Origin of the sequence: Empedobacter sp. UBA5036 (assembly GCF_002415215.1) — a bacterium.
Taxonomy (GTDB): domain Bacteria; phylum Bacteroidota; class Bacteroidia; order Flavobacteriales; family Weeksellaceae; genus Empedobacter; species Empedobacter falsenii_B.
Window position 1 is genome coordinate 57,672 of sequence record NZ_DICC01000019.1, and the last position, 57,671, is coordinate 115,342.

Below are 57,671 nucleotides of genomic sequence, written 5' to 3' on the forward strand. Positions count from 1 at the left end.
ACACATGAAGAAAATTGTTTATTCGTTGCTTTTTATAGCGATGACTTTTGGTGCATCGGTAAAAGCACAAGAAAATGTTACTTATCAATTGCCTCCGCAAGAAATTTTACAATTGGCAGATGCAGATATGCCGCCGTCAATTAGTACAGATCGTAAAGCGGAGAATGCATTTTTGTCTTATAGAAGTCGTTATAAAACGATTAATGAATTGTCAGAAACGGAATTACGTTTAGCAGGATTACGAATTAATCCAGTTACAAATATTAATTCACGTGAAACATTCAGTGAGAAAATTACTTATTTTGATCTGAAAACTTCAAAGGAAAAAACGATAGCTGGTTTACCTGCAAAAGGTCGTTTTTCTAATCAATCTTGGAACACTTCTCAATCGAAATTTGCCGTTACAAATACAACAAATAAAGGTGTAGAATTGTGGATTGTTGACGTAAAAACGCAAGCTGCAACAAAAGTTTATGAAGATAAATTAAACGCAAACTTAGGTCGTCCTTTCAATTGGATTTCAGATACAGAATTAATTGTGAATGTAATTCCAGCTTCTAAAAAAGCTTTGATTGATACGAAAGACGCAATTGCGACTGGACCTACAGTTTCTGTTGCTGACGGAAAAGAAGCGCAAAACAGAACCTATCAAGATTTATTACAAAATAAAAATGATGAGTTTAACTTTGAGCAATTAGCAATTTCTGAATTAGTAAAAGTAAATATCGAAACTGGAGCAAAATCGAAATGGAAAGATGCTGCGATGTACACAGATATTTCGACTTCTCCAGATGGGCAATATGTTTTGGTGAACGAAATCAAAAAGCCTTTTTCATATTTAGTAACTTACAATAGTTTCCCTTCAACTGATATTGTGTATGATATCAATGGAAAATTAGTAAAAGAAGTTGATCATAAAGAGTTACAAGAAGTTGTTCCGAAAGGATTTTCTTCGACGATTATGGGAAAAAGAAATTTGTATTGGAGAGCAGATAAACCAAATACATTGTATTGGGTTGAGGCTTTAGATGGTGGTGATGCAAATAAGCCTGCGGAATATCGCGATGCGCTTTATCAAGTTGCCGCGCCTTTTACTGCGAACAAAGAGTTGTTGGTAAAAGTAAAAGATCGTTACAGAGGAGTGACTTGGGGGAATGATGAGGTTGCGATTGTGAGAGATGCTTGGTATAACACGCGTAACGAAAGTAGTTATTTGTTCAATCCGTCAAATCCAACTCAAGAACCAATCCGTTTTTTCAGTAGAAATTCGCAAGATGCTTACAATAATCCTGGAAATTTCGTAACTGAAATGAATGATTATGGTTACAATGTTTTAGCTATTAACAAAGGAAAATTGATGTTAGTTGGAGAAGGAGTTTCTGCGGAAGGAATTTTACCTTTTGTTGATGATTTTGATATCAAAACGCAAAAAACTTCTCGTTTATGGAGAGCGCAGAAATCAGATAAATTAGAAGCGATTGCTCGTGTTATCGATCCGAAGAAAGGGATCATTTTAGAACAAATTCAATCGAAATCAGATTATCCAAATTTATATGTTCGTAATATTTTTCAGAAAGGAGGAAAGCCAAAACAAGTAACGTTTACAAAAAATCCTTTTGAAGCAATGAACAAAGTTTCGAAAGAGTTAATTACGTACAAACGAGCTGATGGTGTAGAATTATCAGGAACTTTATACTTGCCACCAAATTATGATAAAACGAAAAAGGAAAAGTTACCAATGTTAATGTGGGCTTATCCTCGCGAGTTCAAAGATGCATCTACGGCTGGTCAGGTAACAACTTCTGAAAATAAATTTACTTCTCCTTCTTACGGAGGTCCTATTTATTGGGCATTGAGAGGATATGCGGTTTTAGATGATGCGGCTTTCCCGATTATTGGAGAAGGAAAAGAAGAGCCAAATGATACCTTCGTTCCTCAATTGGTTGCCAATGCAAAAGCAGCGATTGATGCGGTAGATAAATTAGGTTATATTGATCGTGAAAGAGTTGCGGTTGGTGGACATTCTTATGGTGCGTTTATGACAGCGAATTTATTAACACATTCTAATTTATTTGCGGCAGGTATTGCGCGTTCAGGTGCGTATAACCGTACATTGACGCCGTTTGGATTCCAGTCAGAACAACGTAATTATTGGGAAGCTCCAGATGTTTACAACACAATGGCGCCTTTCCAAAATGCAGATAAAATGAAAACACCATTGTTGTTAATTCATGGTGAAGCTGATAATAATACAGGAACTTTCCCATTGCAATCTGAGCGTTATTTCAACGCGTTGAAAGGTTTGGGAGCGACAACTCGTTTGGTTTTATTACCACAAGAATCTCATGGATATGCAGCCAGAGAAAATATTCTACACATGTTGTGGGAACAAGATCAATGGTTAGAGAAATATGTGAAAAACAAAGGAAAAAATTCTGAAAAGAAATAATTTCAATACAAGAAAAGCGATTCAATTTTGAATCGCTTTTTTATTGTAAATAATCATTATATTTAGTTCATAATTAATCATCTATGAAATTAAAAGCTTTACTATTCTTTCTAACAATTTTTTCTCCATTTCTTTTTGCTCAAAATTTGTGGAAAGTAGAATATGAAACCTATGATAAAATCTTTTTTGATGAAAAAGATCCTGTTTATAAAGCAGCATTAGATAAAAACAATTCTACACCAAAATATTATCAATTACTTTTTGATGAAAATCAGTCGTTTTTCAGTGAAGTTGTAAAAATTGATAATAGTCAAAATCAATCATCTATGTCGATGAGTACAATTGATAATAATATTTACATAGATTATAAAACTCTACAATATAAAATTGAAGGAAATTATGTAAACAAAAATATTTTAATAATAGATAATTTGCCAAAATACACTTGGACAATTAGTCGAGAATCAAAAGAAATTTTGGGTATTAAAGTAAAAAAAGCAATAACCGAATACAAAGATTCTAAGATAGAAGTTTGGTTTGCGCCAACTTTACAACCAAAAGGCGGACCAATATTTTTCAATGGGTTGTCAGGTTTGATTTTAGAATTGAAAGCTGTAACAACAAGGAAAGACGAAAGTTACGAAACGACTTTTAGAGCAATTAATATAAAAGAAGCATCTAAAAACGAAGTGATTAAAATTCCATCAAAAGGTCAAAAAATGACACAAATTGAGAAAGACGATTTTGTAAAAGAAGCGAATAGAAAAATGATGGAAGCCTATAATAATAAGGTTTCTAAAGATTAAAACATAAAAAAACCACTTCTTTAGAAGTGGTTTTTAAATTTTATAGCTGAGGTATTATAACATTTTCAAGAAGTTAACTTCTAATTCTGTTAATCTTCTAAAATCACCTCTTTGTAAAGTTTTCTTTGTAAGTCCGGCAAAAGAAACGCGGTCTAACGCTTCTACTTCGTATCCTTTTGTTTCGAAAATACGACGTACAACGCGGTTCCAACCAATGTGTAATTCTACACCAACTTCATTTTTCGGTCTACCTTCGATAAAAGAAATTTCGTCAACAACTGCAATTCCTTCAGGAATTAAACGAACACCTTTTTTGATGTCAGCCAAATCATTTGCTGTTAACTTTTTATCTAAAGTTACATGATATATTTTTTTGATATCATGACTTGGATGCGTTAATTTCTTAGTTAAATAACCATCATTTGTAAACAATAAAACTCCTGTTGTCTGTCTGTCCAAGCGACCTACAGGGAAAATTCTCGCTGTAGTTGCTGAAGACATTAAGTCCATCACAGTTTTACGTCCTTTTTCATCATTTGATGTTGAAATAAAACCTTTTGGCTTATTCAACACAAAATATACATTTTTCTCTGAAGAGATTTTACGACCATCGAAACGCACTTCATCATCGGGTTGTACTTTATAACCCATTTCAGTAATCACTTGACCATTCACTGTAACGATTCCAGTTTTGATCAACTCGTCGGCCTCTCTTCTGGATGCAATCCCTGCATTCGCCACATATTTATTTAAACGAATAGTCCCGTCATCAACTGGTGCTTTTTTCAGTCTTTTAACAAATGGTTTTTCACCTGGTTTGTTAAACGGTTTCTTTGGTCCAAAACTTTTCTTTCCTTCTTCCGATGGTTTTCCACCAAAAGTTGGTTTTCCTTTCCCTGAAGATGGTTTAGAAGAAGAATTTCCTCTTGCTCCACCTTTTCCACGATTGTTCCCGCCTTGGGAATTTCTGTCGTTGGATTGATTTCGTCTGTTATTCATCTGAATTTGATTAATTTATGCGCTGATTAAAATTTTGCGCAATAGTTTGCAAAGTTAAGGGATTTATTTCGATTAATACGATACTAAATACACCCGCAACAATCATTCCCTTAAAAAAATAATGTAAAATCTTATATGCTTGTGTCGATTTTATTCTCCAAATGATAAATAAAATCACTGTGAAAGCGATATTTGCAGCAATAAAAAAGTATTTCATTGCACCAACATTATTTTTCATAATGATAATAATTCCAATGATTAATTCTGTAATAATTAAACATGAAATCAAAACTTTTGTAAAATCGATTCCATATTTAATTGGAATTGAATCATAATTATAAATCAAATCTGCTTTTTGAGAACTCAAATCTTTTACAATATCAGTAATCAATAATAAAATGGTTAAGAAAGTAGCATGTAAAGCCAAATTAAACGTAAAATGATCAAAATAAACCAATAAGGCGAAAAATGGCATGACACGAATGACAACCAAGTAAAAGTTTTTGATCAATGCAAAACGATTGATTTTGTGACTATAAAACCAAACTAAAAATTGATAAGCCAAAAAGAAAACGAAAACTTTCCACGAAATTAAAGCTGCAATAATCAATGCTAAAGCATTTAGAGCAATGTAAACAGTTAGTTTGAAACCTTGCGAAACTTGTTTCTGAAGATAAACTTGTAAAGGACGTTTGAGTTCGTCTTTTTCTAAATCGTAAAAATTATTGATGATATATCCCGCAGCCACACAAAGTATCGAACAAAGAATAAGTCCGTCTAACTTTGGATTTGTCAACAATTGACGATGACCAACTTCTGGCGCAAAAATAAAAAGCGCCGCAAGATATTGTGCTAATATTAACACAATTAAATTATAGCCACGAACAACAGAAAATAATGCAAAAACCTTTAAGATTATTTTCTGAACGTTCATTGATTATATTTTTATAAATTAATTTTTTAGAATTTGTAAATAACTTCGGTTTGAAAGTCTTTTAGGTAGCTTTTCGCTTTGTCATAATCTTGTGTAAAACCAAGAACATAACCGCCTCCGCCAGAACCACAAAGTTTTAAGTAATAGGTATCTGTATCAATTCCAGTTTTCCATGCATTTACCAATTTTTGAGGAATCATAGGTCTGAAATGCTCATAACCCCAAGCCGATAATTTTTGAAGATTTGCAAAAAGTGGATTGTATTCACCTTTCACAAAGTTCTCGATACATGCATTATTGTATTTAATAAATTCTTCTTTCAATGTTTTACGGAAACCTTCTTTTTTCATTTTTTCGAAGAAAATATGAATCATTGGCGCCGTTTCACCTGGTGTTCCTGAATTGATTAAGAAAACAGCTCCTTTTCCGTCAGCATTTGCAGAAGGTAAACCAATTGTCGAGATATCATCTTTTGATTGAATTAACAAAGGAATATTCATGTAACAAATTAAAGGATCAATTCCAGAACTTTTTCCATGAAAATGAGATTCTAAATTACCGAAAAGCGCTTTTAATTCGCTGATTTTTTCTTTGTTCAGATTTTGATTGATATCAATTTTATTCAAGGCGTATTTGTCATAAATAGCGGCAACTAAAGCACCAGAACTACCTACACCATATCCTTGAGGAATGTTAGAATCGAAGTACATTCCGTTTGCAACATCTTCCGAAAAAGACTTTGTATCAAAAGTATCAGCAAAATTTTCTTCTAAAAACTTTGCATAATTTTTCAAGTGAGCATTTGATGATTCTGCAATTTCAGAAGGCTCAAATTTTAATGCACCTTGGTAAAAATTATAAGGAATTGTTAATCCTTTCGAGTTCTCAATAATTCCATATTCGCCAAAAAGTAAGATTTTGGCATAAAATAATGGGTTCTTCATTCAATGTTAAAATTGGTACTGCAAATCTACAAAATTTAAGCCATTCTTTTTTGAATTTGAGGAAGAGTTTTGCTTTAAAAAATTGTAAATCACATTATTTTTTGATTATTAGTAGATTTTGGAATATATTTTGACTAAATAATTTAGAATAAATTGGTTAAATTTCAATTAATAATCAATGATTTTAACCCAATTAGCATTAAAAATAGAGAATTAATGTATTAAAATATATAAATTTGTGCCATGTATATCACCGAATATCTATCGAATGAGATAAAACCAGGGAAAGTTAATTCTTCTCCAAGTCAGCTTTTAGAAGTTGTGCAAGAGAATAAATTGACGCATTTAGCTTTGTTTAAAGGGTTGGATTTTGTTGGAAATATCTCGGAAGAAGATTTGATTGAATTATCAATTGATGATGAAAAAGTAGATTATACTTCGTATTTGGAGAGTTTTTATCTTTCTGAATTGAGTACGCTTTTAGATGCAATTCACATGATGTACACGAATCAGGCGAATATCTTACCAATTCTTAACGAACAATCGCGCTATGTTGGTTTTATTACGGAAACGGATATTATCAACACATTTGCAAATTTTCCTTTTGTCGCTGCGCAAGGCGTTTCGATGTTGGTTTCGATTGCGGAAAAAGATTTGTCGATGACCGCGATTTCTAATATTATTGAAGTGAATAACGGAAAAATTTTGGGAATGATGATTGTTGGGAATAATGAGGATAGCGTTTATGTTTTGCTGAAATTTAGTTCATCGAACTTGTTGGCAATTGGCGAAACATTTGAGCGTTATGGATATCAAGTGATTCAAAAATTTTATAATGACGAAAAACAAGAACTTCTGCAAAGTCGTTATGCACAATTGTTAAAATACATGAATACCTAATGATAAAAGTTGCACTTTTTGGACAAAAAACAAGTACGTCTTTAACGGATATTATTCCACCATTTATTAATTATTTAGTTCACAACGAAATTGCTTTTTGTGTTGAGCAAAATTTTCTTCAAATTTTAAAAGAAACAACTGATTTTGATACTGATAACGTAGAAACCTATACTTCTTATGATGATTTAGACAAATCGGTCAAGTTTTTATTCAGTTTTGGTGGAGATGGAACAATCTTATCGGCAACTACAATTGTTAGGGATTCTAATATTCCAATTATTGGCGTAAATACTGGACGTTTAGGCTTTTTAGCAACAATTAATAAAAGTGTGTTGTTGGAGCAAATGGATAGTTTTTTCAATGATGATTATAACATTATTCCACGAACTTTATTAACAGTGAAAAGAAGTGATGGTGTAGAAATTGAAAATAATTTTGCGATAAACGAAGTAACTGTAGTTCGCCGTGAAACAACTAGTATGATTACGGTTGATGCTTATTTGAACAATGAATTTCTAAATTCTTTTTGGTCTGATGGATTAATTATTTCTACGCCAACAGGTTCTACAGGATATTCGTTGAGTTGTGGAGGACCAATTGTTCATCCGTCCAATCAAAATTTTGTCATTACACCTGTTGCGCCACATAATCTAAATGTGCGTCCATTAATTGTATCAGAAAACGAAAAAATTGACTTAAAAATACGTAGTAGAGCTAATGAATACTTCCTTTCGTTGGATTCTCGTAACTTTCCTTTAACAACTGACGTCGAATTGACGATACAAAAAGCTGACTTCAAAATCTTAATCGTTGAAGCTATTGATGCGACTTATTTCACAACTTTGAGAGAAAAAATGCTTTGGGGTTCAGATAAAAGGAATTAAAATTTACAATAAATCTTCTTAATTTTTGTTAAATCAGTTACGTTGAATTGACTTTTGTTTATATTTGTTCGAATTTAAAAGAAGATAAAAAGCAAAAGCCGAAAAAATAACACAACTTATGAGGAGAGTATTTTTGTTTGTTTTTATACTGTGTTTTTCGCAATTAACTTTTGCGCAAAGACATGAACTCGGAATTTTTGCTGGTGGAGCAAATGTGATTGGAGATATTGGTAAAGCCAATTACATCAATCCGTTTCCTACGAAAACAGAACCAGGTGGGAAAATTTATTTACCAATTTCCATAGGAGGATTGTATCGTTTTAATATAAATCCGCAAATGGGTTTTAGAGCAAATATCTCTTATTCAAAAGTTGGAGCAAGTGACCACCGCTCGAAAGAGTATTACAAATTAGAAAGAAATAAAAATTTTCGAAATAATATTGTAGAAGGATCATTGATGTTTGAGTATAATTTCTTTAATATCAATGATGATCAAGAAAAAGCGCAATCGCCTTATATTTTTGTAGGAGTTGGAGCTTTTTCTGCAAAAGGAAAAGAATATGATTACGATGGGACAAACAACGTAATTATCGAAAAAACAAAATATAATACCGATTTAACGATTCCTTTTGGGGTTGGATATAAAGTAAGATTCAATTACAATTGGATTTTATCTTTTGAGACAGGTGTTCGTTATACAAATGTTGATTATATAGATTACAACAAAGGAAAATTTACTCAAAATTTTATCGATGCTGTAGCTGATGGTGTTGTACCTTCAGATGAATATAGTAAAAGAGTATATGGAAACACATCAAACAAAGATTGGTACGTATTATCAGGAATTACCTTAACGTACAGTTTTGGTCGACCTGCTTGTTATTGTGATTAAAAAGAATGGGAATTAGTTTAGTAGAACAAATAGATAAAAACAATATACCTATTCACGTTGCAATCATTATGGATGGTAACGGAAGATGGGCTAAGAAGAACGGTAAAGAAAGAACTTTTGGACACAAAAGTGCTTTGGGAGCTGTACGATCTTCAATCGAGACTTGTCGAAAATTAGGTATAAAACATCTTACACTTTACGCATTTTCTACTGAAAATTGGAACCGTCCAAAATTAGAAGTCAATGTTTTAATGACGTTATTAAGTTCTGCAATTAAGGACGAAATAAATGAATTACACAAAAATGGAGTTCGCTTGAATGTGATTGGAGATTTATCAAAATTACCAAAAAAAGCATTCAAAGATTTGACTCAAGCGATGGAAAAAACGAAAGACAACACAGATTGTGTTTTGACATTAGCATTAAGTTATGGTTCGAAAGAAGAACTATTACACGCGATGAAATCTATTGCCAAAAAATACAATGACGGAGAAATATCCGACAATGATTTTAATGAAGAATTAGTTCATCAAAACTTATATACACACGATTTACCAATGGTAGATCTTATGATTAGAACAAGTGGCGAAACCAGAATTAGTAATTTCTTGTTGTGGCAAATTGCTTACGCAGAATTATATTTTACAGAGGTTTTGTGGCCTGATTTTAACGAGGAAGAATTTTATAAAGCAATTTTAAATTACCAAAATCGAGAACGTAGATTTGGTAAGATAAGCGAGCAACTAACGAACTAATCGAACTGAAATAGAGGATTATGAAGAAAATTTTTTGGACAATGTGTATGCTTGGTGCTTACATGGCACAGGCGCAAGTCGTAGACTCTACGAAAACCATTGATTCAACACAACAAGATAATTTTGTCTTAGATTATACCAATGCACGAACTTTCAAACTGAAAGATATCGTTGTAACAGGAGATTCTAAATATTCTAAGAATCAAATTATCCGTTATGCAGGTTTTGCTATCGGTGAGGAGATAGAATTACCAGGTACGAAGGTAAATAATGCTGTAAAAAAATTATGGAGATCTAATATTTTCTCTGACATCGACTTGTATGTAGATAAAATAGAAGGTAACGAAGTAACATTAGAGCTTGCCTTGGTTTCAGTTCCTAGTTTAGGAGAAATTAAGATTAACGGCGTGAAAAAATCGCAACGCGAAGATTTAATCAAACAAAATAAATTAAATCCAGGTGTTAAGATTACGCAAAGTTTAATCAATACAACAAATAATAAAATCAAAGATTATTATACTGGAAAAGGTTATCCTAACACAACAATTAATGTAGAACGTCAGCCAATTGTTGGTAAAGAAGACGAAGAAAACATTACATTAAATGTGAATCGTGGAGAGCGTGTAAAGATTAAGAAAATCATTTTCGAAGGAAATGAAAACTTAACTGCTGCTCGTTTACGTAAAAAAGGGATGAAAAATACCAAACAGAAATCTATCAATATCTTCAAGTCATCTAAAATGATTCCTGAAAAATTCCAGGAAGATTTAAAAACATTGGTTGAAGAGTACAAATCTGTTGGTTTTAGAGATGCTAAAGTTGAGTCATACAATATCGAAAAAGTTGATGATAAAAACTTATTGGTTAAGATTAAAGTTAACGAAGGAAAACCATATTTCTTAGGAGATGTAACGTTTTCTGGAAACTCAATTTATACTTCTGAACAGTTACAGCGAATTTTTGGTTACAAAACAGGAGATCGTTATGACGCAGTAGGTATCAACAAAAAGATTTCTGGATCAGAAAAAGACGATGATATTTCTACGTTATATATGGATAGAGGGTATTTGTTTGCTCGTGCTATTCCTGTAGAAAAAAGTGTAAAAAATGATACAATCGATCTTGAAATTAAAGTTTTCGAAGGTACACAAGCTACACTTAATAAAGTAACGATTAACGGTAATACAGAAGCACACGATCATATTTTATACCGTGAGTTAAGAACTAAACCAGGAGATTTATTCTCTAAATCGGACATTAAGCGTACGATGATGGAGTTAGCTTCTTTGGGATACTTAGAGCCAACGCAAATTGTTCCAGATATTCAACCAAATCAAGATAATAATACAGTTGATGTGGAGTGGAAAGTTGCGCCAAAATCATCTTCTCAAGTAGAATTACAAGGAGGATATGGTGCAGGGACTTTCATTGGTACATTAGGATTAACTTTCGGGAATTTCTCATTAAAGAATTTTTTCAATAAAAAAGCTTGGAAACCAATTCCAATGGGAGATGGACAACAATTATCACTAAGAGCACAAGCTGGTAACGGATATAAAAATTATAGTTTATCATTTGTTGAACCTTGGATTGGAGGAAAACGCCCTACAGCTTTATCAACATCTTTTTATTATTCACAATATGATTACCGTGATAATTATGGAGAAAAAGCGAAATTGGATATCTTAGGAGCTTCAGTTGGGTTAACTAAGTTATTAACTTGGCCAGATGATTATTTCCGTTTATCAAACTCAATTTCTTATCAGTTATATAACTTCGATAATTATGCGATGTCTGTTGGTAATATGCAATATGAAAATGGTTCTTCAAACAACTTAAACTATACATTAGGTTTAACACGTAACTCTGCTGGACCAGACCCTATTTTCCCTCAATCAGGATCAGAAATTAGTTTATCGTTTACGACAACATTTCCTTATTCAGTTTTTAATAACAAAGACTATACAAACATGTCTGACGTAGAAAAATTCAAATGGTTAGAATATTATAAATTCAAAGCTAAAGCATATTTCTACAAAGAATTAACAGGTAAATTAGTTTTAAAAGCTGGTGGAGAATTTGGAGTTTTAGGAACATACGACCGTAAAATTGGAACAATTCCTTTCGAACGTTTTTACTTAGGAGGAACAGGTCTTACACAAAATCGTTTCGATGGACGTGAGATTATTTCATTAAGAGGTTACGAAGATGCAACAAATTCTGGTGGACAAACAGGAGATATTACGCCAGAAGGAGGTGGAACAATTTATAATAAATATTCGTTAGAATTACGTTATCCAATCACAATGAGCCAAACAGCCAAAATTTATGCATTAACTTTTGCAGAAGGAGGTAACGTTTGGAACAATACAAGTGAATTTAAACCGTTTGAATTAAAACGTTCTGCTGGAGCAGGTGTTCGTATTTATATGCCAGCATTTGGTTTATTAGGATTTGATTTCGGATACGGATTTGATAAAGGATTTGGACAAACAGAACGCTCTGGATGGCAAACTCACTTTATTATTGGACAACAATTCTAATAAATTGATTAAATTTGCTTAGAACGTTTTGGCATAATTTTAGAATTAACACATCACAAATATGAAAAAATGGATTAGATTTATAGCGTTGTTCTTTGGATTAGCAAGTTTCTCTTTCGCGCAAAGGTTTTGTTATGTAGACAGTCAGTATATTTTAGAAAATTTACCAGAATATACATCGTCTCAAAATAAATTAAAATCTCAAACAGAATCTTGGCAAAAAGAAATTGAGCAAAAACAAGAAAATTTAGCTAAATTACAAGCCGAATTCGAAGCAGAAAAGATTTTATTAACGGCAGAACAGGTTAAAGAGCAAGAGAAAAAGCTAGCAGATGAAGTAGCGGCTGTAAGAATTTTGCAAGACAAGCGTTATGGACCAAATGGCGATTTAGTGAATCTGAGAAGATCAATGGTAAAGCCTTTGCAAGATCAAATCTATAATGCGACAAAAGAAGTTGCAGATAAAAGAGGTTATGGTTTCGTATTTGATAAAGGAAGTGATTTAATCATGATTTACACAGATCCAAAGTTTGACATAAGTAGAGAAGTATTAATGACTTTAAGACCAGAGTTGAAACCAAATAATTCAAAAACATCAACTTCTGGAAATAATAAAACTAGTAATAGTAGCAATAAAACAAGAAAATAAATTTTAAAAAACAAATTAGACTAGAAATGAAACAAATTAGATTGATAGCAGTATTTACAATGATGGTTTTCGGAAGCGTTTTATCTTTCGCTCAAGAAATTGCACATATTGATACGCAAGCAGTAATTGAATCAATGCCAGCTTACAAAAAAGCTGAGGCTGATTTACAAGCATTAGGTAAAAAACACGAAGATGCTATCGCAAAATTACAAGCAGACTATAAAACTTTTATGGAAACTGCTCAAAAAGATTTAGCTGGTAAATCTCAAGAAGAAGCTCAAAAATTAATTGCAGCAAACAAATACCAAGAGAAAGAGCAAGAAATGCAAAAGAAATACGAAACTTATGCAAAAGCTGCTCAAGATGAAATGCAAGCAAAAGAGAAAGCTTTAATGGATCCAATCGAGAAAAGAGTAATGGATGCAATTAATGCTGCTGCTGCAAAAAAAGGAGTTAAATATGTTTTACCTGCTGGTGTTTTAGTATACAAAGCTGGAGGATACGACTTATTAAACGACGTTAAAAAAGAATTAGGATTATAATTTTAAGAATTATTAATATCTTCAAGCCACTATTTTAGTGGCTTTTTTTATATATGAAAAGAATTTTAGTTACTGGAGCGAATGGTCAGTTAGGTCAATCAATCTTAGAGCAATCAAAAAACTACAAGGAAATTGAATGTTTTTTTGTCACTCGAAATGAATTAGATATTACGAATGAGGAATTAATAAATCATTATTTCGAAGATAAATCATTCGATTTTGTTGTCAATTGTGCAGCTTATACAGCGGTTGATAAAGCTGAAGATGATCAAGAGAATGCTTATTTAGTAAACGCAAAAGCAACAGAATTTTTAGCAAAAATCACGAATCAAAAAGGAATTCCTTTTATTCACGTTTCGACAGATTATGTATTTGATGGAACTGAAGCTCAACCTCGTCTAGAAACAGATCAAACAAATCCTATAGGGGTGTATGGTCAAACAAAATTAGATGGCGAAAATTTAGCATTAGAAAACAATTCTAAAACGATTATTTTACGCACAGCTTGGGTTTATTCTCGATTTGGAAATAATTTCGTTAAAACGATGCTTAGGTTGTTTAATGACAAAGATTCGATCTCTGTTGTAGCAGATCAAATTGGTTCGCCAACAAATGCAATTGATTTGGCTGATGTAATCTTAACGATTATTTTGAAAGATGATTTAACCTATGGAATTTTTAATTATTCGAATGAAGGAAAATGTTCTTGGTTTGAATTTGCGCAAAAAATTAAAGAATTGTCTAATTCAACAATCGAAATTAATCCTGTTCCAACTTCAGCTTATCCGACAAAAGCGAAACGTCCTGCGTATAGTTTATTGGATAAATCGAAAATAAAAGAAGTTTATCAATTTGATATTCCGACTTGGGAAGATAGTTTGAAAAAAGAATTGAAACACCTGATTTAGTTTCAATTTTAATAACATAAAAAAGCTCGAGAAATTCTCGAGCTTTTATTTATCTGACAGATTATTGATTAATCTAAAATCTCAAAACGAGTATAAGGTTGCAACGCTTTCGGAATTTTTACTGTTCCATCAGCTTGTTGGTGATTCTCTAAAATTGAGGCTAAAATACGTGGTAAAGCCAAAGCAGAACCATTTAAACTATGTGCTAATTGAGTTCCGTTTTCATCTTTGTAACGTAATTTCAAACGATTCGCTTGGAAAGTCTCAAAATTAGATACAGATGAAACTTCTAACCATTTTTCTTGCGCTTCAGAGAAAACTTCAAAATCGTATGTAATTGCAGATGTAAATCCTGTATCACCACCACAAAGTCTTAAAATACGGTATGGTAATTCTAAATCTTCTAAAATTCCTTTTACGTGCTCAATCATTCCGTCTAAAGCAGCGTAAGAATTTTCTGGTTTTTCGATACGTACAATCTCAACTTTCTCAAATTGGTGTAAACGATTTAATCCTCTAACATCTTTTCCATAAGAACCCGCTTCACGACGGAAACATGGTGAATATGCAGTCAACGTAATTGGTAAATCTTCTGCTTTTACAATTGTATCACGGTAAATATTCGTCACAGGAACTTCCGCAGTAGGAATCAAGTACAAATCATCTTCTCCAATATAATACATTTGTCCTTCTTTGTCTGGTAACTGTCCAGTTCCATAACCAGAAGCCTCATTCACAACGAAGGGAGGAACAATTTCTGTATAGCCAGCATCAGAATTTTTATCTAAGAAAAATTGTGTTAAAGCACGTTGCAAACGAGCACCTTTTCCTTTGTAAACAGGGAAACCAGCTCCGGTAATTTTAACACCTAATTCAAAATCAATGATGTTAAATTTCTTAGCAACTTCCCAGTGTGGCAAATTGTTTGGTTTTGCAGTTGCATCTCCGTGTTCAAAAACGATTTCATTATCATCAGCATCTTTTCCTGCTTTTACGATTTCGTTCGGAATATTCGGGATTTGATACAAAATATCTTTAACGGATGTTTCGTAAGACGATAATAAATCTTGTAACTCTTTTGATTGAGTTTTTAAATCAACCGTTTTGTTTTTTAATTCATTAGCCTCTTCCGATCTTCCATCTTTAAACAAATTACCAATTTCTTTTGCTAATTTGTTGGATTCAGCTAATACATTATCTAATTCAAATTGTGTTTTACGACGAAGTTCATCCACATTTAAAACTTCATCAACAAGATCTAATTGTTTGAAGTTACGTTTTTTAAGTCCTTCAATTACACGATCTTTGTTTTCTTGAATGTAAGAAACTACTAGCATACTTTTATTAAATTTATACAAATGTATAAATAATTAATTTTTTAGAATAAAGATTAAATGATTTAGGATCAAAAATTAATCAAAATCAATTAATTTTTAAATTTAACTGTCTTCATTAGATAAATAATTGACACAATGTTTTTTACAAAAAATATTCAAAAATTGTAAAACTATTTATAATTGATTAAAAATCAATAGTTTAAATTTTATTTATTGAGAATTGATTAATACAATTATATTACATTGATTTTACATGCTGTTGTTTACGTTTCGAAATACATTTGTCAAAGAAAATTAATCGAAAATTATTAATAATTAAAACAATAAAACAATGAAAAAATTTTTCGCAGTAGTTGCAGTAGCAGCTTTATCTTTAGGAGCAGTATCTTGTGGTGAGAAAAAAGCAGAAGAAGCAGTAGAAAATACAACTGACTCTTTAGCAACTCAAACTGACTCTTTAGCAGCTCAAACTGATTCTTTAGCAGCTAAAACTGATTCTTTAGTAGAAAAAACTGATTCTTTAGCAACTAAAGTTGAAGGTGCAGCTAAGGAAGTAGCTCCAGCTACTGAAGCTCCAGCAAAATAATTTGAAATAACATTCAGATCATATAAAGAAACCACTTATTAGATAAGTGGTTTTTTTATGCTGTTTTTCGATGTAAATAGCGAGTTAACTTGATAGATAAATCTAAAAGTATAATTTTAGAATTACCATTTCGCTCGATATGATACGACGCTTCATTAATTTCATTTAAAATATCTTCGATATTAGCTCCATGTATAAAAGGCGCAAAACCTTGCCATTTAAAACCTTCTGCATTAATTTGTAAAAAAACTAAATCATCAGATTGATACGTTTTTAACAAAGCTTGACGAAAAATCTCTGAACAATAATTCAAAAAATCTTTTTGTTCACTTCTCGACCAACTTGCAATTTGATTCGACCAATCAATCAAATCTTTTAAAACGGTTGGCGTTTTGGCTGCCATAAAGGCTTTTCGAACCCAAGTCACAAAATACTTATCGAATAAATGTTCGTCATCATTCAATTGATGCAACGCTTCTCGTACATTTCCTTGCGATAAAAAAGCGATATGTTGCGCTTTTTCTGGATTAATATTTTTCTTCTCAATTAGATAATTCTTTATATCCGATTGCGATAAACGAGGAATTTTAACCAATTGACAACGAGAAGTAATGGTTTGTAGAATCAAATCTTCACGTTCTGTTACCAATAAAAAAAGTGTTTTTTGAGGCGGTTCTTCAATTATTTTCAACAATTTATTTGCAGCTGCAGTAGTCATTTCCTCAGCTTGCCAAATAATCATGATTTTATAGCCTCCTTCGTAACTATTTAGCGCTAATGTTTTGACGATTTCATCCGCTTCATCAACAGGAATAACGCCTTGTTTTTTCTCAATACCAAGATGAGACATCCAATCCGTTAAATTTCCATAGACATTTTCGTCTACAAAAGTTCGCCAATCGTTTAATAAATACTTAGCAAGTGGCTTTTTTACACTTTCTGTTGCTGAATAAGGAAAAGAAAAATGTAAATCGGGATGTTGTAATTTATCAACTTTCAGATTGCATTGTTCCTTATTCAAACCACACAAAACTTCACGTGCATAAGCAATTGCCAAAGCCAAAGTTCCCGAACCTTCTGGACCAGAAAAAAGCTGAGCATGACTTATACGACCATCTTTTATAGATTGTTGAAGCTTGTTTTTAATCTCCTGTTGTCCAATTATATTTTCCCAAAGCATAGTCCAAAGTTACTATTTTTATTTTTCAGAATTTATCATACTTTTTAATCGATTGATTTCTTCTAAATTAGCAATTCCAGAATCATCAATCATCGCTGATGAATGAAAGTAAGTAGCGTTTGTATATGAATCAATTTCTTCAATATTTGTTGAGCGCAAACCACCTCCAGGCATAATTGTGATTTGATTTTCTGCTTTTTTAACAAGGTTTTTTAATTCACGTTTTCCATCATAAACATTACTATCTAAACCAGAAGTTAAAATAGTTTTGAATCCTAAATCAATCACGATTTGAAGTGAATTTTCGGCATCAGAAGTTCTGTCAAAAGCGCGATGAAAAGTACAAGGAAAAGGTTTTGCAAGTTCAATTAATTCATGATTTCGTTCAAAATCGATTTCGTTATCTTCATTCAAAATTCCAAAAACAAAACCATCAATTCTAAAATTTTTAATCATGATGATTTCAGATTTCATTTGTTCAAATTCTTCATCAGAATAACAAAAGTCTCCATCACGAGGGCGAATCATCACCATAATTTCTTTATCTGTTTCTTTTCTTAATGTTTTGATATCTTCAAAACTAGGTGTAATTCCGCCTGTTGAAACATCAGCACATAACTCGATTCTATCTGCATTTGATTTTGCTGCAACTAAAGCTGATTCTAAATTAAAGCAAGCAATTTCTATTTTTTTCATTTTGTAATAGATTTTCCGTCAATTAAACGATTTCCAGTTTCATCATAAACCGCAAAGTTAAAGCCAGGATGAATACAATATGAACCATATTCGCCTTGTTTGTTAATTGCAATAAAACCAACTTGAATCGCCGATAAATCTTTTTTACGCGATTTTGTTAATTTAATGATTCGATGAACAGCCTCCTTACATGCATTTTCTGGCGAATAACCTTGACGCATCAACTCCACAACCAAATGACTTCCCGCAATACGAATCACTTCTTCACCATGACCAGTAGCGGTTGCTGCACCAATTTCGTTATCAACATATAAACCTGCGCCGATAATTGGTGAATCACCAACACGTCCGTGCATTTTGTACGCCATTCCGCTCGTAGTACAAGCTCCAGAAAGATTTCCATAGGAATCTAAGGCAATCATTCCAATTGTATCATGATTTTCGATATTGATAGGCATCTGATAATTAGTATCTTTCAACCATTCTTTCCACTCTTTTTCGGAAACATCAGTTAATAAATTCTCTTTTTTGAAGCCTTTTTCCACGCAAATTGAAGTGCACCATTTCCAACTAACATCACGTGTGGTGTATCTTCCATTACCTTTCGCGCAACAGAAATTGGATGTTTGATATACTCTAAACTAGCAACAGAACCAATATTTGCTTGATCGTCCATAATACATGCATCTAAAGTTACTTTTCCATCGCGATCAGGACGTCCACCATAACCAACACTTCGTTCATTTGGATCAGCTTCGACCAATTTTACGCCTTGCTCTACAGCATCTAAAGCTGTTCCATTATTACCTAAAACTTTCCAAGCTTCGGCATTAGCTTCAATTCCAAAACGCCAAGTAGAAAGAACAATTGGTTTATTGATTTTTGTTGAAGTAGTTGATCTTTTAGATGTAGTTTGCGCATTAAGATCAAGTTTTGTTGTACCTAAAAGTAAGCCTAAAGCTCCAAGATTTTTTATGAAATTTCTTCTATTACTCATGTGTTAATCGATTTCTAAATTGTGTTAAAACAAATATAATCCATATTATTGTATAACAGAATTTCTGTCAATCAAAACACTAAAAACTAATGAGATCAACTTTACTATCATTTATTCTGATGATGTTTTCATCATTAATTTTTGCTCAGAAAAATAATTATGCACAATATGTTAATCCGTTTATTGGAACAGGTGGACATGGACATACATTTCCTGGAGCGACTTTACCATTCGGAATGGTTCAACTTTCTCCAGATACTCGAATTGATGGAAGTTGGGATGGTTGTGGTGGTTATCATTATTCTGATGATTTTATTTATGGTTTTTCACATACACATCTAAATGGAACAGGAGTTTCTGATTATGGTGACATTATGTTGATGCCAACGCTTAATCAGAAAGGATTTAATCAGACTGATTATGGTTCTAAATTTTCGCATAAAAATGAAAAAGCAACAGCAGGATATTATCAAGTTTTGTTAGATAAATATAATGTCAATGTTCGATTAACGGCAACAACTCACGTTGGTTTGCATGAATATACTTTTAATAAAGCTGGTGACGCAAATATCATTTTAGATCTTAATCATCGTGATAAATTAGTTGACGGAGAAGTGAAAATTGTAGACGCTAAAACACTTTATGTTTACAGAAATTCGGAAGAATGGGCGAAGAATCAAAAGATTTTTGCCAAGATAGAATTTAATGTTCCATTGAAATTAACTGCTTCAAAAGACGGAAATATAATATCTAAAACATTTAAAGGAAATGAAATTGCCTTGGCTTTTGGTAAAAAAGTAAAGAAAGGTGAGAAGATTATGGTAAAAGTGACCTTATCTACAACTGGATATAATGGAACGGATGTTAATAGCAAAGAATTAACAACTTTTGATTTTTCTAAAACGAAAGCCGCTGCTGAAAAGGCTTGGGACAAAGAATTATCGAAGATTGAAGTGAAATCTTCAGATAAGAATAAACTAACTATTTTTTATACAGCGATGTATCACACGATGATGCAACCAAATATTTCGCAAGATTTGAATGGAAATTATCGTGGAATGGACGATCAAATTCATTTGGCAAATAATTTCGATTATTATTCGGTTTTTTCACTTTGGGATACTTTTCGTGCTGCGCATCCTTTGTATACCTTGATTGAGAAGAGAAGAACGATTGATTTTATTAACACATTTATCAAGCATTACGAACAAGGTGGACGTTTACCTGTTTGGGAATTAGCGAGTAACGAAACCGATTGTATGATTGGTTATCACTCGGTTTCTGTGATTGCTGATGCAATGGTAAAAGGTTTCAAAGGCTTTGATTATGAGAAAGCTTATGAAGCAGCAAAACATTCGGCAATGTTAGATCATTTGGGATTGAAAGCTTACAAACAAAACGGATTTATTTCGATTGACGATGAACACGAATCAGTTTCTAAAACATTAGAATATGCGTACGATGATTGGTGTATTGCGCAAATGGCATTGATTTTAAATAAACACGACGATTATAATTACTTTATCGAACGTTCTCAATATTGGAAAAATTTATTCAATCATGAGACAAAATTTATTCAGCCAAAGAAAAATGGAGGTTGGCTAAAACCTTTTGATCCGCGTGAAGTAAACAATAATTACACAGAGGCGAATGGTTGGCAATACACGTTTTTTGCACCGCAAGATATTAATGGAATGATTGATTTTTATGGTGGAAAAGATGGTTTTGATGCAAAATTAGATGAATTATTTAATGCACCATCAGAAACAACAGGTCGAGAGCAAGTGGATGTTACTGGACTTATTGGGCAATATGCGCAAGGAAATGAGCCGAGTCATCACGTGGCTTTTTTGTACAATTACATTGGTAAGCCAGAAAAAACAAAAGAATTGGTTCATAAAATTTTGAATGAACATTACAAAAACTCGCCAGATGGATTGATTGGAAATGAAGATTGTGGGCAGATGAGCGCGTGGTATGTTTTGGCTTCGATGGGAATTTATAGCGTTACGCCAGGTTCGGGAATGTGGACGACTGTTGAGCCGTATTTTGATGAAATCACGATTAATCTAGAAGATGGAACGAAGCGTATAATCACGAAAAATAATTACAAGGAAAATCAATTTTTAGGATTTGAATTCTTGAAAGATAGAGAGATTAAGCCTATTTCTGAAAGTGAAAAAATTGTAACGGTTCCAGTTTTGATTGCTGAAGACAGATCATTTCAAAATAAAATGAATGTTGAAGTAAAATCTTCTGAACCAAATGCGAAAATCTATGTTTCTGTGAATGGTAAAAAAGCAGAAATCTATAAAAAACCAATTTCAATCAAAGAAACAACTACAATTTCTTCTTTTGTGGAAGTGAATGGAAAGAAAAGTAAAACAATTTCTGGAACATTTACTAAGAAACCAAATGATTATACAATTCAGTTGAATTCTACCTACACACCGCAATATCATGCAGGTGGATATGATCAAAATTTTGATGCAATTGTTGACATGAAAAAAACGAAATCCGTTTCTTCGGTTGTCATGAATTTCTTGCAAGATTCTCGTTCTTGGATTGTCTTACCTACAAAATTAGAAGTCTATACATCGAAAGATAATCAGAATTTTAAATTGGTTGGAATGTTAGAAAAACAAGTTGATGCATTTGATAATAACGTGTTTTCTGATTCATGGAAAATTCAGTTTAAAGAAGAAAAAGCACGTTACATCAAAGTAAAAGCAACAAATTATGGTGCTTTCCCAAAAGGTCATTTAGCAGAACCTTTTCAAGGAAAGTCGTATATTTTTGTAGATGAAATAACAGTGAAATAGTGAATAAAAAGTTAATTGTTTTTAATTTAATCGTTATTGGATTAATACTTTTATTTCCAATAATAAATTTTTGTTGGATACATAGTTCTTCAAATTATACTTTTTGGGATATTTATTATCAAACCGAATATCATGAAATTATTTACATTCTTATTGGAATAATTATTTTCTCAAGTTTAATTAGTTTGTTTAAATACAGTAAGTTGATTAATGTTAATTTAGTTTTAACTTCAGTTTTTTTTATGATTATAATTGGAGTATTTATAAATGACATAATTAAATTAAAAAAGGAAGAAAAAGAATACATAGAAAGAGCAAAAGAAGATATTAAAAATGATAAAATTATTTTTCTTCATTCAGGAGGATTTCCTTTACCAGAATTTAGTTCTGAAACCTATGCTAAAATTGACAGTATTCACAATAAATATGGAGTAGATTATATAAATATTGGAGTTTTAGATTTTAAACATGATAAATTAGAACTAAAATATGAAGAAACTGTAAAGCCTTATCTTGAAAAACGTAATGGTAAAGATTGGAAGAAACGAATGCAAAAAGAATTAGATGCAATAAAAAAGGAAAAACTTTATTAACTAAACTTTAGTTAACTTTTTCGTAACTTTATATTCGAAATCGAAGAAAATGCAAACAGAAATTTTAAACAAAGCATTACAGAATCGTTCTATCAATCCAACAGCGATGCGTTTGTTGGTTTTAGATAAATTGATGAAAACTGACGTTGCATTAAGTTTAGCTGATTTAGAAATTGAGATGGATCAAGCAGATCGCGTTACGATTTATAGAACATTAAAAACGTTTGAAGAAAATAAATTAATTCATTCCATAGAGGACGGAACGGGTTCTATAAAATATGCGCTTTGTGAGTCGAGTTGCAAATGTACGCCTGAGTTTACGCATGCTCATTTTCATTGTAACAATTGTAATCAGACGTTTTGTTTGAGAAATATTCATTTGCCAGAAATCAATCTACCCAAAAATTTCGAAGTCGAACAATCTTCTTTTATCTTAAAAGGAATATGCGATCAATGTAAATCCTAAACTTTGCAACCAGATTGCAGCAACAACTTTATAATTTTGAAATATAAATTTTTAATTATGTCTAAAGCTTGTTGTAGTACGTCAAATGACGAACATAAAGATACTCATAATCACAATCACGAAGGTCATGACCACGAACACAATAATAGTAAAATTTTATTAGGTGCCAGTTTAGCTATTTTCTTTGCCGGAATTTTTGTTCAATATGTTTTAAAACCAACTTGGTTTGTTGATAATCAAATTATTCGTTTGATATGGTTTGGCATTTCTTATATTATAGTAGCATTTCCTGTTTGGGGAGAAGCCTTTAAATTAGCTAAAAAGCTAGATTTCTTCAATGAATTTTCGTTGATGGGAATTGCGACTTTAGGTGCTTTCATTATTGGCGAATATCCAGAAGGTGTAGCGGTAATGTTGTTTTATACAATTGGCGAAATGTTCCAAGAAGCGGCGGTTAATAAGGCAAAAGGAAATATTAAAGCCTTATTAGATGTTCGTCCAGACACAGCGCATGTTTTACGAAATGGTAATTTCGAAACAATAAAACCACAAGATGTGGTAATTGGAGAAACAATTCAGGTAAAAGTTGGGGAAAAAGTTCCGTTAGATGGAATTATGATTTCAGATAAAGGAAGTTTTAATACTGCGGCTTTGACGGGAGAAAGTAAACCTTCAACGTATAAAATAGGAGAAACTGTTTTGGCAGGAATGTTAAATCTTGAAAATGTAATTGAAATTCAAACGACGAAAAAATTTGAAGATAGTTCGATTGCAAAAATTTTACAAATGGTTCAAGATGCAGCTTCTCGCAAAGCTCCAACTGAATTATTTATCCGAAAATTTGCAAAAATATATACGCCAATTGTTTTCTTTTTAGCGGCTGCTTTGGTGATTACTCCTTATTTCTTTGTTGATAATTACGATTTTAATGATTGGTTATACAGAGGTTTAGTTTTCTTGGTTGTTTCTTGTCCTTGTGCATTAGTTATTTCGGTTCCATTGGGTTATTTTGGTGGAATTGGAGCAGCTTCACGCAACGGAATTTTAGTAAAAGGTTCTAACTTTTTAGATTTAATGGCGAAAGTAAACACAGTTGTGATGGATAAAACAGGAACAATGACGGAAGGCGTTTTCGAAGTTCAAAAAATTGAAACTAATCTTCCTGAAAACGATTTTTTAAATCTTGTTTCGGCTTTAGAAAAGCAATCTACGCATCCAATTGCGAAAGCGATTGTGGCAAGTCATCCTTCAGAATTGAAAGCGATAGAAGTGGAAGAAATTTCTGGAAAAGGTTTGAAAGGAAAAGTTGATGGAAAAATAGTTTTAGCTGGAAATACTAAATTATTAGATCATTTCTCGATTCAATATCCACAAGAAATTCATGATATTGTAGAAAGTATTGTGGTGGTTGCAGTTGATGAAAAATATGCAGGATATATTACAATTGCTGATAAAATCAAGGAAGATGCGCAACAAGCAATTCAGAAAATGAAAGCTTTAGGTGTTTCGAAAACGATTATGTTGAGTGGAGATAAAAATACCATTACGCAAAAAGTTGCAAAAGAAGTTGGTGTTGATGAAGCTTTTGGTGGATTGTTACCAGAAGGAAAAGTAGAGAAAGTTGAAGCATTGAAAAAAGATCAAAATCAAGTGGTGGCTTTCGTAGGTGATGGAATCAATGATGCGCCTGTTCTAGCGCTTTCTGATGTCGGAATTGCGATGGGTGGACTTGGAAGCGATGCTGCGATAGAAACTGCAGATGTTGTAATCCAAACCGATCAACCTTCTAAAATTGCAACGGCGATAAAAATTGGTCGTGAAACAAAAAAGATTGTGATTCAGAATATCATTTTAGCAATGGGCGTTAAAATTATCGTGCTTTTCCTTGGAGCAGAAGGAATTGCCAATATGTGGGAAGCTGTTTTTGCAGATGTAGGTGTTGCTTTATTAGCAATTTTGAATGCTGTTCGAATTCAACGAATGAAATTTTAGATAAAAAATAAAGCGATCAATTGATCGCTTATTTTTTTATGTATAAATCTTTCATCAAATCTAAATCAACCTTTAAAATATCAGTTAAATAATTTTCGACTGAACCAAAATTCTTATTAATCGCTTCATAAGAGCTTTCCAAATATTCAGGTAAAACATCAATTAGATATTTATAATTCGGATCGATCTTTAAGATGTGTGCATATTTTTGTTCCAAAAAGATATTAGAAGCCAAGTAATCATCCATAATTGTATCTAAATCGACTTTCAAAGCAGATAAAATCATTGCTGTTGCAAATCCAGTTCGATCTTTTCCTGCAGTACAATGAAATAAAATTGGCGTTCTATTTTTATGTTGAATAATATCAAAAAAGCTTTTGTATTGCGTTTGACATGTTTTATCTAAAACAAAATCCTCGTAGATTTTACACATAAATTCTTTCGGATTTGAAATTCCAGCTTTGAATTGTTTCACTAAATTTTCGAAATGTCCAGAAGAAATATCCAAATGAACTTCGTGATTACAACTATTTGGAATGCGATCTTGATTTTTTAAACGTTCGTAAGTCGTGCGTAAATCAATAATTGTTCGAATTGGAAAATCGTTTAAAATCTCCAAATCATCATCTGTCAAATTTGCTAAATCATCAGATCGAATTAACAATCCTTTTCTAATGACTTCATTTTTTGTGTTAATTATTCCACCTAAATCTCTGCAATTAAATCCGCCTTCAAGTGGAAGAGTTCTTTGTCCGAGCGAGATTTCGCATAAAGTATTTTCCATTTTCTGTTCGTTTTTTAGGTTATTTTTAATATGTAAAAGTTAAGGTTAATTATTTAGTTATCATATTAAAATCGTATTAAAAAAAGTATAACTTTTTACTTTAACATTTTATTATTCTTATTCAATCTAAATTTACTTTATATTCGTATAGAATTAGAATAAATCTAAATAATCTGATGGGAGATAAAGTGAAAATTGCGAAGGAGAAGTTCATCTTAAAAAAGAAAGAATTTGTGACACCACATCTTATTCGCGTTCATTTGGAAAATGATGATGTATCTTTTTTTAAGGATACAACGTTGGGCGGAACATGTAAATTACTTTTTCCACCGCTTGGGATCCGTGATATTCACTATGCTGAGTATGATGAAGAGAATCAAAAATGGATTTCGCCATCAGAAAAATTTAAACCAGTTTCTCGTACCTATACGTTGCGCGATATTGATGCAAAAAACAATGTGATTGTGATTGATATTGCAAATCATGGATTGAATGGTCCAGGATCGCGTTGGGCAAATGAGGCGAAAGTTGGAGATATGATTGGAGTTTCGATGAAGTCGAAAAAAAAAGATTTGGCTCCAAAAACAGATTTCATTTTCTTGGCTGCAGATTTAACAGGCTTGCCTGTAATTTCAGCAATTATAGAGTCGCTTCCTGCTAAAACAAACGGAATTGTTTGTGTGGAAGTCCCAACAGAAGATGATATTCACCAAATTGAAACGAAAGCAAATTTAGAATTTAAATGGATTGTGAATCAAAATGTAGGAAGCGGAATAGCTTTATATAGTTTGACAAAAAATCAGAAATTTCCGAAACGCAAAGACGGAAAACGATTTGCTTATGTTGCGGGGGAATCTAAATCTGTAAAGGAAATAAAATCATTTTTTAAAGATGATTTAGAATGGAAAAAAGACGAATTTTATTGTACATCGCATTGGAAAGCAGGAAAAGCAGAGAAAAATGCATTAGAAAATTGTCACGATAAAATAGAACAAGAATTGTTGGTAAGAGTTTTCTAAAAACAAGAGGGATATTTAATCAAAAAGCTTTATCAGAAATGGTGAAGCTTTTTTTGTTATCTTTAAATTTCTAATTGCATTAAAATGAAGTATATCTTATTGTTGTTGTTTTCAGTTTCAGTTTTTGGTCAAGAAAAATTTAAAGTAGAATATGAAAGACGGAATTTTATTAATTTGAATGATCCGAATCCAGAATCGAAAAGATTAAGAGAGGAAATGTTTTCGAAACCAAAATATATTGCTCTTTCTGTCGATGCAAATCAATGTCTTTCACAAGAAATAGAACGAATTGATAATTCGCAAGGACCAAAATATTCGATGAAAGTTTTAGGTGGTTTTAAAGATTTGGAAAGCTTTTATGATTTCGATACGAATTCAAAAATAATCATGAGAGAAATGGATTCCAAATTGTATAATATCTCTGATTCCATTGCAACTTATAAATGGAGTATTACGCGAGAATCCAAAAAAATAAAAGGTTATGATGTACGAAAAGCAGTAGCTGTTGACGCTAATTTCAACATAGAAGCGTGGTATGTTCCTTCGATAAAATCAAAATGTGGACCAGATGAATACAATGGTTTGCCAGGATTATTATTAGAACTGAAGAAAACTTCTTTGAAAGATGAAAATCAGTATACAACTTATAAGTTAGAATCAATTTCGATTGACGATAAGCTGAAACTACAAAAACCAACGAAAGGAAAAGTAATTTCGACACCAGAATTTGATAAAATTGAGAAAGAATATTATCAAAAAATACAAGAAAATATCAACAAAAAAACAGGAGTTGATAAAGATGATTAACAAAAAAACGGCTCAATTTTGAGCCGTTTTTTTGTTATTTTGATTCAATAATCGTAAACTTACTTATTAAGAAATTCATCAATTTCAGTGTGGTTATTCAACCAATCTTTTGCCATTTCGAATGCAGATAAATTTTTGCTTAATTCTAGTGGGTGTTCCTTAAGTAATTTTAAAAATTGTTGATTAATCAAATCAATTGTGTAGCGTTCCGCTTGATTAAGCTGTTGTTTTTCTCGGTTTGATGCGTAATAATTATTTTCATTAATAAAATTGAAATAATCATTGACCAATTCCCAAAGTTCAGGAATTCCTTTTCCGATTAATCCAGAACCGATAATTGATTTTCTTTTCCATTGAGAAGATTTGGTTGGTAAAAATTGCAATGAACGAACAATATCCAATTTTGCATCTTTCACTAATTTTTCTTGAAACGAATCTGATTTATTGACAAAAATTAAATCAGCCATTTCCATAATTCCTCGTTTTATTCCTTGTAAATCATCTCCAGAACCCGGAAGTTGAAGAAATAAGAAGAGATCTGAAATTTCATTTACTAAGGTTTCAGATTGTCCAACACCGACAGTTTCAATCAAAATATTTTCAAACCCTGCTGCTTCGCATAATAAAATTGCTTCATATGTACGTGAGGTAACACCACCTAAAGAACCGTTAGAAGCGCTTGGACGTATATAAGCATTCTCTTCTCGCGATAAGTCCTCCATGCGTGTTTTGTCGCCTAAAATACTTCCTTTTGAAAGGGAACTACTTGGATCAATTGCTAAAATCGCTACTTTTTCACCTTTACTTAGAATATATTTCCCCAAAGATTCGATAAAAGTACTTTTACCAACACCGGGAATTCCTGTAATGGCAATTCTTTTTGAAGTTTTGGAAACAGGTAATAAACTAATGATATGTTGCGCTAATTTCAAATCGTCTAAACGATTGCTTTCGGCTAGTGTAATAGCTCTTGATAAGGCAAAACGATCGCCTTCTTTTATTTTTTGAGCAAGTATTTCGGGGTCAATTTTTCGCATAAGACACAATCTTAGATTAAAGATAAAGTCTTAATTAAGAATAAAAAAATACAATCGAAATTTGTGAATGTATTTTATATAGCTCTTGCATTGATTGGTATAAAAAATAAAACAAATATAATTGTTTATATATTTTAAATTCAATTATATAAACTTCATTAATTCGTAATTATGAATTTTTTTGTTCCTCTTTAATTCTTTTTATAAAAGCAGAAGGAGATTCATTCATGATTTGAGTAAAAGTTGTTGTAAAAGTACTATGAGAAGCAAATCCGCAATCACTTGCTAAATAGCTTACTTTCGTGTTAATGTATTTCGGCTCATTTTGAAGTCGATTGACGATATAATTTACTCTCAATTCATTCAAATAAGAATTAAATTGCTTTTGACGATGAGTTTTAATGATTTCAGAAAGATATTTTGTATTCGTTTCAAATTGTTTTGATAATGAAGCAAGGTTAATATCTTTCTTAGTAAAGCCTTTATTCTTCTCAAATAACTCTAATTTTCGAAGTAAGTCATTCTCGGTTTTAGATGAAATGCTAAGGTTATTCGTTGGTTTTTCTTCAATCATAACCTCTGTTGGTGGAGTTGGAGAAATGATTTTATTTGTAACCTCTTCTTTGATTGGTTCAGAAGGAATTTCTTTAATCTCTTTTACAGAACTTATTTCTTCGACAGAAATCTCAGTTGATTGTTTAGTTTTTTTGGAAACAAAGTAAATAATTAATCCTAAGATAATTATCGCTGAAATTAATAATAAAATGATTAACCAAGTTTCCATTTTTTGTAAAATTTATATTCCGAATTAATAAAATAAAACCAATTGATAATCATTAAAATAATTGATTTTCAATGATTATACTATTTGTAAAAATACTCCGAAATTTTGAAATAAAAAAGGCTAACTTTTAAGAGTTAGCCTTTTTTTTGAAATTCATCTTTGCTTGGAGAACAACCACAGCCTTTTGAGCATCCGCCTCCTTTTGAACTAAATGAGTTTCTAATTAATTTTACAACATACCAAACTGCAAATCCGAAAAGGAAAGCGATAAAAATATATTGTATCCAAATATTGTCCATACTATTATTTTAAAAAATGATATGCAATAAATGCAACTACATATGCCAAACCTGTCATAAACCCTGTCTGAATCAATGTCCATTTCCAAGAATTTGTTTCGCGTTTTACGATCGCAATTGTACTCATACATTGCATTGCGAATGCATAAAATAACAACAATGAAACTCCTGTAGCGAGGTTATATGCTGGTTCTCCTGTGTTTTGGTTGATCTCATTTTTCATACGATGAAGTAAACGATCTTTTTGACCATTGTCCTCTACATCAACTTCTCCTAAACTGTAAACCGTTGACATTGTTCCGACAAAAACTTCACGCGCAGCGAATGACGAAATCAAACCAATTCCCATCTTCCAATCGTATCCTAATGGCTCTACAACTGGCTCTATAACTGAACCTAATCTACCCAAATAAGAATGTTCTAATTTATAAGAAGCAATTTCATTTGCTAAATCTTCTTCATTCATTTTTGGATGATGAGCAGTTACAATTTCTTCTGCATTTCTGAATTGTTCTCCAGGTCCGAAAGTTCCTAAAACCCAAAGAATAATCGAAATTGCAAATATGATTTTACCCGCATCAACTAAAAATCCTAACGTTTTTTCCCAAACATTAATTCCAACATTTTTCCAATCAGGAAGTTTGTACGTTGGCATTTCTAAAATTAGGTAACTTTTATGTTTTGCTTTAATGATTAAATTCAATAAAATAGCACTTCCTAATGCGCCTAAAACACCTAAAATGTACATCACAAATAACGCCAAAGCTTGGTAACTTAATCCAAAAATATGTTCGTCGGGAATTACTAAAGCAATTAAAACGATGTAAATTGGTAAACGAGCCGAACACGTCATAAAAGGCGTTACAAGTATCGTTAATAGACGCTCTTTGTCATTTTCGATATTACGTGCAGACATGATTGCAGGAACGGCACAGGCAACTCCAGAAATTAACGGAACAACACTTTTTCCGCTTAATCCAAATGGTTTTAACCATCTGTCCATTAAATAAACCACGCGGCTCATGTAGCCCGTTTCTTCCATTATTGAAATGAATATAAACAAAATGGCAATTTGCGGAACGAAAACGGCAATCCCTTCTATACCTGGGATTATTGCACCTCCAATGATTTCGTTGATAGGTCCTTCAGGTATTAAACTAATTGCTTTTTCGTCGATCCAACCAAATAAATCTTCGACCATTGTCATTAATGGTGCAGACCACGCATAAACAGCTTGAAAGATTAATAATAAAATTCCTAAAAAGATGATGTATCCAAAAACTGGATGAATCAATGTTTTATCAATTTTATCGGTTAAGGTTTCATTTCCGTCAAAATTATATGAAATAATATCGTTTAATTTTTCCTCTAAAATTTTATTTCGATCTAAGGCTTCTTTGACTTGTAATCGTTTCGAAACAATAGAATTTTCTTTTTTAATTGTATCTAATTTACTTAGATTTTCTTTCGATTCGAACGGAACTTCTTTCTGTGAAAGATATTGCCAAGCTAAATAATCAGATTTAAGATTAAATTCATTCTTGATTTTTTCTACAATAGAAAGATACTCTTTCGGAATTTCGTAATGACGATTATATGGAGTTGCGTCTTTTGTAAAAGCTTCTACTAATTCATCAATTCCTTCGCTTGTACGCGCGTTTGTTAAGTATATTTTTGTTTGAAGAAAATCTTCTAACTTTTTCAAATCAATATTAAGTCCCTTGCTTTTGATTTCATCTTTCATATTGATGACAAAAATTGCAGGAACGTCTAAATCTCGAACTTGTTGATACAACAAAATCGATCGTTTTAGATTAGATGGCTCACCAATAACAACTGCTAAATTTGGGTAATGACTATTGGTTTTGTCTCCTAAAGTTTTGAATACAATTTCTTCATCCAAAGAACTTGGATAAATTGTATACGTTCCGGGAAAATCTGTAATTTGGAATTTATTTCCATTTCGTTCTATTTTACCTTCGCGCTTTTCTACCGTCACACCAGGATAATTCCCAACTTTTTGACGAAGATTTGTTAATTTATTAAATAACGAAGTTTTACCAACATTTGGGTTACCAATTAAGGCAATTTTATAATGATTCATTATTTTTTTGTTATCAAAATTTTATCGGCTTCGTTTCTTCTTAAAGCTAAAACAGACTTATTAGAGATGATACTGATGCAAATAGGACCACCAAATGGAGCCTTATTTTTTACCAATAAACTTGTTCCAGGAATAAAGCCCATTTCATAAAACTTTGCAGGAATATCTTCGGTACTAAACCCTGTTACAACTGCTTGTTCGCCAATTTTTAAATCTTTTAAAGAATAATTTTCAATCATTTCTACCAATCTATCTATGAATTATCTCAAAGGCAAAGATACTTATTTTTAATTAATCCAAATAGAAGATATGTCATAGTTTTTTTATCTTTCTAATTAAATTTCAATGAATTCAAGTATCTAAATTCAAAATTTTGATTATCTTTGCACTCAATTTTCATTTATAAACATTAATTTATGTACGCAATTGTAGAGATAGCAGGGCTTCAATACAAAGTTGAAAAAGACCAACAATTGTTTGTAAACCGTTTAGCTGGTGAAGCAGGTGACGAAGTAAAATTCGACCGTGTTTTATTAACAGATAACGGAGCAATCACTGTCGGCGCCCCAGTTATAGACGGAGTTACCGTAGTAGCTAAAATCGTTGAACACGTGAAAGGAGACAAAGTAATCGTTTTCAAAAAGAAAAGAAGAAAAGGTTACCAAAAGTCTAACGGTCATCGTCAACAATTCACTAAAATTGAAGTAGCTTCAATCGGTTAAGATTGAGCTGAGATTAATTATTAACTCTTAAAAACAAAACGAAATGGCACATAAGAAAGGGGTCGGAAGTTCGAAAAATGGTCGTGAATCACATTCGAAACGTTTAGGTGTTAAAATTTTTGGTGGACAAGCAGCAATCGCTGGTAACATTATTGTTCGTCAAAGAGGTACTCAACATCATCCTGGTGATAATGTAGGAATCGGTAAAGATCACACATTATTCGCTTTAATTGACGGAAAAGTAGTTTTCACTAAAAAACGTAACGATAGATCTTACGTTTCAGTTGAACCATTATCTTAATTGATAATTCGACAGCGAAAATGCTAACAATATAAAAGCTCGAACTTATTGGTTCGAGCTTTTTTTGTTCTTAAAAACTAATCAACCCCTATAGCGTTTTCGTTATATACATCTTTTGATTTAAGATTAATTTTTATATTTTGTTTAAGTAACATTTCTCGAAGAGATTTTCTTCTGTATATTGGATCAATAAACTGTATAACTCCTTTTTTATCAAAAAATATTGCAAAAGTTGTTGGATTATATGAAAACATATTCTCAGAATCTAAAGTCTTTAATTCTTCTGATTTAACAGGTTTTAAAAATGAATATTTTTTAAAATTAATGTGATTAGAGTCAATAATTATAATAGAATAACCTTTATACTCAAATTGAGAATACTCATGGGGAGGAATAATAAAAGGAAGTTTTTTCTCATAAAACATAACTTCTATACCAAAATTTGAAAAATATATTTCTTTTTCTGGATCTGTTTTAGAAAGCTTCATTAATAAAAATTTATCCATTTTGTTGTTTTTAGAATCTTTTTCGCCTAATTCAATAAATACATCTATCGTTTTTTGAAGTTGTTTGTCTTTATAAACAGAATTGAATGTTGATGAACATGAACAAAAAAATAGAATAAATGAAAGTAAAAAGTATTTCATAACTAGTTAATTAATAGAACTAAAATACAACTTATTTCAACTAAAAAAGCACCCAATCTCTTGAATGCTTTTTTGGTTTTATAAATCTGAAATAATAATTTCTGTTTGAGTAATAATTAAAAATTCAAAGCCGAGAGTTGGTTTAGAATAATAGTAATGATATTGACTATTTTTGAGAATTTCTAAAAAATTAATTGGAAAATATTTTGAATTCTTTTCTATGTAATCTTTTTTATGTTCAAGAAAAATATTGAAATCATTTGTGTATTCTATTACGTTTTGAATGTTTTCTCTATCAAAATCAAAGAAATCTTGCCAAATAACATCATTAAAAGTAATTTTCTTAATTGGATTTTTTCCAAAAGGTAAATAACCAAGATTCATTATAATTGATTTGTTTTTGAAATCGATATTCAAATCAAAAACTGTCAAATCACCTATTAATTCTGTTAGTTTTTCTGTGTTCATATTACTTTTATAAAATCTAAAATACAACTTATTTCAACCAAAAAAGCATCCAATTTCTTGAATGCTTTTTTGATTTTATATTTGATGAGAAGCTGAAATGAAATCAGCTTGACACGTTTTGTTTTGATAATTCGTTAAGTCATCTGAACTCGTTTAAGGATCACATTTTTTAATTAGCGAATTATCTCATTAACCTATTCTTCTTCTGTTTCAACTCCCCAACCTTGAGCAGTTAATGGAACCATTTGTTCGCTTCCGCGAGTAATCAAATAGTTTTCTTCGTTTTTACCAGTTACATGACCAATCACCGTTAAATGCGGATTTCCTTTGATTTTTTCAAAATCTTTTTGATCAATTGTAAACAGCAATTCATAATCTTCTCCACCGCTTAATGCACATGTGATTGGATTAATTTTGAATTCTTCGGCTGTGCGAATCACAATAGAATCTAATGGAATTTTTTCTTCGTAAATGTTAATTCCAACACAACTTTCTTTCGAGAGATGAATAATTTCAGAAGATAATCCGTCCGAAATATCAATCATAGATGTTGGTTTAACTTTCAGTTCTTTCAAAAGATTGATAATATCCAAACGAGCTTCAGGTTTTAATTGTCGTTCAATCAAATATGAATAGTTTTCGAAATCAGGTTGATTATTCGGATTCACTTTTGATACTTGTGCTTCGCGTTCTAATACTTGCAAACCAAGAAAAGAAGCACCTAAATCACCAGAAAGTACAACCAAATCATTTTCTTTCGCACCATTTCTATAAGCCAAATCTTTTTCTGGAGCAGAGCCAATCGCCGTCATACTCAAAACAAGTCCGCTAACAGAAGAAGTTGTATCGCCGCCTACAATATCAATATTGTATTTGTCGCAAGCGTATTTCATTCCGTTGTAAATTTCGTCCACAGCTTCTATCGTAAAACGATTCGAAATTGCCATAGAAACCAACAATTGTTTTGGAATAGCATTCATCGCCAAAATATCACTAATTGCCGTCACAACCGCTTTGTATCCCAAATGACGTAAAGGCATATATGACCAACTAAAATTTACACCTTCTACCAACATGTCAGTAGAAACCACAATTTTATCTTTTTTGTAATCAAGAACAGCCGCGTCATCACCAATTCCTTTGATAGAGCTTTCTAATTTGATCGGAAAACCTTCTTTGATTTGATTAATTAAACCAAATTCTCCGATTTCGGCTAAACTTGTTTTTGAAACGTTTTTATCTTCTAACATGATTTTATTTTTGAATAAAGATTGAAGGATCTATATTTTCTGAACGAAAAGGTAAATTGATAATGTCTTGTTTCGACATTGTTTTCACGGTTTGTCCTTCAAATGATTTTTTAATATTTTCTAACATTTCTGTTGGTGGTGCTTGCATTTTTCTTTTCGACATCGAAAACCAGACACCTGTCAATTCAGAATGGCAAAGATGTACACCATCTTGATTATATAGATTATGAATAAATTGATAAATCATTCCATCTTCCGACATTCCACCAATTTCTACCGAAATATAAATTTCTTCACCTTCCATTGCTTCCTTAAAAAAAGAAAATTGTTCGTGCAAAATAGCTGGTCCAATTCCGTATTCAGCCAAATTTTTCATCGAAATGCCATAATCTCTCAAAAAAGCAATACGTGCAAAACTTGTAAAATTCATATACGAAGCGTTCGCTAAATGGCGATTAGCATCCAAATCTGACCATCGAACAATGGTTTTTTGAAAATATTTATTATTCATGAATTGAAAAATTATTTAAGGTACAAAGTTACGGATTACTATTTACACGAAAATGATAATATTTTTAATCATCGTAAATAATAAAAAACAATAAGATTTAACATCAAATTAAAATATAGATATTTAATAATTTGTATCTTTAAAAAGCTATTAAACAGACAGATTATGAAAAAAATATTATTTCCAACAGATTTTTCAGAAACAGCAAATAATGCGTTTTTGTATGCGTTAAATTTAGCCGAAAATCAAAATGCAGAATTGTATGTTTTGCACGCTTTTCAGTATCCAATGGTAAGCGGAGGAATCGATGCTGGTATTTTGCAAGATGTTTATAATACAATTGAATTAAATAATTTCGAGAATTTAAAAGATCATATTCCGTTCTTGAGAAAAATGGCTGAGGACAATGGTTTTGCAAATGTTGATTTGAAATTTTTTGTAAAAGAAGGAATGCTTTCGTTTGTGTTGCCAACATTTATCGAAGATGAAAAAGTAGATTTTGTGGTAATGGGAACGACTGGAAATACAGGGTTTGACAAAGTTCTTTTTGGTTCGAATACAATGAATGCAATCAAACATCTTAAAATTCCGGTATTGAGTGTGCCAAATGGTTACGAATTCAAAGGAATAAATAACATCGGATTTACGACAATTTTCCAAGATAAAGATCGTAAAGCCTTAGATTATTTAACAGAAATCGCTTATCGTTACAAAGCAAAAGTGCATTGTTTACATGTTTCGAAAGATGGAAATTACGATATTCCGACGCTTAATCATTGGAAAGAATATTATAAAGATGAGCCTGTAGATTTTTCTATTTATACTGCGGATGAATCTGTAGACGCAGTTTTGGAATTTATTAAAGAAGAAAAAATTGATTTGTTGACAGTAGTGAGTCGTAACAAAGGCTTCTTCGAGAAATTATTTTCACCAAGTTTTACAAAGAAAATTTTGACGCAACACAACGTGCCTTTGTTTGTTTTCCACGAATAAGATAATTTATACTGAATATACAAAGCTCAATCTGTAGAAATAGATTGAGCTTTTTTCGTGTTGAAATAAAATTATTCGTAACTTTTGAGTACAAAACACGAAAAGATGAAAAAAATATTGTTCCCAACAGATTTCTCAGAAACTGCCAATAACGCCTTCTTATATGCACTAAATCTTGCAAAAAGTATCGATGCACAAGTTTATGTGTTGCATGTTTACGAATTGCCAATGATTACTGGAAGTTTGAGTGCTGGATTGATTCAGAATGTATATGAAACTGTAGAATTAGGAAGTTTTGACAACTTCAAAGATAATATTCCGCAACTAAGACAAATTGCTGATGAAAATGGTTTGAATGAAATTCCAATCAAGTTTATCTTAGAAGAGGGAAATTTCTTATACATTCTACGCGAAATTATAGGTGAAGAAAGCGTTGATTTTGTGGTGATGGGAACGGACGGAAATACAGGAATTGAGAAAATGCTTTTCGGTTCGAATACGATAAATGCGATTACATCGATGAAAGTTCCTATTCTTAGTATTCCGCATGGAATGTCTTTCAAAGGATTTAAGAATATTGGTTTTACCACAGTTTTTGATCAAAAAGATAAAGATGCGTTAAAGTATTTGATTGAAATTGCAAATCGTCATCATGCAAAAATTCATTGTATGCACGTTTCGAAAGATGGAAAGTTTAATGAACAAGCGATGAAAGATTGGCAAGATCAGTTTGCTGGAGATCCAATTGTATTCGAAGTTTATCATGATGCAGATCCTGTAAATGCGGTGTTGGATTTTATCAAGGAAAAACAAATCGATTTGTTGACGGTTGTGAGCCGCAATAAAGGATTTTTTGATAAAATTTTTTCACCTGGATTTACAAAGAAAATTGCAAATAAAAATATTACACCTTTGTTCGTTTTTCATGAACAAAAAGTTTAAAAGGAGATGTGAAAACATTTCCTTTTTTTGTCAAAAATTCTGTTAAAAATAAAACTTTACCTTTGTCCCGTGAAAAAAATAGCCATAGTAGGAGGTGGTGCAGCAGGATATTTTGTTGCTGCAAACCTTGGAAAAACTGTAGGACAACAAACTATATTGTTTGAACAAGCAAATCTACCGCTTCAAAAAGTACGCATTTCGGGTGGAGGAAGATGTAATGTGACGCATGCATGTTTTGATCCGCTTGATTTGGTCGAGTTTTATCCGCGTGGAAGAAAGGAATTATTAAGTGTTTTTTATACGTTTCAACCGGGTGATACAATGGCTTGGTTTGATGAGCGCGGAGTAGAATTGAAAATAGAAGACGATAACCGTATTTTTCCAGTTAGCGATTCTTCACTTTCGATTATAGATGCTTTGACAAAAGCGGTTGATCAAAATAAAGTACAATTGAATTTCTCGGACGGTGTGCAAGAAATTAATAAAGTTGATGGTGGTTATGAGTTGATAACTAAATCAGGAAAACATTTTTTTGAAACGGTGATAGTGACAACAGGAAGTACGCCTAAATTTTGGAAAAGTTTGAAGAATTTAGGTTTAAAAGTCGTTCAGCCAGTTCCCTCTTTATTCACATTTAATTGCAAAGATCCACGAATTGAAGGTTTGATGGGAATTTCTTTCGATAATGCTGAAGTCAAAATCAATCAACAAAAATTAGAGGCAGAAGGCCCCTTACTAATTACACATTGGGGATTTAGTGGGCCAGCGATTTTGAGATTATCGGCTTGGGGTGCTTTAAAATTGAATGAAAGCAATTATAAATTTGAGACTGAAATCAATTTTGTGAATCAATCTAAAGATGAAATCATTTCATTTTTGAATGATAAAAAACAAGTTGATGCTAAGAAAAATGTGCATAAAAATAATCCATTCGATTTTCCAAAACGTTTTTGGTTTAGTATTCTGAATTATTGCAACGTAGATGAAAACAAGGTTTATGCTGATTTATCGAAAAAACACATCGAAACAATTGCAACAGAATTGACGCAAGGAAAATACCAAATTAATGGAAAAAGCACGTTCAAAGATGAATTTGTAACGGCTGGCGGAGTCGATTTGAAAGAGATTGATTTTCATTCGATGCAAGCAAAAAAAATCCCGCAGTTATTTATGGCTGGAGAGGTTCTAAATATTGATGCCATAACAGGTGGATTCAATTTTCAGGCGTGTTGGTCTGAAGGATATATTATATCTGAAAAAATCAAAGAAATTTATCAATAGTGTATATTTTACACGGATATTATTCTGGCTGAAAGCCTTAATAGTAAAGATTTTTTCAAAATTTATTATGTTAACATAACATTATTATAAAATTATGTTATTTTTGTTTAAAGGAATTATTAAAAACGAACAAAAAATATGAAGAAAATTTTCTTAACCTTAGCATTAATCGGCTTATCTTCTTCTGCATTTGCAGGTGGATACCGAGTTGCTTTACAAGGGGTTCGCCAAGCAGCTTTGGGTGGAACTTCTGCAACACAAACTCACGATGCGAGTGTTGCGTTTTATAATCCTGCAGGTTTAGCTTTTGTTGATAGTAAATTGAGTATTGCTGTCGGAGGTTTTGGTGTAAAAACTGACGTAAAATGGCAAGATCCAATGACGTTGCAAAAAGCAGAAACAGATAGTAAATTAGGAACACCAATGTATTTGGCAGTTAGTTACAAGCCTGTAGATGATTTAGCAATTGGATTGAGTGTTACGACGCCTTTTGGTAGTTCGGTTACGTGGCCAGAAGATTGGCAAAACAAAGCAAATATTACACATATTGACTTAAAAGCATTCAATATTCAGCCAACGGTTGCATATCGTTTTTCTGATTGGTTTAGTTTGGGTGTAGGTTTCATTTATACACACGGAACAGCTAAATTGGAGAAAGTGCAAACAGTTGCTGGAAATGATATTAAACTTAAATTAGAGGATAAAGATGCTCATGGTTTAGGATTTAATGTTGGAGCAATGTTCAAGCCAACAGATAAATTTGGAGTTGGAATTGCATACCGTTCTAATGTAGATGTTTCTGCAAACAAAGGTGATGTTACATGGTCTAATGTTCCTTCTGGAATTGCATCTAATGTACCTTTTAATACAGATAAATGGAATACAACTTTACCATTACCATCTGAGTTTACATTTGGAATGTCGTACAAAGTTTTACCACAATTAGAACTTTTTGGAGATGTAGTTTGGCAAAACTGGACACGTTACAAAAGTTTAGATATCAATTTATATAATGATGCTTCTAATACTTTCTATACATCATCTTCTACGAAAAACTGGAAAGACAATACATTATTCCGTTTTGGAGCAGAGTATACTTTCAGCGAAATGATTGTTGGACGTGTTGGTTATTATCATGATAAATCACCAGTTCCATCAGCTTATTGGTCATCAGAAACACCAAGTTCTAATTTAAATTCATTTTCAGCTGGATTAGGATTTAGATTCAATTCAGGATTTAATGTTGATTTATTTGGATCATATGTAAAAGGAGACGAAAGACATATTGATAATATTCAACAAAACTTCTCTGGAGATGTTAAAATGCGTGCTATAAACTTTGGTTTAGGCGTATCGTACAACCTAAAATAAGACAAAAATGAAACACTTAAATAAAATAGTATTAGTTGCATTAGCTGCTACGATGTTTAACTGTAGCGAAGATTTTGATCATCCAATTGAAGATATTCAAGTTTCTGCAGGTGAAGCTAATTTTAAAACATATATCGCATTAGGAAACTCGTTAACTTCTGGTTATAGAGATAATGCATTGTACAAATCTGGACAAGAAAATTCTTACCCAAACATGTTAGCTGGATTGATGAAAGCTGCAGGAGGAGGAGAATTTAAAATTCCTTATATGCAAAATGATACAGGTGGATTTACTGATTTACCAGGTTTTCCAGGTAAATTGAATTTACAAATTGTAAATGGAGCTTTAACACCAGTTCCAAGTCCTGCGGGTGGGGCTTTAGATATCTTAGCAGATAAAGGAAAGTTTCAAAATATGGGAGTTCCAGGTGCTAAGTCTTATCATTTAGTTGCGCCAGGTTATGGAAATCCAGCAGGATTAAAAACAGATCCAGTAACTGCGAATCCTTATTTTGTACGTTTCGCAAGTAATGCGACAACTTCTGTAGTTGGAGATGCAGTTGCGCAAAAACCAACATTCTTCTCTTATTGGATTGGAAATAATGATGTTTTAGGTTATGCAACATCTGGTGGAGTTGGAGTAGATCATAATGAAACAAATAATGTTGATCCAAGAACTTATGGAAGTTCAGATATTTCTAATGTAAATGTGGTAAAATCTACAATTAATGATGGATTAAAAGCATTAACAGCGGTAGGGGCGAAAGGAGTTATTGCAAATATTCCTTCTGTAACATCTATTCCATATTTTACAACGGTTCCATACGCGCCATTATCACCTGCAAACCCAAGTTTTGCATCAATGATTGATGAATTGAATGCAACTTATGCAGGATTAAATCAAGTATTTGATGCGGTTGGAGCTTCAGAAAGAAAAATCTTTTTTTCTAAGAATGCTGCAAGTGCTGTAGTAATTAAAGATAAAGATTTAGCAGATTTATCAGCTACAATCACTGCTGCACTTACTCCTAAAATTGGAGCTGCAAAAGCAACTTTATTTGGGATGATTTATGGTCAAGCTCGTCAAGCAACAGCGAAAGATTTATTGGTTTTAACTTCTTCTTCTGTAATTGGAAAAGTTGATACAAATCAAGTTGCAGCGTTAATGAAATTAGGATTAACTCAAGAAGAAGCTGGTAAATTAGCAGTAGTAGGTGTTAGTTATCCAATGACAGATAATTATGTATTAACAGCAAAAGAAACTGCGAAAGCAGAAGCAGCTGTAATTAAATACAATGCAGCAATTGCTGAATTAGCAACTGCTTATAATTTAGCTTTAGTTGATACATATTCTGAAATGAAAAAATTAAGTTCTCAATCAGGAATTAAATATTACGGACAAACATATACAACAACTTTCGTTTCTGGTGGAGCGTTCTCATTAGATGGAGTTCACTTAACAGGAACTGGATATGCAATTGTCGCAAATATGTTTGCTGATGCAATCAATAAAAAATATCATTCAACTTTAAGACATGTTTACCCAGGGAATTATCCAGGTATTGCAATTCCTTAATTGGATGTTTAGATAATAAAAAATCCGCTCATCGAGCGGATTTTTTTATTTGATTATTTTTTTAGAAATAATTATTTCAATTCTTCATTTCGCATAAATTCTTCTGCTTTTTCGACCATATTTTTCGATCCACAAAAGAAAGGAATGCGCTGGTGTAATTCTGTAGGTTCAATATCCATAATGCGTTGGAAACCGTCAGAAGCTTTTCCTCCAGCTTGTTCTGCAATAAAAGCCATTGGATTACATTCGTACAATAAACGTAATTTTCCGTTCGGATTATTTGTTCCAGAAGGATAAATATAAATTCCTCCTTTCAACATGTTTCGGTGAAAATCTGAACATAAAGAACCGATGTAACGAGAAGTGTACGGACGATCTTCTTCATCTGCCTGACAGTATTTGATGTAATTTTTAACTCCTTGAGGGAATTTCACGTAATTACCTTCGTTAACTGAATAAATGTGTCCATCTTCTGGAATACACATATTTGGATGAGACAAATAAAACGTTCCAATTCCTGGGTTCAAGGTAAATCCATTTACACCATTTCCTGTTGTGTAAACTAACATTGTAGATGTTCCATAAATTACATATCCTGCAGCAACTTGCTTGTTACCTGGTTGTAAAAAATCTTCTTTTGTAACAGGTGTTCCAGGTTCAGAAACACGGTGGTAGATAGAGAAAATTGTTCCAACAGAAACATTTACGTCGATGTTTGATGAACCATCAAGTGGATCAATCAACACAACATATTTACTGTTTTTTGAATTTATTGAAGGTTGAATTGCAATAAAATCTTCGTTTTCTTCCGAAGCAATACCACAAACAACTTCGCGTTGCGATAACGTTTCAATAAACGTATCGTTTGCGAAAACATCTAATTTTTGTTGTTTTTCTCCTTGGACATTTTCATTTCCGAATTCGCCTAAAATATTTACAAGTCCTGCTTTGTTTACTTTATAATTAACAACTTTTGTCGCTAATTTAATAGAACTCAGTAATCTAGATAATTCTCCAGATGAGTAAATAAAATCTGCTTGATTTTCTATGATAAACTCTCCAAGAGTTTGATGAGAATTAGTATTCATAATTATGTTTTGCTGGTCAAATATCGGAATAATAACTCAATTTTATATCATTTCAAACGTTTGAAATTAATCTAAATACGTGAAAATCATCACTCAAATTTATTTTTTATTTTAATTAAATTCGGTCAACATATAAAGTGTAGTTTAGTTATATTTGCAAGTTAAATATTTACAAAAAAAAGTTTTTATAGAAATGAAAGTTTTCAAATTCGGTGGTGCTTCGGTGAAAGATGCAGCCGGCGTTAGAAATGTTGCGAGTTTATTGCAATCTGTTGGTTACGAAAATACATGTATCATTGTTTCTGCTATGGGCAAGACAACAAATGCATTGGAAGAGGTAGTCAAACGCTATTTTGAAGAACAAGATTTCGAAAAAACAATTAACGAAGTTAAAGAACAGCACATTGCTTTAGCGACAGAATTATTTGATAATCCAGCTGAGGTTTCGAACGAAATTTCGCAATTTTTTGATGATATCGTTTCGTTTTTAAGACGTAACAAATCACCAAATTATAGTTATGTGTATGATCAAGTGGTTTGTTGTGGAGAGTTAATTTCGACAAAAATAATTAGTATGTATCTTAATTCGATACAAATCAATAACGAATGGTTAGATGTTCGCGATTATATCAAAACAGATAATACTTATCGCGAAGGAAAAGTAAATTGGACGATGACAGAAGAAAGTATTAAGCGTTTACCAAATAAAGGTTTGTTTATTACACAAGGTTTCTTAGGCTCTGATCCTAACTTTTTCACGACAACTTTAGGACGTGAAGGCTCAGATTATTCTGCGGCGATTTTTGCTTATTGTTTAAATGCTGACAGCATGACGATTTGGAAAGATGTTCCTGGAGTTTTGAATGCTGATCCACGTTATTTTGATAATGCAGAGCTGTTAAATCATATTTCTTATGAAGAAGCGATAGAATTGGCGTATTATGGAGCATCTGTTATTCACCCGAAAACGTTACAGCCGCTTCAACAAAAAGAAATTCCTTTCTTCGTAAAATCATTTATTAATCCTACAGAAGCAGGAACAGAGGTAGCGAAAGGTCAACCATTAGATCCAAAAGTACCTTGTTTTATCCTAAAAAGAGAGCAACATTTGATTCGTTTATCAAGTAAAGATTTCTCTTTTATTACAGAAGATAAATTGAGCGGAATTTTCAATAAACTATATGATTATCAAATCAAAGTAAATTTGATGCAAAATTCAGCAATTTCATTATCTTTATGTTTGGAGGATAAATATGACAACTTAGAAAAGTTTGTTGCAGATATGAACGAAGAGTATAAAGTGCAAGAAGAAAACAATGTTTTATTGTACACAATTCGCCATTTTGATGCAGATTCTGATAAAGTTGTTTCAAAAGAAAAAGAATTATTGCGACAAACAGTTCGCGAAACATTACAAATAGTTGTTAAAGCTTAAATGAGTTTAATCACGACACAAGATATCTATTCAGCTTCGGGTCTTTCTAAAATTGGTGTTTTAGGAAAACCTGTAGCTTGGGCATTGAAAAAAGTTTTCAGTATAGATCAGTTAAACGATTTGTACAATCGTGGAAAGCATTTGCAATGCGAACCTTTTTTGGATTATTTGATTGATGATTTGGGAATGGATTACGAAATCCATGAAGAAGATTTGAAACGTATTCCAAAAGAAGGACCTTTTATTATTATTTCTAATCATCCGCTTGGAGCTTTGGACGGAATTATTTTGATGCATTTTATGTCAAAAGTTCGTCCTGATTTCAAGGTGATGGGTAATTTTTTATTGCAAAAAATTAAACCATTAGAACCGATGATTATTCCAGTTAATCCTTTCGAAACACGTAAAGATGCATACAGTAGCCTTTCAGGAATGCGCGATGCATTAAAATTGTTGAGAGCTGGAGGTTGTTTAGGAATTTTTCCTGCGGGCGAAGTTTCTTATCGTGATGACGAAAGTAAAATTATCGACAGAGAATGGCAAGAATCAGCGATGAAATTGATCAAAAAAGCGAAAGTTCCTGTTGTACCAATGTTTTTTAGAGCACGAAATAGTAATATTTTTTACCGTGTAGCGAAGATTCATCCAGATTTTCAAACGGCGATGTTACCAGCTGAAATGATGAAGAAAAGAACACGTCCAATTCAAATTCGTATTGGAAAACCAATTTTACAAAAACAACAAGACGAGCATGTGTCTATAGAAGATTATTCTGAGTTTTTGAGAAAGAAAACGTACATGCTTTCGTCATATTACAAACAAAAAAGAAGTTTAACTCAAGTATTGAAAAACCCTTCGAATATTGAGTTGAAAATGCCGAATTTACCAAGCTTATCTTCTTCTAGTAAAAAGGTTAAGCCGATTATTTCGGAAACAGCTTTAGACTTATTAATTCAAGATATTGAAACTTTACGAAAAGATGAACAAGCATTATTGTTTACAAATAATAATTACGAATGTTTCTTTTCTACAGCTCAACAAATTCCAAATATATTAAGGGAAATTGGTCGTTTACGCGAGATAACATTCCGTGCGATAGGTGAAGGTACAAATGATGAAATTGACCTTGATCGATTTGATAATCATTATCACCATTTATTTTTGTGGGATAAGGATACGAATAAAATTGTTGGAGCATATCGTATGGCGATTGGTTCGGAAGTGTATGAAAAATATGGAATTAATGGATTTTATGTTCATGAATTATTCAATTTTGATCCAGAAATTCATCCATTTTTCAAGAAATGTATCGAAATGGGACGTGCTTTCGTTTCAGCTGAATATCAACAAAAGCCGATGCCATTGTTCTTATTATGGAGAGGAATTGTGCATGTAACGTTGAGAAATCCAAATCAGAAATTTATTATTGGAGGAGTGAGTATTAGTAATCAGTTTTCTGATTTCTCAAAATCTTTGATGATCGAATTTATGAAATCTCATTATTACGATTCTACTGTAGCGCAGTATGTGAGAGCAAAAAATGAGTTTAAGGTTAAGCTGAAAGAGGAAGATAAAGAATTTATTTTCGATGAATCTGAAGCTGATTTGAATAAGTTTGATAAATTAATCGATGAGCTTGAGCCAAATATGTTGAGATTACCTGTTTTGATCAAAAAATATATTAAACAAAATGCAAAAGTGATTGCTTTCAATGTTGATCCTAAATTTAATGATGCAATTGATGGCTTAATGTATATTCGAGTTTCGGATATTCCAGAGTCAACTGTTCGTCCTGTTTTAGAGGATATTCAAGCAGAACTTGATAAAAAAATACAATCAGGAAAATTTGACGGAAATCTTATCTAAGGTTTCCGTTTTTTTATGTATATTATGTAGTAAATTTATTACTATGAATTTTACATTTTGTCTACTTTGCACATTATTCTTGATGAATAGTTGTATTCCAAAAAAATCAGAAGCACCAATAGACTTTAATTTAGAGCAAGAGTCTACACTTAATTTAAGAGATTATGGAACACCTATTTCTACTATTCCAATATTAAGTTATCCTAATACTGAACAAAAAAAAGAAGTAGGAAGCGATGCTTTGATTGGAATATCAATAGAGAATGCTGACCAATATTTAAGTCAGCTTATTGATGCAGATAAGATTGTTCTAAATGAGAAAAAGATTCGGCTGATTATTGATTATCCCCTTAAAAAACCTGTAAGTTTTGATCTTCAGAATGACAAAGGTTTTACGCGACGAGATTTGATTTTAACGATACAGGAAAAGTATAAACAAGTTTATAAAGAAGAAAAGGAGTCTGCTGAAACAAAAGCAATTCCTTTAGAAAAACGTGAAGGTTTAATCAATCGAAATGAAACGAATGGTAAATATGGGATTTGGGGTCATGATTTAATCGATTTGTATTTAACGGATATCGAAGTTTATAAAGATGATAAAGGAGAGGTGACTCTCGTTTTGTATATAGATTCGTAAATTTAAGACATAAAAAATGCGCTCAACCTAGTTGAGCGCATTTATATTTTAGCTTCGCTATAAATTATTTAGCAACTGCTGTAGAATCTGCTGCTGGAGCTGCTACTGCTGCTGAATCTGCTACTGGAGCTGCTGCAGAGTCAACTACTGCTGAATCAACTACTGCTGTAGCTGAATCTGTAGCTGGTGCTTCATCTACTGGTGCTTCTTCAGTTTTCTCTCCACAAGATACTGCTCCTAATGATAAAGCTGCTACTGCAACTACTGCGAAAAATTTTTTCATCTTTTTAAATTTTAATCGATTAATTTGATATGTCAAAGTTAGAATGATTTTGACCTGATATAATAAAAAATGATTGTAATTATTTTGTAAAACACTTTTTATTTTACAAAAAACAATATATCAATTATTTAAACGTTGAAATTTTCCGAAATTATAAAATTTATAAAACAAAAAAATCCTCAAATTCTATAATTCGAGGATGATTTTTTGATGTATTTTAAATGATTATTTTAAAACTTGTGCTTCTAATTTGAATTTTTCGATTTTATTTGAAATTAAATCCAACCTCAAATTATGAATACTTCCGATATGCGAAGTCTGAAATTCTTTGTGCGGTACATAGGTTCCGTTCTCTACTGATAAACCAACTTCTCTGTAAGCATCACGGAAAGGTGTTCCATTTTTGATCGCTTCATTAATATTTTCAACGGTATAAATCGGATCATATTTTTCCTGATTCATATAGTTATCTTTAATCTGAAGCTGGGGAATCGCAAATGTTAAGATGTCAATAATATTATCAAACTGCATCATTGGTTCGAATAATATTTCTTTCAAAATTTGATAATCGCGGTGATATCCACTTGGAAGATTATTAATCGTCATCATAATATCATTCGGCAATGCCTGAATTCTATTGCAATGCGCACGAGTTAACTCAAAAACATCTGGGTTTTTCTTGTGTGGCATAATCGATGAGCCTGTTGTCATTTCGTTTGGCAACTTCACAAAAGCTAAATCTTGTGAATTGTATAAAACCAAATCGTATGACATTTTAGATAAAGTTCCACAAATCATTGCCAAAGCTGTCGCAACAGATTTTTCTGTTTTTCCACGAAGCATTTGTGCACCAACAGAAGAAACTAAGATTTCTGAAAAACCTAATTCTTGCGTTGTTTGTAAACGGTCAATTGGGAAACTTGTTCCGAAACCTGCACCTGAGCCCAAAGGATTTTGATCAGAAATTTTATATGCAGCCTCAAAAAAGTATAAATCCGTCAACAAACTTTCTGCATAAGCAGAAAACCACATTCCAAAACTACTTGGCATCGCCGCCTGAAAATGCGTATATCCTGGCAATTGATGATTCTTAAATTCATCTGCTTTTTGTAAGAAAATCTCAATTAAATTGACAATTTTCTCTGTTGTATGTTTTAAGTACTCTTTTTCAAAAAGTTGAATTGCAACCAAAACTTGATCATTTCGAGAACGCGCAACGTGAATTTTTTTTCCAGCATCGCCAGTTTTCTCAATTAAAAAAGCCTCAATTTTTGAATGTATATCTTCGTAATTTTCGTCGACTTCGAAATTATTTTCCGCAATCAGAACCAAAACTTCATCCAAAGCAATTTGCAAAGCATCATTTTCTTCATTGGTAATCAAACCTGTTTTTGCCAGCATATTTGCCTGCGCTTTCGACGCTAAAGCATCGTATTTTGCAAGATGAGCATCTAATTCTCTGTCTTTTCCAACAGTAAATTTTTCGATTTTATCATTAATGGTAAAACCTTTGTCCCAAAGTTTCATATCTATAATAATGAATTAAGGGCGCAAAGTTAGTAAAAAGTTGTATAATATCTCATTAAAGTTGTATAATTATTAATAATCATAAATATTTATTCATATTGAATATTTTTGATTGTTTTTTGAGAATGTTTAGACGATTGATAGCATTTCGAAAGATTGATTATTGAATGTTTATTAATATTTCGAAATAATTCAATTTCGTAAAAAAATGACCCAAAAATTATGGAGTTGATATTTTAAGAACCTTTTAATTTTTAACTTCTATTTATTTACGTTTAATACATTGTTAAAGTGAAATTTAGACCTTTTTTATAATAATTCTAAATTATTGAAATATAACTAAAATATATCATTCTTTGATGAAAAATCTTTACTATAAACGTAATTTTGTGTACCAATTTATAGCTAAACGCGTATTTGTTTAGATGATTGTTAATGTAAGTTTTAGAATAAAACTCTGACTCAAATGCTTATGTATGTTGAGTTTGTGTGAGTTAAATGATTAAAAATTACCCTTCGAAAAAATTACATACTTAGTTTGTATTCTGATAACAGTGGTTGCCTATGCCAAAAATGATTTTTAATGAAAATAATTTTTGCATAAGATGTGACGATACAGCGAAGTGTTATTATATAATTCATTTTGATTGGATGAAATCAGGTGTAAGTAGCTTGGTTTTAAACAATCTTTAATATTAAAAAGAAAAGATAGATAATTATGAGTCTTTACCAAGAGTATCTTAACGAGATTGAAGAAAGAAAAGGTCAAGGTTTACATCCAAAACCAATTGATGGTGCAGAATTACTAAGTGAAATCATTAATCAAATTAAAGATGTTAATAACGAATACCGCGAGGATTCTGTTAAATTCTTTATCTATAACACGTTGCCAGGAACAACTTCTGCTGCAGGTGTAAAAGCAAAATTTTTAAAAGAGATTATTCTAGGAGAAGCTACAGTTGCTGAAATTACACCAACTTATGCTTTCGAATTGTTGTCTCACATGAAAGGAGGACCTTCTATCGAGGTTCTTTTAGACTTAGCTTTAGGAAACGACGAAGCAATTGCAAAACAAGCTGCTGAAGTTCTTAAAACACAAGTTTTCTTATACGATGCAGATACAGCTCGTTTAGGTGATGCTTTCAAAGCAGGAAATGCAATCGCAAAAGATATTTTAGAAAGTTATGCAAAAGCGGAGTTCTTTACTGAATTGCCAGCGGTTGCAGAAGAAATTAAAGTAGTGACTTACATTGCTGCTGAAGGTGATATTTCTACGGATTTATTGTCTCCAGGTAACCAAGCGCACTCTCGTTCTGATAGAGAATTGCACGGTCAATGTATGATTACGCCAGCTGCTCAAGCGGAAATCAAAGCATTACAAGCACAACATCCAGATGCTTCTGTGATGTTAATCGCTGAAAAAGGTACAATGGGAGTTGGTTCTTCTCGTATGTCAGGTGTTAACAACGTGGCTTTATGGACAGGAAAACAAGCGTCGCCTTACGTTCCTTTCGTAAATATTGCACCAATTGTTGCTGGTACAAACGGAATTTCTCCAATTTTCTTAACAACTGTTGATGTAACAGGTGGTATCGGAATCGATTTGAAAAACTGGAAAAAACAAGTTGATGCAAATGGTGATGTAGTACGTAACGAAGCTGGTGATCCTGTTTTAGAAGAAGTTTATTCAGTTGCTACAGGTACTGTTTTAACAATCAATACAAAAACTCAAAAATTATACAACGGAGACCAAGAGTTAATTGATATTTCAAGATCATTGACTCCTCAAAAAATGGAATTTATCAAAGCGGGTGGTTCTTACGCAATCGTTTTTGGTAAAAAAATCCAAACATTTGCTGCTCAAACTTTAGGTATCGAAGCTCCAACAGTTTTCGCTCCTTCAAAAGAGATTTCAAATGATGGTCAAGGTTTAACTGCGGTTGAAAAAATCTTCAATAACAATGCGGTTGGATCTACTCCAGGAAAAGTTTTACATGCAGGTTCTGACGTTCGTGTTAAAGTAAACATCGTAGGTTCTCAGGATACAACTGGTTTGATGACATCACAAGAGTTAGAAGCAATGGCTGCTACGGTTATCGCTCCAACAGTTGATGGTGCTTATCAATCAGGATGTCACACCGCTTCAGTTTGGGATAAAAAAGCACAAGCTAATATTCCTAAATTGATGAAATTTATGAATGATTTCGGTGTAATTACAGCACGTGACCCTAAAGGTGAATATCATGCAATGACAGACGTTATCCACAAAGTATTGAATGATATTACAATCGACGAATGGGCGATTATCATTGGAGGTGACTCACACACACGTATGTCTAAAGGTGTTGCTTTTGGTGCCGATTCAGGTACAGTAGCTTTAGCTTTAGCAACTGGTGAAGCGTCTATGCCAATTCCAGAATCTGTAAAAGTTACGTTCAAAGGAGAGATGAAACAACACATGGATTTCCGTGATGTGGTTCACGCTACTCAAGCGCAAATGTTAAAACAATTTGATGGTGAAAATGTATTCCAAGGTCGTATCATCGAGGTACACATCGGTACATTATTAGCGGATCAAGCGTTTACATTTACAGACTGGACTGCAGAAATGAAAGCGAAAGCATCTATCTGTATTTCTCAAGATGATACATTAATCCAATCGTTAGATATTGCTAAATCTCGTATCCAAATCATGATCGAGAAAGGAATGGATAACAAAAACCAAGTATTACAAGGATTAATCGACAAAGCAAACAAACGTATCGAAGAAATTAAATCGGGTGCTAAACCTGCTTTAACTCCAGATTCAAATGCAAAATATTATGCTGAAGTAGTGATCGACTTAGATATTATCGAAGAGCCAATGATTGCCGATCCAGACGTAAACAATGCTGATGTTTCTAAACGTTATACACACGATACAATCCGCGATTTAACTTACTATGGTGGTGATAAACACGTAGATTTAGGTTTCGTAGGATCTTGTATGGTTCACAAAGACGATTTAAAAATCGTTTCTCAAATGTTACGTAATGTAGAAAAAGCGAATGGTAAAGTGGAATTCAAAGCTCCTTTAGTTGTTGCAGCACCTACTTACAATATCATCGACGAATTAAAAGCAGAAGGTGACTGGGAAATGTTGCAAAAATACTCAGGATTTGAGTTTAGCGATTTATTGCCAAAATCTACTGCACGTACAGAATACGAAAACATTATGTACTTAGAGCGTCCTGGTTGTAACTTATGTATGGGTAACCAAGAAAAAGCAGCAAAAGGAGATACAGTAATGGCGACATCTACACGTTTATTCCAAGGTCGTGTGGTTGAAGACCGTGATGGTAAAAAAGGAGAATCTTTATTAGCATCAACTCCAGTAGTTGTTTTATCAGCGATTTTAGGACGTATTCCTTCTATCGAAGAGTACAAAACTGCAGTTGAAGGTATTAACTTAACAAAGTTTAAACCAATTTCAATGAACTAATTGTTTGTAGAAAATGATATAATAAAGGCTAACATTTCGGTGTTAGCCTTTTTTTGTGATAAATATATAATATTGCAAATAAATAAGTTAGAATTGTTTTAAATAAGATTATTAGCACGGTAAAGAGTTAGTAGTTTACAAATAATTCAGTATATTGGGGTATGTTTTTTGATAAATTAAAACCAATTAAATAAATCAATTATTATGGCATTTGATATAAATATGATTAAAGGCGTTTATGCAAAAATGCAAGAACGTGTAGATGCTGCGAAAGCCATCGTAGGTCGCCCTTTGACTTATTCAGAGAAAATTTTATATGCTCACTTGTTTGACGGAAAACCTACACAAGCGTATACAAGAGGAGAATCTTATGTAGATTTTGCGCCAGATCGTGTAGCAATGCAAGATGCAACTGCTCAAATGGCTTTGTTGCAATTTATGCAAGCTGGAAAAACCAAAACGGCTGTTCCTTCTACGGTTCACTGTGATCACTTGATTCAAGCTAAAGTTGGTGCAAAAACCGATCTACAAGAGGCAATCAATAAATCTTCAGAAGTATTTAATTTCTTAGAATCAGTTTCTAATAAATATGGAATTGGATTCTGGAAACCAGGAGCAGGAATTATTCACCAAGTAGTTTTAGAAAACTATGCATTTCCAGGAGGAATGATGATTGGTACCGATTCTCACACGCCAAATGCAGGTGGATTAGGAATGGTAGCAATTGGTGTTGGTGGTGCTGATGCTGTTGATGTAATGTCTGGAATGGCTTGGGAATTAAAAATGCCAAAATTAATCGGAGTTAAATTAACGGGTAAATTATCTGGTTGGGCTGCTCCAAAAGACGTTATTTTAGAAGTTGCTGGACGTTTAACTGTAAAAGGTGGAACAGGAGCAATTGTAGAGTATTTTGGAGAAGGAGCAGAGTCTTTATCTGCAACAGGTAAAGGAACAATTTGTAATATGGGTGCAGAAATTGGAGCAACAACTTCAATCTTCGCTTATGATGATGCTTCAGAAAGATATTTAAGAGCGACTGATCGTAATGATGTTGCTGATGCTGCAAATGCTCACAAATCTTATTTACGTTCTGATGATGAAGTTTATGCAAATCCAGAAAACTTCTATGATCAATTAATTGAAATTAACTTATCTGAATTAGAGCCTCGTTTGAATGGTCCTTTTACGCCAGATTTAATGACACCAGTTTCTAAAATGAAAGAAACTGCTGCAGCTAATGGTTGGCCTTTAGATGTAGAATGGGGATTAATAGGGTCTTGTACAAACTCTTCTTACGAAGATTTAACACGTGCAGCTTCGATTGCGCAACAAGCTTTAGATAAAGGTTTAGAAGTGAAATCATCTTTTGGAATTAATCCTGGTTCTGAGGTAGTTCGTTATACTGCGGATCGTGATGGTTTATTAAAAACTTTCGAGGATTTAGATGCGGTTATCTTTACAAATGCTTGTGGACCTTGTATTGGTCAATGGGATCGTGAAGGTGCGGATAAAGAAGAAAAAAATACAATCGTTCATTCATTCAACCGTAATTTCAAAAAACGTGCGGACGGAAATCCAAATACATATGCTTTCGTAACATCGCCTGAAATGGTTGCGGCGATTGCAATTTCTGGACGTTTAGATTTTAATCCATTAACAGATAAATTAATCAATAAATTTGGTGAAGAAGTAATGTTAGATGCTCCAAAAGGAGAGGAATTACCAACAAAAGGTTATGCTTATGAAGATAATGGATATCAAGCACCTGTAGAAGATGGTTCTCGTGTAGAAGTGATCGTAAATCCAAATTCTGAGCGTTTACAATTATTAGAAGGTTTCAAACCTTGGAATGGTGAAAATATTACTGGAGCTAAATTATTAATCAAAGCATTTGGTAAATGTACAACTGACCATATTTCTATGGCTGGACCTTGGTTACGTTTCCGTGGACACTTAGATAATATTTCGAATAATACATTGATTGGTGCCGTAAATGCATTCAACCAAGAAACAAATTCAGTTAAAAATCAATTAACAGGAGAATACGGACCAGTTCCAGACACTGCACGTGCATATAAAGCGGCAGGTGTGCCTTCTGTAATTGTTGGTGACGAAAACTACGGAGAAGGTTCTTCTCGTGAGCATGCTGCAATGCAACCGCGTCATTTAGGTGCTGTAGCAGTATTGGTACGTTCTTTTGCACGTATCCATGAAACAAATCTTAAAAAGCAAGGAATGTTAGCGTTGACATTTGCGGACAAAGCAGATTATGATAAAGTACAAGAAGATGATACAATCAACTTTATAGACTTAACAGAATTTGCGCCTGGAAAACCTTTGACAATCGAGTTTGTTCATGCAGATGGATCTAAAGATTTAGTTGTAGCAAATCATACATACAATACACAACAAATTGAATGGTTCAAAGCTGGTTCAGCATTAAATTTAATTAAAGCGCAACAAGCGTAATAATTATTTCAACATAAAAAGTAAAAGCCGATGTATTTCTACATCGGCTTTTTTTAATTGAAAATATTTTTTTTAAGATATTATTAACATTTGAAATACTAAAACAAAAAAAACCTCAATCATTTGATTGAGGTTTTAAGCAGTGGTGCCTCCAGGAATCGAACCAGGGACACAAGGATTTTCAGTCCTTTGCTCTACCAACTGAGCTAAGGCACCGCCTTAATTGTGATGCAAATATAGAGCGAAAATCCGTTCTACCAAACATTATTTAAAATATTTTTTAGACGAAAAAGCTATCTTGTTCATTTACCGAGAAATAAATTTTAAAATATTTTTATCTTTGCAAAAAATGAGTGGTTTTAATATTTTAATAGAGATTTAACAACTCATTTTTGCAATCTAATTTTTACAATTCGCAACAAATCATCATATTTGCGTCTTAGAATTCTATTATACATTCATAATGAAGTGGATTATTTGTAGTTTATCACTATTTAGCGTGGTAACAATAAAAGCTCAGTCAATATCAGTTTCACCTTATTCGGCATACGGAGTAGGGGAGCAATTGTTTGATAATAATACTGAACAAGCTGGTATGGGCGGTATCTCAACGGTTCCTACGAATCCTTTTGGACAAAGTGCGAATTTTTCGAATCCTGCAGCAAACCAAAACTTGCGTATGACAACTTTCAATGCAAGTGGAAGTGGAACTAATTATAATTTCAAATCTGGAACAGATAAAGAAAATGCAGGTCGTTTCAATGTTTCTAATATTTCATTGGCTTTTCCAGTTGGTGAAAAAGGAAGTTTCGGAGTTGGTTTTCAACCTTACACAGCGTTGGGATATGATATTATGAATACTTCTGAGAAAAATAATATCAAACAAACTGTACAGATGAAAGGTGATGGAGGGTTAAATAGTCTTCATGCTTTTTATTCAAGAAATCTTTCAAAAGGATTTTCTTTAGGTTTGCGTGTTAATTATCTTTTCGGAGAGTTGCAACGTAACGAGATTTTAGCTGTAGATGGAGCAAGTTTAGCTGTAGATTATAGCGATAAATCGAACTATCGTGGTGCTCAATTTACGTTAGGATCTATGTATACGAAGAAAATTGGAAAAAATAACAATTTAAACATTGGTGCTACTTATACATTAGGAACTAAGTTAAGAACAGATGTGACAGATCTTACAACTTCTTACACATATATCGGAACAACACAATCTTCTGTAGATACAATTTCTATTATTAGAATTGATAATGGAAAAACTAAGATTCCACAACAATTTACTTTAGGAGCATCATATTCTAAAGATAATACGTGGTCGTTAGCTGTAGAAGCGAAATATAATAATTGGAAAGATTTCTCTCAACCATTAGAAGGTCAAAATACTACAATGTCTTCTGCAGTAGATTACAAAAACAATGTACGTTTGGCAGTTGGAGGATATTGGATTCCAGATTATAACAGTTACAAAAGTTATTTTAATCGTGTAACGTATCGCGCTGGGATGTATTATCAATCAGCTCAGTATTCTATTCACGGAACAGATATTGATGCTTATGGAGCAACTTTAGGTTTTGGATTTCCAATTGGAAAACAAAATGATGGCTCTATGATGAATATTTCGTTAGAGTACGGACAAAAAGGAAAAACAACAAACAACTTAATCAAAGAAAATTATTTCGGAGTTAAAGTTGGATTTGATATTAACGATATTTGGTTTAGAAAAAGAGTTATTGACTAATTTTGGACAAACAAAAATTGTATAAAAAAGCAAACGAAAAAGTTTTAATTAAACCGAGTATTGTATTTGGTCTGATTAGCGTTTTCGTTTTGCTTTTTTCTTGTAAAAAAGAACTTCCTCCTATCAGTAAAAAGAAGGTAGAATTCCCAACACGCACACTTATCAATGCAAATATTATCAACAAAGATTCTGGAAGAATTTCGGGTAATTTGCGTTCACCATTAATCGAAGAATATACAACCGTAGATTCTCCTTACACGATTTTTAGAAAAGGTTTAAACCTTGACTTTTATCAAAAAGGAAGTGTGAAACCAGGTTATTTTCAGGCAGATTGGGGAAGATTAAGTGATGTAACAGGAATCTACGAAGGTAGAGGAAATGTAATTATCGTAAATGAGAAAGGTGATTCGTTGAAAAGCGAGCAATTATTTTGGAATAAGAAAAATAAAACAGTTTATACATCGAAAGAAGTTTACTTAATTAGCAAGGAAGGCGATTCGTTAACAGCGAAAAACGGTTTGCAAGCTACTGACGATTTAGAAACCTATACTTTATTCAATAATCAAGGATTTAAGTATGTTGATGATAATCAAAAATTCTAAAGAGCGTTAAAAAAATTAACAAAAAAGCGCATACTTGTCGCTTCTTCTATTTTATTATTCAATGTATTGTCGTATTTTCGCCACCTATTATAGAAATAACATTAAAATAAAACAATGGCAGTTTTAGGAGAAATTCGTAAAAAAACTTGGCTGATCTTCGTGGTAATCGGAGTTGCAATGTTAGCTTTCGTTGCAGGAGATTTATTCGGAGAGAATTCAAAAATAAAACAATTATTTACTGGAGATCCGTCTGTAGTTGGTACAGTGAACGGAGAACCTATTGGTATTGCAGAATATCAGAGTGCGTACGATCAAACACAAAAGATGTACGAAAATCAAGGTCAAACTGCAACTCCAAATCAAATTGCTCAACAAACTTGGAACAGCTTAGTTAGTCAGAAAGTGTTGAAACAACATGCTGAAAAATTAGGTTTAAAAGTTTCTGATGATGAATTTTGGAGCTATACAGCTCAAAACTTCGGAATGGCATCTGGTGCAGAAGCACAACAACAGATTGCTCAATTAGAAGCGAATGCGGCATCAAGCCCAGAAGCGCAACAACAATATAGAGGTTGGTTGCAAACTGCTGAACAAATAAAATTACAGATTTTATCTCAAAAATATTTTGGTTATGTAATGGCTGGTACAGCGGTTACAGGTAAAGAAGCGGATATTCAACAAGGATACAATATTTCGAATGCAAATATTCAGTATGCATTTGTTGATTATGCAACTTTGGCTAAAAAATTAAATGTAAAAGTAACAG

At 32.3% G+C, this 57,671-nt stretch carries 51 protein-coding genes, 1 tRNA gene and 1 pseudogene (1 of these 53 only partly in view); 32 read left to right on the plus strand and 21 right to left on the minus strand.

The annotated features are described in order from the left end of the window. Window positions 1-4: 4 nt before the first annotated feature. Window positions 5-2,449, plus strand: a complete 2,445-nt coding sequence (locus tag B4J88_RS02895) for an alpha/beta hydrolase family protein (RefSeq protein ID WP_286495467.1) — start codon at window positions 5-7, stop codon at window positions 2,447-2,449. Between the two features lie 83 nt (window positions 2,450-2,532). After that, complete coding sequence (locus tag B4J88_RS02900) at window positions 2,533-3,255, plus strand: GLPGLI family protein (RefSeq protein WP_291066304.1); 723 nt, start codon at window positions 2,533-2,535, stop codon at window positions 3,253-3,255. Between the two features lie 54 nt (window positions 3,256-3,309). Here the strand turns inward: B4J88_RS02900 and B4J88_RS02905 are convergent, their stop codons facing one another. From B4J88_RS02905 to B4J88_RS02915, 3 genes are read right to left on the minus strand one after another with little or no spacing between them, the layout of a single operon-like run. Next, window positions 3,310-4,254 (minus strand): pseudouridine synthase, encoded by a 945-nt coding sequence (locus tag B4J88_RS02905; RefSeq protein ID WP_291066306.1) that lies wholly within the window; start codon window positions 4,252-4,254, stop codon window positions 3,310-3,312. Window positions 4,255-4,264: 10 nt separating this feature from the next. Then, window positions 4,265-5,188, minus strand: coding sequence for a UbiA family prenyltransferase (locus B4J88_RS02910; RefSeq protein ID WP_038334710.1), 924 nt, complete (start codon window positions 5,186-5,188; stop codon window positions 4,265-4,267). A gap of 26 nt (window positions 5,189-5,214) precedes the next feature. Then, window positions 5,215-6,132, minus strand: a complete 918-nt coding sequence (locus tag B4J88_RS02915) for a mevalonate kinase family protein (protein WP_038334712.1) — start codon at window positions 6,130-6,132, stop codon at window positions 5,215-5,217. Between the two features lie 243 nt (window positions 6,133-6,375). Between B4J88_RS02915 and B4J88_RS02920 the strand changes: the two genes are divergently transcribed. The 8 genes from B4J88_RS02920 to rfbD all read left to right on the plus strand — a co-directional run bounded on the left by B4J88_RS02920 (window position 6,376) and on the right by rfbD (window position 14,205). After that, on the plus strand, window positions 6,376-7,032 hold the full coding sequence (locus tag B4J88_RS02920) for an HPP family protein (protein WP_291066308.1): 657 nt from the start codon (window positions 6,376-6,378) through the stop codon (window positions 7,030-7,032). After that, entirely contained in the window at window positions 7,032-7,916 is an 885-nt protein-coding gene (locus B4J88_RS02925; protein ID WP_291066311.1) for an NAD kinase, read from the plus strand. The genes B4J88_RS02920 and B4J88_RS02925 overlap by 1 nt, the downstream gene beginning before the upstream one ends. A gap of 118 nt (window positions 7,917-8,034) precedes the next feature. Continuing rightward, entirely contained in the window at window positions 8,035-8,808 is a 774-nt protein-coding gene (locus B4J88_RS02930; protein ID WP_291066313.1) for a DUF6089 family protein, read from the plus strand. Window positions 8,809-8,819: 11 nt separating this feature from the next. Further along, window positions 8,820-9,563, plus strand: a complete 744-nt coding sequence (locus B4J88_RS02935) for an isoprenyl transferase (RefSeq protein WP_291066364.1) — start codon at window positions 8,820-8,822, stop codon at window positions 9,561-9,563. Between the two features lie 20 nt (window positions 9,564-9,583). Continuing rightward, a complete protein-coding gene (gene bamA, locus B4J88_RS02940; protein WP_291066315.1) occupies window positions 9,584-12,106 on the plus strand; it encodes an outer membrane protein assembly factor BamA in 2,523 nt (840 codons plus the stop codon). A gap of 61 nt (window positions 12,107-12,167) precedes the next feature. After that, on the plus strand, window positions 12,168-12,755 hold the full coding sequence (locus B4J88_RS02945; protein ID WP_038334732.1) for an OmpH family outer membrane protein: 588 nt from the start codon (window positions 12,168-12,170) through the stop codon (window positions 12,753-12,755). A 26-nt stretch (window positions 12,756-12,781) separates the two neighbouring features. Continuing rightward, entirely contained in the window at window positions 12,782-13,297 is a 516-nt protein-coding gene (locus tag B4J88_RS02950) for an OmpH family outer membrane protein (RefSeq protein WP_114998374.1), read from the plus strand. Between the two features lie 53 nt (window positions 13,298-13,350). Beyond that, window positions 13,351-14,205, plus strand: coding sequence for a dTDP-4-dehydrorhamnose reductase (rfbD, locus tag B4J88_RS02955; protein WP_038334743.1), 855 nt, complete (start codon window positions 13,351-13,353; stop codon window positions 14,203-14,205). A gap of 68 nt (window positions 14,206-14,273) precedes the next feature. On the opposite strand, the gene serS is transcribed toward rfbD, so the two are convergent. Further along, window positions 14,274-15,542, minus strand: a complete 1,269-nt coding sequence (gene serS / locus B4J88_RS02960) for a serine--tRNA ligase (RefSeq protein ID WP_038334750.1) — start codon at window positions 15,540-15,542, stop codon at window positions 14,274-14,276. A gap of 331 nt (window positions 15,543-15,873) precedes the next feature. On the opposite strand from serS, the gene B4J88_RS02965 reads away from it, so the two are divergent. Then, complete coding sequence (locus B4J88_RS02965) at window positions 15,874-16,128, plus strand: hypothetical protein (protein WP_038334756.1); 255 nt, start codon at window positions 15,874-15,876, stop codon at window positions 16,126-16,128. 55 nt (window positions 16,129-16,183) lie between these two features. On the opposite strand, the gene B4J88_RS02970 is transcribed toward B4J88_RS02965, so the two are convergent. From B4J88_RS02970 to B4J88_RS02980, 3 genes and pseudogenes are all read right to left on the minus strand, one after another. Then, window positions 16,184-17,308: an ATP-binding protein gene (locus tag B4J88_RS02970; protein WP_291066317.1), complete on the minus strand. Its 1,125-nt coding sequence runs from the start codon at window positions 17,306-17,308 to the stop codon at window positions 16,184-16,186. 18 nt (window positions 17,309-17,326) lie between these two features. After that, the gene (locus B4J88_RS02975) at window positions 17,327-18,004 is read right to left on the minus strand and encodes a copper homeostasis protein CutC (protein WP_221854122.1); all 678 of its coding nucleotides are present in this window, start codon (window positions 18,002-18,004) and stop codon (window positions 17,327-17,329) included. Further along, window positions 18,001-19,001: pseudogene (locus tag B4J88_RS02980) on the minus strand (isoaspartyl peptidase/L-asparaginase family protein). Before B4J88_RS02980 ends, B4J88_RS02975 begins: the two are co-directional and overlap by 4 nt. 89 nt (window positions 19,002-19,090) lie before the next feature. Here B4J88_RS02980 and B4J88_RS02985 point away from each other — a divergent pair. From B4J88_RS02985 to B4J88_RS03000, 4 genes are read left to right on the plus strand one after another with little or no spacing between them, the layout of a single operon-like run. Then, complete coding sequence (locus B4J88_RS02985; RefSeq protein ID WP_291066319.1) at window positions 19,091-21,823, plus strand: GH92 family glycosyl hydrolase; 2,733 nt, start codon at window positions 19,091-19,093, stop codon at window positions 21,821-21,823. Further along, entirely contained in the window at window positions 21,823-22,416 is a 594-nt protein-coding gene (locus B4J88_RS02990; RefSeq protein ID WP_219034963.1) for a hypothetical protein, read from the plus strand. Before B4J88_RS02985 ends, B4J88_RS02990 begins: the two co-directional genes overlap by 1 nt. A 49-nt stretch (window positions 22,417-22,465) precedes the next feature. Then, window positions 22,466-22,882 (plus strand): Fur family transcriptional regulator, encoded by a 417-nt coding sequence (locus B4J88_RS02995; RefSeq protein WP_219034962.1) that lies wholly within the window; start codon window positions 22,466-22,468, stop codon window positions 22,880-22,882. Window positions 22,883-22,939: 57 nt separating this feature from the next. Then, window positions 22,940-24,874: a heavy metal translocating P-type ATPase gene (locus tag B4J88_RS03000; RefSeq protein ID WP_291051881.1), complete on the plus strand. Its 1,935-nt coding sequence runs from the start codon at window positions 22,940-22,942 to the stop codon at window positions 24,872-24,874. Between the two features lie 28 nt (window positions 24,875-24,902). Here B4J88_RS03000 and B4J88_RS03005 read toward each other — a convergent pair whose 3' ends face one another. Continuing rightward, window positions 24,903-25,658: a tyrosine-protein phosphatase gene (locus B4J88_RS03005; protein ID WP_280050893.1), complete on the minus strand. Its 756-nt coding sequence runs from the start codon at window positions 25,656-25,658 to the stop codon at window positions 24,903-24,905. Between the two features lie 176 nt (window positions 25,659-25,834). Between B4J88_RS03005 and B4J88_RS03010 the strand changes: the two genes are divergently transcribed. Continuing rightward, entirely contained in the window at window positions 25,835-26,677 is an 843-nt protein-coding gene (locus tag B4J88_RS03010; RefSeq protein ID WP_125349936.1) for a siderophore-interacting protein, read from the plus strand. Window positions 26,678-26,761: 84 nt separating this feature from the next. Then, complete coding sequence (locus tag B4J88_RS03015; protein ID WP_125349935.1) at window positions 26,762-27,484, plus strand: GLPGLI family protein; 723 nt, start codon at window positions 26,762-26,764, stop codon at window positions 27,482-27,484. 59 nt (window positions 27,485-27,543) lie between these two features. Here B4J88_RS03015 and meaB read toward each other — a convergent pair whose 3' ends face one another. From meaB to B4J88_RS03040, 5 genes are all read right to left on the minus strand, one after another. After that, on the minus strand, window positions 27,544-28,521 hold the full coding sequence (gene meaB / locus B4J88_RS03020) for a methylmalonyl Co-A mutase-associated GTPase MeaB (RefSeq protein ID WP_125349934.1): 978 nt from the start codon (window positions 28,519-28,521) through the stop codon (window positions 27,544-27,546). Between the two features lie 169 nt (window positions 28,522-28,690). Beyond that, on the minus strand, window positions 28,691-29,305 hold the full coding sequence (locus B4J88_RS03025) for a helix-turn-helix domain-containing protein (RefSeq protein WP_114998328.1): 615 nt from the start codon (window positions 29,303-29,305) through the stop codon (window positions 28,691-28,693). A gap of 134 nt (window positions 29,306-29,439) precedes the next feature. Beyond that, a complete protein-coding gene (locus B4J88_RS03030) occupies window positions 29,440-29,604 on the minus strand; it encodes a FeoB-associated Cys-rich membrane protein (RefSeq protein WP_114998326.1) in 165 nt (54 codons plus the stop codon). A gap of 4 nt (window positions 29,605-29,608) precedes the next feature. Continuing rightward, complete coding sequence (gene feoB, locus B4J88_RS03035; RefSeq protein WP_114998324.1) at window positions 29,609-31,708, minus strand: ferrous iron transport protein B; 2,100 nt, start codon at window positions 31,706-31,708, stop codon at window positions 29,609-29,611. Next, window positions 31,708-31,947, minus strand: a complete 240-nt coding sequence (locus B4J88_RS03040) for a FeoA family protein (protein WP_114998322.1) — start codon at window positions 31,945-31,947, stop codon at window positions 31,708-31,710. Before B4J88_RS03040 ends, feoB begins: the two co-directional genes overlap by 1 nt. A gap of 177 nt (window positions 31,948-32,124) precedes the next feature. On the opposite strand from B4J88_RS03040, the gene rplU reads away from it, so the two are divergent. Continuing rightward, complete coding sequence (gene rplU, locus B4J88_RS03045; protein WP_019975660.1) at window positions 32,125-32,430, plus strand: 50S ribosomal protein L21; 306 nt, start codon at window positions 32,125-32,127, stop codon at window positions 32,428-32,430. Between the two features lie 43 nt (window positions 32,431-32,473). After that, entirely contained in the window at window positions 32,474-32,731 is a 258-nt protein-coding gene (rpmA, locus tag B4J88_RS03050; RefSeq protein WP_038334883.1) for a 50S ribosomal protein L27, read from the plus strand. 77 nt (window positions 32,732-32,808) lie between these two features. Here the strand turns inward: rpmA and B4J88_RS03055 are convergent, their stop codons facing one another. From B4J88_RS03055 to B4J88_RS03070, 4 genes are all read right to left on the minus strand, one after another. Continuing rightward, a complete protein-coding gene (locus tag B4J88_RS03055) occupies window positions 32,809-33,378 on the minus strand; it encodes a hypothetical protein (RefSeq protein ID WP_291066323.1) in 570 nt (189 codons plus the stop codon). Between the two features lie 78 nt (window positions 33,379-33,456). Continuing rightward, a complete protein-coding gene (locus tag B4J88_RS03060) occupies window positions 33,457-33,846 on the minus strand; it encodes a hypothetical protein (RefSeq protein ID WP_291066324.1) in 390 nt (129 codons plus the stop codon). Window positions 33,847-34,040: 194 nt separating this feature from the next. After that, on the minus strand, window positions 34,041-35,096 hold the full coding sequence (thiL, locus tag B4J88_RS03065; protein WP_291066326.1) for a thiamine-phosphate kinase: 1,056 nt from the start codon (window positions 35,094-35,096) through the stop codon (window positions 34,041-34,043). A 4-nt stretch (window positions 35,097-35,100) separates the two neighbouring features. After that, window positions 35,101-35,607: an acyl-CoA thioesterase gene (locus B4J88_RS03070; RefSeq protein ID WP_291066328.1), complete on the minus strand. Its 507-nt coding sequence runs from the start codon at window positions 35,605-35,607 to the stop codon at window positions 35,101-35,103. Between the two features lie 165 nt (window positions 35,608-35,772). Here B4J88_RS03070 and B4J88_RS03075 point away from each other — a divergent pair, with 165 nt between their 5' ends. From B4J88_RS03075 to B4J88_RS03095, 5 genes are all read left to right on the plus strand, one after another. Next, on the plus strand, window positions 35,773-36,600 hold the full coding sequence (locus B4J88_RS03075; protein WP_038334907.1) for a universal stress protein: 828 nt from the start codon (window positions 35,773-35,775) through the stop codon (window positions 36,598-36,600). A 105-nt stretch (window positions 36,601-36,705) separates the two neighbouring features. Further along, on the plus strand, window positions 36,706-37,542 hold the full coding sequence (locus B4J88_RS03080) for a universal stress protein (protein WP_286512578.1): 837 nt from the start codon (window positions 36,706-36,708) through the stop codon (window positions 37,540-37,542). Window positions 37,543-37,611: 69 nt separating this feature from the next. After that, window positions 37,612-38,823, plus strand: a complete 1,212-nt coding sequence (locus tag B4J88_RS03085) for an NAD(P)/FAD-dependent oxidoreductase (RefSeq protein ID WP_291066331.1) — start codon at window positions 37,612-37,614, stop codon at window positions 38,821-38,823. A 138-nt stretch (window positions 38,824-38,961) separates the two neighbouring features. Further along, window positions 38,962-40,194, plus strand: a complete 1,233-nt coding sequence (locus B4J88_RS03090; protein ID WP_291066333.1) for an OmpP1/FadL family transporter — start codon at window positions 38,962-38,964, stop codon at window positions 40,192-40,194. Window positions 40,195-40,201: 7 nt separating this feature from the next. Beyond that, on the plus strand, window positions 40,202-41,770 hold the full coding sequence (locus B4J88_RS03095) for a lipase (protein WP_038334928.1): 1,569 nt from the start codon (window positions 40,202-40,204) through the stop codon (window positions 41,768-41,770). Window positions 41,771-41,841: 71 nt separating this feature from the next. Here the strand turns inward: B4J88_RS03095 and fbp are convergent, their stop codons facing one another. Continuing rightward, window positions 41,842-42,858: a class 1 fructose-bisphosphatase gene (fbp, locus tag B4J88_RS03100; RefSeq protein ID WP_038334934.1), complete on the minus strand. Its 1,017-nt coding sequence runs from the start codon at window positions 42,856-42,858 to the stop codon at window positions 41,842-41,844. Between the two features lie 193 nt (window positions 42,859-43,051). Here fbp and B4J88_RS03105 point away from each other — a divergent pair, with 193 nt between their 5' ends. From B4J88_RS03105 to B4J88_RS03115, 3 genes are read left to right on the plus strand one after another with little or no spacing between them, the layout of a single operon-like run. Next, window positions 43,052-44,293, plus strand: a complete 1,242-nt coding sequence (locus B4J88_RS03105; protein ID WP_291066337.1) for an aspartate kinase — start codon at window positions 43,052-43,054, stop codon at window positions 44,291-44,293. Then, entirely contained in the window at window positions 44,294-46,159 is a 1,866-nt protein-coding gene (locus B4J88_RS03110) for a lysophospholipid acyltransferase family protein (RefSeq protein ID WP_291066338.1), read from the plus strand. A 43-nt stretch (window positions 46,160-46,202) separates the two neighbouring features. After that, entirely contained in the window at window positions 46,203-46,796 is a 594-nt protein-coding gene (locus B4J88_RS03115) for a hypothetical protein (protein ID WP_291066340.1), read from the plus strand. Window positions 46,797-46,860: 64 nt separating this feature from the next. On the opposite strand, the gene B4J88_RS03120 is transcribed toward B4J88_RS03115, so the two are convergent. Beyond that, window positions 46,861-47,079: a hypothetical protein gene (locus B4J88_RS03120; protein ID WP_291066342.1), complete on the minus strand. Its 219-nt coding sequence runs from the start codon at window positions 47,077-47,079 to the stop codon at window positions 46,861-46,863. Window positions 47,080-47,304: 225 nt separating this feature from the next. Continuing rightward, window positions 47,305-48,606, minus strand: coding sequence for an argininosuccinate lyase (gene argH, locus B4J88_RS03125; RefSeq protein WP_038334946.1), 1,302 nt, complete (start codon window positions 48,604-48,606; stop codon window positions 47,305-47,307). 718 nt (window positions 48,607-49,324) lie between these two features. Between argH and B4J88_RS03130 the strand changes: the two genes are divergently transcribed. Together B4J88_RS03130 and B4J88_RS03135 are read left to right on the plus strand one after the other, a co-directional pair. Further along, window positions 49,325-52,087 (plus strand): bifunctional aconitate hydratase 2/2-methylisocitrate dehydratase, encoded by a 2,763-nt coding sequence (locus B4J88_RS03130; RefSeq protein WP_291066345.1) that lies wholly within the window; start codon window positions 49,325-49,327, stop codon window positions 52,085-52,087. Window positions 52,088-52,291: 204 nt separating this feature from the next. Further along, window positions 52,292-54,556: an aconitate hydratase gene (locus B4J88_RS03135; protein WP_114998293.1), complete on the plus strand. Its 2,265-nt coding sequence runs from the start codon at window positions 52,292-52,294 to the stop codon at window positions 54,554-54,556. Between the two features lie 143 nt (window positions 54,557-54,699). Here the strand turns inward: B4J88_RS03135 and B4J88_RS03140 are convergent. Continuing rightward, window positions 54,700-54,772: transfer RNA gene (locus B4J88_RS03140), tRNA-Phe, on the minus strand. Window positions 54,773-55,019: 247 nt separating this feature from the next. On the opposite strand from B4J88_RS03140, the gene B4J88_RS03145 reads away from it, so the two are divergent. From B4J88_RS03145 to B4J88_RS03155, 3 genes are all read left to right on the plus strand, one after another. Beyond that, window positions 55,020-56,303, plus strand: coding sequence for an OmpP1/FadL family transporter (locus B4J88_RS03145; protein ID WP_291046288.1), 1,284 nt, complete (start codon window positions 55,020-55,022; stop codon window positions 56,301-56,303). A 17-nt stretch (window positions 56,304-56,320) separates the two neighbouring features. After that, the gene (gene lptC / locus B4J88_RS03150) at window positions 56,321-56,905 is read left to right on the plus strand and encodes an LPS export ABC transporter periplasmic protein LptC (protein WP_291046290.1); all 585 of its coding nucleotides are present in this window, start codon (window positions 56,321-56,323) and stop codon (window positions 56,903-56,905) included. Window positions 56,906-57,019: 114 nt separating this feature from the next. Then, window positions 57,020-57,671, plus strand: partial view of a SurA N-terminal domain-containing protein gene (locus B4J88_RS03155; RefSeq protein WP_280050902.1) — the beginning only. 1,508 nt of this gene lie beyond the right edge of the window; the window shows 652 of its 2,160 coding nt (coding positions 1-652); it begins with the start codon at window positions 57,020-57,022; its stop codon lies off the right edge, out of view.

Bases quoted from the DNA above. Each gene is read 5' to 3' on its own strand.
- rfbD (WP_038334743.1), top strand. From the start codon at position 13,351: ATGAAAAGAATTTTAGTTACTGGAGCGAATGGTCAGTTAGGTCAATCA.
- B4J88_RS02945 (WP_038334732.1), top strand. From the start codon at position 12,168: ATGAAAAAATGGATTAGATTTATAGCGTTGTTCTTTGGATTAGCAAGT.
- B4J88_RS02970 (WP_291066317.1), bottom strand. From the start codon at position 17,308: ATGCTTTGGGAAAATATAATTGGACAACAGGAGATTAAAAACAAGCTT.
- B4J88_RS03060 (WP_291066324.1), bottom strand. From the start codon at position 33,846: ATGAACACAGAAAAACTAACAGAATTAATAGGTGATTTGACAGTTTTT.
- B4J88_RS03030 (WP_114998326.1), bottom strand. From the start codon at position 29,604: ATGGACAATATTTGGATACAATATATTTTTATCGCTTTCCTTTTCGGA.
- rplU (WP_019975660.1), top strand. From the start codon at position 32,125: ATGTACGCAATTGTAGAGATAGCAGGGCTTCAATACAAAGTTGAAAAA.
- B4J88_RS03015 (WP_125349935.1), top strand. From the start codon at position 26,762: ATGAAGTATATCTTATTGTTGTTGTTTTCAGTTTCAGTTTTTGGTCAA.
- thiL (WP_291066326.1), bottom strand. From the start codon at position 35,096: ATGTTAGAAGATAAAAACGTTTCAAAAACAAGTTTAGCCGAAATCGGA.
- B4J88_RS02925 (WP_291066311.1), top strand. From the start codon at position 7,032: ATGATAAAAGTTGCACTTTTTGGACAAAAAACAAGTACGTCTTTAACG.
- B4J88_RS03005 (WP_280050893.1), bottom strand. From the start codon at position 25,658: ATGGAAAATACTTTATGCGAAATCTCGCTCGGACAAAGAACTCTTCCA.
- B4J88_RS03105 (WP_291066337.1), top strand. From the start codon at position 43,052: ATGAAAGTTTTCAAATTCGGTGGTGCTTCGGTGAAAGATGCAGCCGGC.
- B4J88_RS02995 (WP_219034962.1), top strand. From the start codon at position 22,466: ATGCAAACAGAAATTTTAAACAAAGCATTACAGAATCGTTCTATCAAT.
- B4J88_RS02950 (WP_114998374.1), top strand. From the start codon at position 12,782: ATGAAACAAATTAGATTGATAGCAGTATTTACAATGATGGTTTTCGGA.
- B4J88_RS03075 (WP_038334907.1), top strand. From the start codon at position 35,773: ATGAAAAAAATATTATTTCCAACAGATTTTTCAGAAACAGCAAATAAT.
- B4J88_RS03010 (WP_125349936.1), top strand. From the start codon at position 25,835: ATGGGAGATAAAGTGAAAATTGCGAAGGAGAAGTTCATCTTAAAAAAG.
- B4J88_RS03090 (WP_291066333.1), top strand. From the start codon at position 38,962: ATGAAGAAAATTTTCTTAACCTTAGCATTAATCGGCTTATCTTCTTCT.
- meaB (WP_125349934.1), bottom strand. From the start codon at position 28,521: ATGCGAAAAATTGACCCCGAAATACTTGCTCAAAAAATAAAAGAAGGC.
- B4J88_RS03025 (WP_114998328.1), bottom strand. From the start codon at position 29,305: ATGGAAACTTGGTTAATCATTTTATTATTAATTTCAGCGATAATTATC.
- B4J88_RS03110 (WP_291066338.1), top strand. From the start codon at position 44,294: ATGAGTTTAATCACGACACAAGATATCTATTCAGCTTCGGGTCTTTCT.
- B4J88_RS02975 (WP_221854122.1), bottom strand. From the start codon at position 18,004: ATGAAAAAAATAGAAATTGCTTGCTTTAATTTAGAATCAGCTTTAGTT.
- B4J88_RS03055 (WP_291066323.1), bottom strand. From the start codon at position 33,378: ATGAAATACTTTTTACTTTCATTTATTCTATTTTTTTGTTCATGTTCA.
- B4J88_RS03070 (WP_291066328.1), bottom strand. From the start codon at position 35,607: ATGAATAATAAATATTTTCAAAAAACCATTGTTCGATGGTCAGATTTG.
- bamA (WP_291066315.1), top strand. From the start codon at position 9,584: ATGAAGAAAATTTTTTGGACAATGTGTATGCTTGGTGCTTACATGGCA.
- B4J88_RS02895 (WP_286495467.1), top strand. From the start codon at position 5: ATGAAGAAAATTGTTTATTCGTTGCTTTTTATAGCGATGACTTTTGGT.
- B4J88_RS03120 (WP_291066342.1), bottom strand. From the start codon at position 47,079: ATGAAAAAATTTTTCGCAGTAGTTGCAGTAGCAGCTTTATCATTAGGA.
- B4J88_RS03145 (WP_291046288.1), top strand. From the start codon at position 55,020: ATGAAGTGGATTATTTGTAGTTTATCACTATTTAGCGTGGTAACAATA.
- B4J88_RS03000 (WP_291051881.1), top strand. From the start codon at position 22,940: ATGTCTAAAGCTTGTTGTAGTACGTCAAATGACGAACATAAAGATACT.
- B4J88_RS02985 (WP_291066319.1), top strand. From the start codon at position 19,091: ATGAGATCAACTTTACTATCATTTATTCTGATGATGTTTTCATCATTA.
- B4J88_RS03095 (WP_038334928.1), top strand. From the start codon at position 40,202: ATGAAACACTTAAATAAAATAGTATTAGTTGCATTAGCTGCTACGATG.
- B4J88_RS02905 (WP_291066306.1), bottom strand. From the start codon at position 4,254: ATGAATAACAGACGAAATCAATCCAACGACAGAAATTCCCAAGGCGGG.
- B4J88_RS03135 (WP_114998293.1), top strand. From the start codon at position 52,292: ATGGCATTTGATATAAATATGATTAAAGGCGTTTATGCAAAAATGCAA.
- feoB (WP_114998324.1), bottom strand. From the start codon at position 31,708: ATGAATCATTATAAAATTGCCTTAATTGGTAACCCAAATGTTGGTAAA.
- B4J88_RS03130 (WP_291066345.1), top strand. From the start codon at position 49,325: ATGAGTCTTTACCAAGAGTATCTTAACGAGATTGAAGAAAGAAAAGGT.
- B4J88_RS03080 (WP_286512578.1), top strand. From the start codon at position 36,706: ATGAAAAAAATATTGTTCCCAACAGATTTCTCAGAAACTGCCAATAAC.
- B4J88_RS02900 (WP_291066304.1), top strand. From the start codon at position 2,533: ATGAAATTAAAAGCTTTACTATTCTTTCTAACAATTTTTTCTCCATTT.
- rpmA (WP_038334883.1), top strand. From the start codon at position 32,474: ATGGCACATAAGAAAGGGGTCGGAAGTTCGAAAAATGGTCGTGAATCA.
- serS (WP_038334750.1), bottom strand. From the start codon at position 15,542: ATGCTAGTAGTTTCTTACATTCAAGAAAACAAAGATCGTGTAATTGAA.
- B4J88_RS02920 (WP_291066308.1), top strand. From the start codon at position 6,376: ATGTATATCACCGAATATCTATCGAATGAGATAAAACCAGGGAAAGTT.
- B4J88_RS02965 (WP_038334756.1), top strand. From the start codon at position 15,874: ATGAAAAAATTTTTCGCAGTAGTTGCAGTAGCAGCTTTATCTTTAGGA.
- B4J88_RS03115 (WP_291066340.1), top strand. From the start codon at position 46,203: ATGAATTTTACATTTTGTCTACTTTGCACATTATTCTTGATGAATAGT.
- B4J88_RS02930 (WP_291066313.1), top strand. From the start codon at position 8,035: ATGAGGAGAGTATTTTTGTTTGTTTTTATACTGTGTTTTTCGCAATTA.
- B4J88_RS02910 (WP_038334710.1), bottom strand. From the start codon at position 5,188: ATGAACGTTCAGAAAATAATCTTAAAGGTTTTTGCATTATTTTCTGTT.
- B4J88_RS03040 (WP_114998322.1), bottom strand. From the start codon at position 31,947: ATGATTGAAAATTATTCTTTAAAAGATTTAAAAATTGGCGAACAAGCA.
- argH (WP_038334946.1), bottom strand. From the start codon at position 48,606: ATGAAACTTTGGGACAAAGGTTTTACCATTAATGATAAAATCGAAAAA.
- fbp (WP_038334934.1), bottom strand. From the start codon at position 42,858: ATGAATACTAATTCTCATCAAACTCTTGGAGAGTTTATCATAGAAAAT.
- B4J88_RS02915 (WP_038334712.1), bottom strand. From the start codon at position 6,132: ATGAAGAACCCATTATTTTATGCCAAAATCTTACTTTTTGGCGAATAT.